The organism is Chryseobacterium sp. PTM-20240506 (assembly GCF_048296755.1).
GTDB lineage: Bacteria > Bacteroidota > Bacteroidia > Flavobacteriales > Weeksellaceae > Chryseobacterium > Chryseobacterium proteolyticum.
Genome location: NZ_CP182581.1, coordinates 2,534,715 through 2,592,385 on the forward strand (window position 1 = coordinate 2,534,715; position 57,671 = coordinate 2,592,385).

48 protein-coding genes, 8 tRNA genes and 1 other RNA gene (2 of these 57 cut by a window edge) are annotated in these 57,671 nt (G+C 33.9%); 10 read left to right on the forward strand and 47 right to left on the reverse strand.

Features of this window, described 5'->3' with window-relative positions; all coding sequences use genetic code 11:
* From rpoC to rpsU, 31 genes are all read right to left on the reverse strand, one after another.
* Positions 1–590 carry the 5' portion of a DNA-directed RNA polymerase subunit beta' gene (gene rpoC / locus ACNFU2_RS11210; RefSeq protein ID WP_172280659.1) on the reverse strand. Its footprint begins 3,676 nt before the window's first position, so 590 of the gene's 4,266 nt are visible here — the first part of the coding sequence; the start codon lies at positions 588–590; its stop codon lies off the left edge, out of view.
* Positions 591–700: 110 nt separating this feature from the next.
* Positions 701–4,522, reverse strand: a complete 3,822-nt coding sequence (gene rpoB / locus ACNFU2_RS11215; RefSeq protein ID WP_172280662.1) for a DNA-directed RNA polymerase subunit beta — start codon at positions 4,520–4,522, stop codon at positions 701–703.
* Positions 4,523–5,077: 555 nt separating this feature from the next.
* Positions 5,078–5,446, reverse strand: coding sequence for a 50S ribosomal protein L7/L12 (gene rplL / locus ACNFU2_RS11220; RefSeq protein ID WP_143884219.1), 369 nt, complete (start codon positions 5,444–5,446; stop codon positions 5,078–5,080).
* Between the two features lie 48 nt (positions 5,447–5,494).
* Positions 5,495–6,091, reverse strand: coding sequence for a 50S ribosomal protein L10 (gene rplJ, locus ACNFU2_RS11225; protein ID WP_273649580.1), 597 nt, complete (start codon positions 6,089–6,091; stop codon positions 5,495–5,497).
* 17 nt (positions 6,092–6,108) lie between these two features.
* A complete protein-coding gene (rplA, locus tag ACNFU2_RS11230) occupies positions 6,109–6,801 on the reverse strand; it encodes a 50S ribosomal protein L1 (protein WP_172280666.1) in 693 nt (230 codons plus the stop codon).
* Between the two features lie 11 nt (positions 6,802–6,812).
* On the reverse strand, positions 6,813–7,256 hold the full coding sequence (rplK, locus tag ACNFU2_RS11235; RefSeq protein WP_089027865.1) for a 50S ribosomal protein L11: 444 nt from the start codon (positions 7,254–7,256) through the stop codon (positions 6,813–6,815).
* 273 nt (positions 7,257–7,529) lie between these two features.
* A complete protein-coding gene (locus tag ACNFU2_RS11240; RefSeq protein WP_418121695.1) occupies positions 7,530–9,854 on the reverse strand; it encodes an FG-GAP-like repeat-containing protein in 2,325 nt (774 codons plus the stop codon).
* 132 nt (positions 9,855–9,986) lie between these two features.
* Positions 9,987–10,655: a hypothetical protein gene (locus ACNFU2_RS11245; protein WP_172280668.1), complete on the reverse strand. Its 669-nt coding sequence runs from the start codon at positions 10,653–10,655 to the stop codon at positions 9,987–9,989.
* A 7-nt stretch (positions 10,656–10,662) separates the two neighbouring features.
* The gene (locus ACNFU2_RS11250) at positions 10,663–11,310 is read right to left on the reverse strand and encodes a hypothetical protein (RefSeq protein WP_345991844.1); all 648 of its coding nucleotides are present in this window, start codon (positions 11,308–11,310) and stop codon (positions 10,663–10,665) included.
* A 13-nt stretch (positions 11,311–11,323) separates the two neighbouring features.
* A complete protein-coding gene (locus tag ACNFU2_RS11255) occupies positions 11,324–11,956 on the reverse strand; it encodes a hypothetical protein (protein ID WP_273649588.1) in 633 nt (210 codons plus the stop codon).
* A gap of 332 nt (positions 11,957–12,288) precedes the next feature.
* On the reverse strand, positions 12,289–12,831 hold the full coding sequence (nusG, locus tag ACNFU2_RS11260) for a transcription termination/antitermination protein NusG (RefSeq protein WP_034687398.1): 543 nt from the start codon (positions 12,829–12,831) through the stop codon (positions 12,289–12,291).
* Positions 12,832–12,848: 17 nt separating this feature from the next.
* Positions 12,849–13,055 (reverse strand): preprotein translocase subunit SecE, encoded by a 207-nt coding sequence (gene secE / locus ACNFU2_RS11265; RefSeq protein ID WP_172280674.1) that lies wholly within the window; start codon positions 13,053–13,055, stop codon positions 12,849–12,851.
* Positions 13,056–13,067: 12 nt separating this feature from the next.
* Positions 13,068–13,138, reverse strand: a tRNA-Trp gene (locus ACNFU2_RS11270).
* A 53-nt stretch (positions 13,139–13,191) separates the two neighbouring features.
* Positions 13,192–14,403: an elongation factor Tu gene (gene tuf, locus ACNFU2_RS11275; RefSeq protein ID WP_172280676.1), complete on the reverse strand. Its 1,212-nt coding sequence runs from the start codon at positions 14,401–14,403 to the stop codon at positions 13,192–13,194.
* A 417-nt stretch (positions 14,404–14,820) separates the two neighbouring features.
* Positions 14,821–15,927, reverse strand: a complete 1,107-nt coding sequence (locus ACNFU2_RS11280; RefSeq protein ID WP_418121698.1) for a hypothetical protein — start codon at positions 15,925–15,927, stop codon at positions 14,821–14,823.
* An 8-nt stretch (positions 15,928–15,935) separates the two neighbouring features.
* Positions 15,936–16,496, reverse strand: a complete 561-nt coding sequence (locus ACNFU2_RS11285) for a hypothetical protein (RefSeq protein ID WP_418121700.1) — start codon at positions 16,494–16,496, stop codon at positions 15,936–15,938.
* A 145-nt stretch (positions 16,497–16,641) separates the two neighbouring features.
* Positions 16,642–19,740 carry an efflux RND transporter permease subunit gene (locus ACNFU2_RS11290; protein ID WP_273649597.1) on the reverse strand — a complete coding sequence of 1,033 codons (3,099 nt, stop codon included), beginning with the start codon at positions 19,738–19,740 and terminating at the stop codon, positions 16,642–16,644.
* A 50-nt stretch (positions 19,741–19,790) separates the two neighbouring features.
* Entirely contained in the window at positions 19,791–20,873 is a 1,083-nt protein-coding gene (locus ACNFU2_RS11295; RefSeq protein WP_273649599.1) for an efflux RND transporter periplasmic adaptor subunit, read from the reverse strand.
* A gap of 4 nt (positions 20,874–20,877) precedes the next feature.
* Positions 20,878–22,119, reverse strand: coding sequence for a TolC family protein (locus tag ACNFU2_RS11300; protein ID WP_411252051.1), 1,242 nt, complete (start codon positions 22,117–22,119; stop codon positions 20,878–20,880).
* A 71-nt stretch (positions 22,120–22,190) separates the two neighbouring features.
* Positions 22,191–23,558: an ATP-binding protein gene (locus ACNFU2_RS11305; RefSeq protein ID WP_273649603.1), complete on the reverse strand. Its 1,368-nt coding sequence runs from the start codon at positions 23,556–23,558 to the stop codon at positions 22,191–22,193.
* A complete protein-coding gene (locus tag ACNFU2_RS11310) occupies positions 23,559–24,239 on the reverse strand; it encodes a response regulator transcription factor (RefSeq protein ID WP_172280689.1) in 681 nt (226 codons plus the stop codon).
* Between the two features lie 159 nt (positions 24,240–24,398).
* Positions 24,399–24,470, reverse strand: a tRNA-Thr gene (locus ACNFU2_RS11315).
* Positions 24,471–24,513: 43 nt separating this feature from the next.
* A tRNA-Gly gene (locus tag ACNFU2_RS11320) sits at positions 24,514–24,586 on the reverse strand.
* An 87-nt stretch (positions 24,587–24,673) separates the two neighbouring features.
* Positions 24,674–24,754: transfer RNA gene (locus tag ACNFU2_RS11325), tRNA-Tyr, on the reverse strand.
* Positions 24,755–24,773: 19 nt separating this feature from the next.
* Positions 24,774–24,847 (reverse strand) — tRNA-Thr (locus tag ACNFU2_RS11330).
* A 90-nt stretch (positions 24,848–24,937) separates the two neighbouring features.
* Positions 24,938–25,010, reverse strand: a tRNA-Gly gene (locus ACNFU2_RS11335).
* 86 nt (positions 25,011–25,096) lie between these two features.
* Positions 25,097–25,177: transfer RNA gene (locus ACNFU2_RS11340), tRNA-Tyr, on the reverse strand.
* Positions 25,178–25,193: 16 nt separating this feature from the next.
* Positions 25,194–25,267 (reverse strand) — tRNA-Thr (locus ACNFU2_RS11345).
* Positions 25,268–25,374: 107 nt separating this feature from the next.
* Positions 25,375–25,665, reverse strand: a complete 291-nt coding sequence (locus ACNFU2_RS11350) for an HPF/RaiA family ribosome-associated protein (protein ID WP_172280691.1) — start codon at positions 25,663–25,665, stop codon at positions 25,375–25,377.
* The gene (locus ACNFU2_RS11355; protein WP_418124901.1) at positions 25,662–26,549 is read right to left on the reverse strand and encodes a tyrosine-type recombinase/integrase; all 888 of its coding nucleotides are present in this window, start codon (positions 26,547–26,549) and stop codon (positions 25,662–25,664) included. The genes ACNFU2_RS11350 and ACNFU2_RS11355 overlap by 4 nt, the downstream gene beginning before the upstream one ends.
* An 87-nt stretch (positions 26,550–26,636) precedes the next feature.
* Positions 26,637–26,834, reverse strand: coding sequence for a 30S ribosomal protein S21 (gene rpsU / locus ACNFU2_RS11360; RefSeq protein ID WP_172280693.1), 198 nt, complete (start codon positions 26,832–26,834; stop codon positions 26,637–26,639).
* Positions 26,835–26,993: 159 nt separating this feature from the next.
* On the opposite strand from rpsU, the gene ACNFU2_RS11365 reads away from it, so the two are divergent.
* Both ACNFU2_RS11365 and ssrA read left to right on the forward strand, forming a co-directional pair.
* Complete coding sequence (locus tag ACNFU2_RS11365; RefSeq protein WP_418121705.1) at positions 26,994–27,749, forward strand: hypothetical protein; 756 nt, start codon at positions 26,994–26,996, stop codon at positions 27,747–27,749.
* A 126-nt stretch (positions 27,750–27,875) separates the two neighbouring features.
* Positions 27,876–28,278: a transfer-messenger RNA gene (ssrA, locus tag ACNFU2_RS11370) on the forward strand.
* 247 nt (positions 28,279–28,525) lie between these two features.
* Here the strand turns inward: ssrA and drt3b are convergent.
* From drt3b to ACNFU2_RS11415, 9 genes are all read right to left on the reverse strand, one after another.
* Positions 28,526–30,799, reverse strand: a complete 2,274-nt coding sequence (gene drt3b / locus ACNFU2_RS11375) for an antiviral reverse transcriptase Drt3b (protein WP_418121707.1) — start codon at positions 30,797–30,799, stop codon at positions 28,526–28,528.
* Positions 30,796–32,352 (reverse strand): antiviral reverse transcriptase Drt3a, encoded by a 1,557-nt coding sequence (gene drt3a, locus ACNFU2_RS11380; RefSeq protein ID WP_418121709.1) that lies wholly within the window; start codon positions 32,350–32,352, stop codon positions 30,796–30,798. Before drt3a ends, drt3b begins: the two co-directional genes overlap by 4 nt.
* A gap of 182 nt (positions 32,353–32,534) precedes the next feature.
* Entirely contained in the window at positions 32,535–33,977 is a 1,443-nt protein-coding gene (locus tag ACNFU2_RS11385; RefSeq protein WP_418121711.1) for a hypothetical protein, read from the reverse strand.
* A 42-nt stretch (positions 33,978–34,019) separates the two neighbouring features.
* The gene (locus ACNFU2_RS11390) at positions 34,020–34,628 is read right to left on the reverse strand and encodes a hypothetical protein (protein WP_418121713.1); all 609 of its coding nucleotides are present in this window, start codon (positions 34,626–34,628) and stop codon (positions 34,020–34,022) included.
* Between the two features lie 102 nt (positions 34,629–34,730).
* Positions 34,731–36,362: a hypothetical protein gene (locus ACNFU2_RS11395; protein WP_418121715.1), complete on the reverse strand. Its 1,632-nt coding sequence runs from the start codon at positions 36,360–36,362 to the stop codon at positions 34,731–34,733.
* A gap of 181 nt (positions 36,363–36,543) precedes the next feature.
* Positions 36,544–36,741: a hypothetical protein gene (locus ACNFU2_RS11400; RefSeq protein WP_418121716.1), complete on the reverse strand. Its 198-nt coding sequence runs from the start codon at positions 36,739–36,741 to the stop codon at positions 36,544–36,546.
* Between the two features lie 235 nt (positions 36,742–36,976).
* The gene (locus tag ACNFU2_RS11405; protein ID WP_418121718.1) at positions 36,977–37,150 is read right to left on the reverse strand and encodes a hypothetical protein; all 174 of its coding nucleotides are present in this window, start codon (positions 37,148–37,150) and stop codon (positions 36,977–36,979) included.
* A gap of 183 nt (positions 37,151–37,333) precedes the next feature.
* Positions 37,334–38,083 carry a hypothetical protein gene (locus tag ACNFU2_RS11410; RefSeq protein WP_418121721.1) on the reverse strand — a complete coding sequence of 250 codons (750 nt, stop codon included), beginning with the start codon at positions 38,081–38,083 and terminating at the stop codon, positions 37,334–37,336.
* 442 nt (positions 38,084–38,525) lie between these two features.
* Complete coding sequence (locus ACNFU2_RS11415; protein ID WP_418121723.1) at positions 38,526–40,511, reverse strand: hypothetical protein; 1,986 nt, start codon at positions 40,509–40,511, stop codon at positions 38,526–38,528.
* Positions 40,512–40,988: 477 nt separating this feature from the next.
* On the opposite strand from ACNFU2_RS11415, the gene ACNFU2_RS11420 reads away from it, so the two are divergent.
* Complete coding sequence (locus tag ACNFU2_RS11420; protein ID WP_418121725.1) at positions 40,989–43,220, forward strand: reprolysin-like metallopeptidase; 2,232 nt, start codon at positions 40,989–40,991, stop codon at positions 43,218–43,220.
* A gap of 139 nt (positions 43,221–43,359) precedes the next feature.
* On the opposite strand, the gene ACNFU2_RS11425 is transcribed toward ACNFU2_RS11420, so the two are convergent.
* Positions 43,360–44,169, reverse strand: a complete 810-nt coding sequence (locus tag ACNFU2_RS11425; protein ID WP_172280699.1) for a helix-turn-helix domain-containing protein — start codon at positions 44,167–44,169, stop codon at positions 43,360–43,362.
* A gap of 86 nt (positions 44,170–44,255) precedes the next feature.
* Positions 44,256–45,152 (reverse strand): oxidoreductase, encoded by an 897-nt coding sequence (locus ACNFU2_RS11430; protein ID WP_411252046.1) that lies wholly within the window; start codon positions 45,150–45,152, stop codon positions 44,256–44,258.
* 209 nt (positions 45,153–45,361) lie between these two features.
* Here ACNFU2_RS11430 and ACNFU2_RS11435 point away from each other — a divergent pair, with 209 nt between their 5' ends.
* The 7 genes from ACNFU2_RS11435 to pyk all read left to right on the forward strand — a co-directional run bounded on the left by ACNFU2_RS11435 (position 45,362) and on the right by pyk (position 51,645).
* The gene (locus ACNFU2_RS11435; RefSeq protein ID WP_306614964.1) at positions 45,362–46,186 is read left to right on the forward strand and encodes an SDR family NAD(P)-dependent oxidoreductase; all 825 of its coding nucleotides are present in this window, start codon (positions 45,362–45,364) and stop codon (positions 46,184–46,186) included.
* An 89-nt stretch (positions 46,187–46,275) separates the two neighbouring features.
* Positions 46,276–47,169 carry a helix-turn-helix domain-containing protein gene (locus tag ACNFU2_RS11440; protein ID WP_273649623.1) on the forward strand — a complete coding sequence of 298 codons (894 nt, stop codon included), beginning with the start codon at positions 46,276–46,278 and terminating at the stop codon, positions 47,167–47,169.
* Between the two features lie 299 nt (positions 47,170–47,468).
* Positions 47,469–47,708, forward strand: coding sequence for an acyl carrier protein (locus ACNFU2_RS11445; RefSeq protein WP_002976354.1), 240 nt, complete (start codon positions 47,469–47,471; stop codon positions 47,706–47,708).
* 32 nt (positions 47,709–47,740) lie between these two features.
* Positions 47,741–48,985: a beta-ketoacyl-ACP synthase II gene (gene fabF, locus ACNFU2_RS11450; RefSeq protein ID WP_172280707.1), complete on the forward strand. Its 1,245-nt coding sequence runs from the start codon at positions 47,741–47,743 to the stop codon at positions 48,983–48,985.
* A 9-nt stretch (positions 48,986–48,994) separates the two neighbouring features.
* Complete coding sequence (rnc, locus tag ACNFU2_RS11455; protein ID WP_172280708.1) at positions 48,995–49,756, forward strand: ribonuclease III; 762 nt, start codon at positions 48,995–48,997, stop codon at positions 49,754–49,756.
* Positions 49,734–50,207, forward strand: a complete 474-nt coding sequence (locus ACNFU2_RS11460; protein ID WP_172280710.1) for an IPExxxVDY family protein — start codon at positions 49,734–49,736, stop codon at positions 50,205–50,207. Before rnc ends, ACNFU2_RS11460 begins: the two co-directional genes overlap by 23 nt.
* Positions 50,200–51,645, forward strand: coding sequence for a pyruvate kinase (pyk, locus tag ACNFU2_RS11465; RefSeq protein WP_172280712.1), 1,446 nt, complete (start codon positions 50,200–50,202; stop codon positions 51,643–51,645). The genes ACNFU2_RS11460 and pyk overlap by 8 nt, the downstream gene beginning before the upstream one ends.
* A 137-nt stretch (positions 51,646–51,782) precedes the next feature.
* Here the strand turns inward: pyk and ACNFU2_RS11470 are convergent, their stop codons facing one another.
* From ACNFU2_RS11470 to hutI, 5 genes are all read right to left on the reverse strand, one after another.
* Complete coding sequence (locus ACNFU2_RS11470; RefSeq protein WP_273649625.1) at positions 51,783–53,075, reverse strand: aldehyde dehydrogenase family protein; 1,293 nt, start codon at positions 53,073–53,075, stop codon at positions 51,783–51,785.
* Positions 53,076–53,210: 135 nt separating this feature from the next.
* The gene (hutG, locus tag ACNFU2_RS11475; RefSeq protein ID WP_345991799.1) at positions 53,211–54,125 is read right to left on the reverse strand and encodes a formimidoylglutamase; all 915 of its coding nucleotides are present in this window, start codon (positions 54,123–54,125) and stop codon (positions 53,211–53,213) included.
* A gap of 21 nt (positions 54,126–54,146) precedes the next feature.
* Positions 54,147–55,232 (reverse strand): DUF695 domain-containing protein, encoded by a 1,086-nt coding sequence (locus ACNFU2_RS11480; protein WP_345991797.1) that lies wholly within the window; start codon positions 55,230–55,232, stop codon positions 54,147–54,149.
* A gap of 102 nt (positions 55,233–55,334) precedes the next feature.
* Positions 55,335–57,332, reverse strand: a complete 1,998-nt coding sequence (locus ACNFU2_RS11485) for a BCCT family transporter (protein WP_273649628.1) — start codon at positions 57,330–57,332, stop codon at positions 55,335–55,337.
* Positions 57,333–57,549: 217 nt separating this feature from the next.
* Positions 57,550–57,671 carry the end of an imidazolonepropionase gene (gene hutI, locus ACNFU2_RS11490; protein ID WP_418121742.1) on the reverse strand. The gene runs 1,108 nt beyond the window's last position, so 122 of the gene's 1,230 nt are visible here — the last part of the coding sequence; the start codon falls outside the window, past its right edge; its stop codon occupies positions 57,550–57,552.

Here is a 57,671-nt window from a genome sequence, read left to right on the forward strand (position 1 = left end):
TCCTCAACAGCTTCAGCACCCATTTTGGCGATGAATTTGTTAGGATCGGAATCATCAAGATATTGGTTCTCAACAGGAAGGGTATCCATGATATCAAGGTATTCCTCTTCTGTTAAGAATTCCATTTTATCAAAGTCAGAACCGTCCAATTTTTTAGCAATACCCTGCTGGATTACAACATATCTTTCATAATAGATAATCATATCCAATTTCTTGGAAGGAATACCTAAAAGGTAACCGATTTTGTTTGGTAAAGAACGGAAATACCAGATGTGAGCGATAGGAACTACAAGATTAATGTGTCCAATTCTCTCTCTTCTTACTTTCTTCTCCGTAACTTCAACCCCACAACGGTCACAAACGATCCCTTTGTAACGAATTCTCTTGTATTTACCACAAGCACATTCGTAATCTTTAATAGGACCGAAGATTTTTTCACAGAACAAACCATCTCTTTCAGGCTTATGCGTTCTGTAGTTAATAGTTTCCGGTTTTAGAACCTCCCCTCTTGAATCCTGAAGAATGGATTCGGGAGAAGCTAAACCGATGGTTATTTTATTAAATCTACTTGATTTATTTTTATTTGACATAATTTTTATTTTGATTAAAAGATTAAAAGATTGAAAGATTTAAAATTACTTTCTCTCTTATCATCTCGGAGTTTATTAATTCTTTAATTTTTAGTAATTAAATCTTTAATTTACTCCTCCAATCTTACGTCTAATCCAAGACCTTGTAACTCGTGAAGCAATACATTGAATGATTCCGGAATACCTGGTTCAGGCATAGACTCACCTTTTGCAATAGCTTCATAAGTTTTTGCTCTACCAATCACGTCATCCGACTTCACAGTAAGGATCTCTCTAAGGATATTGGATGCTCCGAATGCTTCAAGAGCCCAAACCTCCATCTCTCCGAATCTCTGACCTCCGAACTGAGCTTTACCTCCTAACGGCTGCTGAGTAATCAATGAGTAAGGACCAATAGAACGAGCGTGCATTTTATCATCTACCATGTGTCCTAGTTTCAACATATAGATAACCCCAACAGTAGCAGGCTGAGTAAATCTTTCTCCGGTACCTCCGTCATAAAGGTGAGTGTTACCGAATTTAGGAAGACCTGCTTTTTCTGTGTACTCAGTAATCTGCTCAAGACTTGCTCCATCGAAGATTGGTGTAGCGAACGTCATTCCTAATTTCTGACCAGCCCATCCAAGAACTGTTTCATAAATCTGTCCGATGTTCATACGGGAAGGTACCCCAAGTGGATTCAATACGATATCTACCGGTGTTCCGTCTTCAAGGAATGGCATATCTTCTTCACGAACAATTCTGGATACAATCCCTTTATTACCGTGACGTCCTGCCATTTTATCTCCTACATTCAGTTTACGTTTTTTAGCAATATAAACTTTAGCTAACTTCATGATACCTGCAGGAAGCTCATCCCCGATAGAAATTGCAAATTTCTCACGGTTTTTAACCCCTTGGATATCATTGAACTTGATTTTATAATTATGAATCAATTGCTTGATCAATTCATTTTTATCGTTATCAACAGTCCAATCTGCTCCGCTAACGTTTACATAGTCTTCAACTGAAGTCAATAATTTATGAGTAAACTTCACTCCTTTTCCGATAATTTCTTCGTCAAGGTCATTATGAACCCCTTGAGAAGTTTTACCGCTTACAAGAGTATTTAATTTTTCAATTAAAGTATTTCTCAATTCATCAAACTTAGCCTTGTAAGTGTTTTCAATTTCTTCAAGTTTAAGTTTTTCTTCAGTTCTCTTCTTTTTATCTTTAATATTTCTTGAGAACAATTTTTTATTGATCACAACACCTCTTAATGAAGAATCTGCTTTTAATGAAGCATCTTTTACATCACCAGCTTTGTCACCAAAAATCGCTCTAAGAAGTTTTTCTTCAGGAGTTGGGTCAGATTCACCTTTAGGTGTGATTTTACCAATCATAATATCACCAGGCTTCACTTCAGCACCAATTCTGATCATACCGTTTTCATCAAGATCCTTAGTCGCTTCTTCTGAAACGTTTGGAATATCTGCTGTTAATTCTTCCATACCTAATTTGGTATCACGAACTTCAAGAGAGTATTCGTCTACGTGGATTGATGTAAACCAGTCTTCACGAACAACTTTTTCATTGATTACGATCGCATCCTCGAAGTTATATCCTTTCCAAGGCATGAACGCAACCACCAAGTTTCTACCAAGAGCTAATTCTCCGTTTTCAGTAGCATAACCATCACAAAGTACCTGTCCTTTTTCTACTGTTTCACCTACTCTTACGTTTGGTCTCAGAGTAATCGTTGTACTTTGGTTGGTTTTTCTAAACTTAGTTAAGTTATATGTTTTAGTAGCTGATTCGAATGATACTAAATCTTCGTCATCGCTTCTTTCATATTTAATAGTGATCTTATCTGCATCCACATACTCTACAGTACCTGTACCTTCAGCGTTGATCAAAATCCTTGAGTCTCTTGCAACTTGTTGCTCAAGCCCTGTACCCACGATCGGAGCCTGCGGCTTCAATAGAGGAACGGCCTGACGCATCATGTTAGATCCCATCAATGCACGGTTCGCATCATCATGCTCCAAGAATGGAATTAATGAAGCTGAAATACCAGAGATCTGGTTTGGTGCTACGTCAATAAGATTAACCTGGGAAGGTTCAACTACCGGGTAATCTCCATCCAGTCTTGCAATAATCCTGTCTGTAACGAATTCACCGTTGTCATTCAATTCAACGTTTGCCTGAGCAATTACTTTATCTTCTTCATCTTCTGCATTAAGATAGATAGGAGCTGCATTAAGATCAATCTTACTGTCTTCTACTTTTCTATATGGAGTTTCGATGAAACCTAAATTGTTAATCTTTGCATAGATTCCCAAAGAAGAGATCAAACCAATGTTTGGTCCTTCCGGAGTTTCAATCGGACAAATTCTTCCATAGTGAGTATGGTGAACGTCACGAACCTCGAAACCTGCTCTTTCTCTTGATAAACCACCAGGCCCTAGTGCAGATAATCTTCTCTTGTGAGTAATCTCTGACAATGGGTTAGTCTGGTCCATGAACTGAGAAAGCTGGTTGGTACCAAAGAATGAATTAATTACAGAGGTTAAAGTCTTAGCATTAACAAGATCAAGCGGTGTAAAGATTTCGTTATCTCTAACGTTCATTCTTTCCTTGATTGTTCTTGCAATTCTTGAAAGACCAACACCGAACTGACCTGCTAATTGCTCACCAACAGTTTTAATTCTTCTGTTTGATAAGTGGTCGATATCATCAACTTCTGCTTTAGAATTTACCAATTCGATCAAATGTCTTACAATCGCAATGATATCTTCTTTAGTAAGAACTTCAGTTGTAGTAGGAATATTAAGACCTAACTTTTTGTTCAATCTGTAACGTCCTACTTCTCCTAATGAGTATCTCTGCTCAGAGAAGAATAATTTTTCAATAATTCCTCTAGCGGTCTCCTCATCTGGCGGATCTGCATTTCTTAACTGACGATAGATGTATTCTACCGCTTCTTTTTCAGAGTTGGTAGGGTCTTTTTGTAATGTATTCTGGATGATAGAGAATTCATTGCTGTTTTCTTTGTGAATCAAAATAGATTTCACACCAGCATCAAGAATAAGATCTAAATGTTCTTTTTCAAGAATAGTCTCTCTGTCCAGGATGATTTCGTTTCTCTCAATAGAAACAACTTCACCCGTATCCTCATCTACGAAATCTTCGAACCATGTGTTCAATACTCTCGCAGCTAATGTTCTTCCTTCTACTTTTTTAAGAGCGGCTTTAGATACTTTCACTTCTTCCGCAAGGTCGAAAATCTGAAGAATATCCTTATCAGATTCAAATCCGATAGCTCTAAGTAGGGTAGTTAATGGTAATTTTTTCTTACGGTCGATATACGCGTACATTACGCTATTGATATCCGTAGTAAATTCCATCCAAGATCCTTTAAAAGGAATAATTCTTGAATAATACAGTTTGGTTCCGTTTGCGTGGTAAGTCTGCCCAAAGAATACACCAGGAGAACGGTGTAACTGGGTAACAATAACTCTCTCAGCACCATTGATGATGAAAGAACCACTAGGCGTCATATAAGGAACCGGCCCTAAATATACATCCTGAACTACTGTTTGGAAATCCTCATGCTCAGGATCTGTACAATACAACTTAAGTCTTGCTTTAAGAGGAACTGAATACGTTAAACCTCTTTCCACACACTCGTCGATTGAATAACGTGGAGAATCTACCAGATAATCTAAGAATTCCAATACGAATTGGTTTCTTGAATCTGTAATTGGGAAATTTTCCTGGAAAGTCTTGTGAAGACCTTCTTTTTTCCTGTCTTCAGGAAGGGTATCAAGCTGGAAAAACTCCTTAAAAGACTCTAATTGGATATCCAAGAAGTCTGGAGTGATAATTTTTCCTTTTGCTGATGAGAAATTAATTCTCTGATTCCCCCTAATTGATGCTGCTGTTTTACTCATAAAACTTTTAAGAAGGGTTAAAAAATATTTTGATTTATAAAAAAATATCAGAAGAAGACAAAAAGAGAGAAGAGGTAAGAGCAAGAATAAGTGTGAAAATTTTGGCGCAATTATCGGTCTTTATTCTTTGTTCTTTATTCTAAAAGTCTTTAATCCAACTTCTAACTGCAACACTGGTATATCTTTTCACAGCGTAATGCAAAATATTTTTAATACTTTTGAGGCAGAAACGCCGCAATATCTATAAACATAAAATCCCTTTCATTACCATGAAAGAGTTGATTTACAATATTTTATAGATTTACAAACAATTATTAGCGCCAAAAGAGGAGCAAAGATACAAAAAGTTATCCACATTCACAACATTTATTCTCTAATATATTAACACAAACTATATTACAGATGTCCTCAATGTAAATAAGCCGTAACAATTAGTACTCAAGTCTGCCCAATATCGCCTACAATAATCAGTTGATCAATCTATCTACTTAATGATTCTAATCCATAAAAAAACCCGGACCGAGGTCCAGGTTTATATTTGTAAGGTAAATTGAATTATTTCAATTCTACTTCAGCACCAGCTTCTTCTAATTGCTTCTTAAGAGCTTCAGCCTCGTCTTTAGAGATACCAGTTTTGATTGGAGCAGGAGCACCATCTACGATATCTTTAGCTTCTTTAAGACCAGCACCAGTTAAATCTTTTACTAATTTAACGATAGCTAATTTAGAAGCACCTGCAGACTTAAGAATTACGTCGAATTCAGTTTTTTCTTCAGCAGCTTCACCTGCACCTCCACCTGCAACTACTACTGCAGCAGCAGCTGGCTCAATTCCGTACTCATCCTTAAGGATAGCAGCTAATTCATTTACGTCTTTTACTGTTAAGTTTACTAGCGTTTCAGCTAAATTTTTTAAATCTGACATTGTTGTAATGTTTTTTGTTGATTATTTTATTTAATTTTTTGAGTCTAATTATTCAGCACTTGGAGTTTCTTCAGTGCTTTCTGCAGCAGGAGCTTCAGGAGCAGCCTCAGCAGGAGTTTCTTCTACAGCAGGTGCAGCAGCTTCTTCAGCTTTAGCTTCTACTGTTTCAGGTTTGTTTTGAAGAGCAGAAACAACTCTTTGAATTGGAGATTGAAGTAATCCGATGATTTCTCCGATCATTTCTTCTCTAGACTTGATATTAGCAAGTGTACCTAGATTTTCGTCTCCAACATAGAAAGTTTCCTGAAGATAAGCAGATTTTAAAGCCGGCTTTTCTTCTTTCTTTCTGAATCCTTGGATTAATTTTGCAGGAGCATTTGCTGTTTCAGCAATCATAATCGCAGAATTCCCTTTGAAAGTAGGGAACATTTCAGAGTAATCTACTCCGTCAATCTGCTCCATTGCTTTTTGTAAAAGTGTATTTTTTACCACTTTTACTTTGATATTTTGTTTGAAAGCCTGTCTTCTGAAATCTGAAGACTTAGCAGCGTTCAACCCTTCTAAATCTGCTACGTATACTACTTTTGCATCCTGAAGCAAATCTTTGATCTCTTGTATTGCTACAACTTTTTGGTCTTTTGTCATTGTCTTAAGGATTTATATTAGTTTACAGATTTTGTATCAATTGCAATACCCGGGCTCATTGTAGAAGACAAATAAATGCTTTTTACATATGTACCTTTAGCAGCAGTTGGCTTCATTTTGATCAATGTCTGGATTAATTCCTGAGCATTTTCTTTGATCTTAGCAGCATCGAAAGATACTTTACCAATACCTGCATGGATAATACCATATTTATCTACTTTGAAATCAATCTTACCTGATTTTACTTCAGTTACTGCTTTACCAATTTCCATTGTTACAGTTCCTGACTTAGGGTTTGGCATAAGACCTCTTGGTCCTAATACTCTACCTAAAGGTCCTAATTTACCCATAACAGCTGGCATAGTAACGATCACGTCAACATCAGTCCAACCATCTTTGATTTTTTGTAAATATTCATCAAGACCTACATAATCAGCTCCAGCTTCTTTAGCTTCAGCTTCTTTATCTGGTGTTACAAGAGCTAATACTTTAACATCTTTACCAGTTCCGTGAGGAAGAGATACTACACCTCTAACCATTTGGTTTGCTTTTCTTGGATCTACACCCAATCTTACAGCGATATCTACAGAAGCATCAAACTTTGCAGTGTTTACTTCTTTCACAAGAGCAGAACCTTCTTCAAGATTGTAAGCTCTTCCTTTTTCTACTTTGCTTAAAGCTTCTTTTTGCTTTTTTGTTAATTTTGCCATTTCTCTAAGTTTTAAGCGTTAGTTGGTTTAGCTCCTGTTACTCTCAATCCCATAGATCTAGCAGTACCTGCAACCATAGAAAGAGCAGAGTCCAATGTAAAACAGTTAAGGTCTACCATTTTGTCTTCTGCGATTTTCTTTACCTGATCCCAAGATACAGAACCTACTTTGTTTCTGTTTGGTTCTCCGGAACCTCCTTTAATTTTTGCAGCATCCATTAACTGAATTGCAGCTGGAGGAGTTTTAATTACGAATTCAAAAGATTTGTCTTCGTATACAGTAATTACTACTGGCAAAACTTGCCCAGGCTTATCCTGAGTTCTTCCGTTAAATTGTTTACAAAACTCCATGATGTTTACACCGGCAGAACCTAATGCAGGACCTACTGGTGGAGACGGGTTTGCAGCCCCTCCCTTCACCTGAAGCTTTACCATTTTAAAGACTTTTTTAGCCATTTTTTGTTTTTTAAATTTGAATAATTAATGAGTTTGGAAGCATTTATTATTCAGCAGGTTACCGCACTCACATATAGTAAACCTACTTTTCGGACTGCAAAATTATAAAATATTTTTGAAATAGCAAATGGAATCGATTGATTTTTAGAAAGTTTTTACAGAATACTTTTTTTAACGGTCAGACAAGTAAATATCCTTGAAGACTAAATTAATTTTTTTTTCATGTTTTTAATATTGTTGAAATTGGAATACTTCCAAGGTCCATTTGCACTCCTAATTTAAGGTAATAAGGTTGTCAGCATCTATGCCACAACGAAGAACCGTAGAATTTAATTGTACTACTTTTAGCATTACTCCTTCCCCTGGCATAAGCTCAGGAATTGTAATCGTAGTTTTATTTGTAACATGATTAAATGTTCTATTTATAGAACTAAAGCTATTATTAGGCGATACATAACTATCTACCCTCGGAGAAATTGATGAACTTTGATAAGCCCCTTCCAGAGTTAATTTCGTTGACAAAGCACTTGCAGAAAGATCTTTGTTAACAATCCAAATATAAGAATCAGTAGTTGTAGTAGTACTCTGTTGAAACAAACCCACAACTACATTATTATTACTGACATCCGTAATAACTCCATTGAAATTTGAAGTTATTAATTCATCTGCACCAAAAGGATGTCCCTGATTCATATACGTATCGCTTTTATGTAAGGTTGCAATATAACTTGAATTCAAAATTACAGGAGCTATAACTTCTTTAATGTATTTGTTTACCTTTTTTATTGATGCATAATGTGCTGAATTGCTTTCAAATCCATTCATATAAGACCAATAAAGCAAACCTTTCGCACCATAAGCTATCGCTGTTGAAGTAAGAAATTTTAATTTTGGCTCGTAAGGCTCAGGAGAATAATGTTGATTTTCAGATTGAATTACAAACCAAAGAGGCCTGTTGTATCCAAGCTTTTCTCTAAAAACTTTTAAATTGTAAAAATAAGTGGTCTTAAATGGTTCATTATCTTTAAACGGATAATGATCAACAGATACAAAATTTGTAATATTTTCATTAATATATTTATCAAGGTAATTTTCATAGTCGGCATCATCAATAAAATCTCCATATCTTGGAAGCAAATTGTAAAAAGTAGGTTGCTGTGTATAGTTGGTATTAAAAAAACCTGTCCATTTTTTAACATTATTTAACTGACCAATGACAGGCTCGTCTCCCAAAAAGATTCCCATTACAGACTGTTCTAGCCCATTAGGCAAGTGGTCTTTAAAGGCATTTATAAATTCTTGTTTATAATCAATTAAAGGAGTCGGATCCAGTTTTGATGCTATATTATGCCCTGATAAAAGTACTTTAAGTGAACTCTTTTTAGCAAGATCCAGATAGGTATATATCCTTGCATAGTTATCTGGAACAAACATAACATCCGGATCTACTATGAAGTCCACATTTGCATCTTTTAACTTTTGAAACTTTACAAGATCATTATTATAATAAGATGCTGAAGGACCAATCAAGTAGGTATAATCACTATTAGGCCAGTTCCAACGACCTATATAAGCATGCTCATTCCATCCTGTATAATTGGTTTGCCCATTTAAAACTTCTGCATAATCGACTAACCAAGTCCCTGTTTCATTTATTTTAAGACTTAAATCGGCAAGACCATCACCGTTATAGTCTGCTGGAAGTGGTTGGGTATTGTTATCTCCATACCCAATAAACTGCTTATCCCAATTCCCGTAATGACCGGAAGCGTCAACATAATCGATCTTCCATATTCCATTGTCTTGTACTGCTATATCTGCTTTACCATCACCATTATAATCCGCTGGAGCTGGAACCGACTTACCATCCCCATAGCTAAAAACATTAGGATCTGAGATATAATCCCAACCATTAAAACCTAGACTCTGGTGATAATAATCAATTAGCCATTGCCCATTATCAGTCTTAACAGCTATATCGGCAGCTCCATCTCCATTATAATCAGCTGGTACAGGATGTGCTTCTGTTCCGCCATATTGATTAAGAATCACATCCCAACCATTAAAACCTCCAATTTTAGCATAATCTATAAGCCAATGCCCATCATCGGTCTTTGCTGCTATGTCAGTGTATCCATCTCCATCATAATCTGCCGGTACGGGATGAAAATGTTCATCACCATAATTAAAAGGTAATGTTACATCCCAACCTCCAAAACCATTAACAGCGTAATCTATAAGCCAAGCTCCGGAATCGGTCTTTACAGCTAGGTCTAAAAGTGTATCATGATCGTAATAACCAGGAACTGGAATAGCATCCAAACCTCCATATTGAGATAAAATCTTATCCCAACCTCCAAAACCATTATTAGCATAATCAATTAGCCAATATCCTCCAGATGTTTTTACGCTCACATCAACCTTTCCATCATTATCATAATCTGCGGGAATAGCAACAAAGTTGGCATCTATGTCTGGAGGAGACCATACTCCTATCAGAAAATTATTTTGAGACTGCGCTGAAGAGTATATAAAAGTTCCCGCAATTGATAAAATTAACAGAAAAGGTTTTATCAGTAAAACATATTTATTTTTCATAGTAATATTTTTTATCTAATATAATAACATTTAAAAATCAACAATTAATAATTTTAATTAACATGTATCAAATAGAATAAAAAAAGAAAGTCATACCTTGATATGACTTTCTTATACTATTATTCCTTATATCTAAAACCCCGATGGTTTATTAATCGTTTGTGCAGATCCATTTGTTCCGCCAAGATCAGTATTAATATCGCCGATATTCTGCTTAGTGATCAATCTCTTGTAAACCATTAAATAAAACTCTACAGTAAAGTTATTATAAGTTCTGGAAGGATTAGCTGATGTAAAAGCAATTAACTTGCTGTCTGTAAATCCGGCCTTCAAATGCCAGGTACCATTGCTTTTAAATGCAACCACATTAGGAGACCCCTGTGCATTATCATTAATCCCGTTATCTTTATAATCCAAAGCAACACTGGTTGTCCCGTCATTAAGCTTAAATGAATAGTTGTGAGGAACCAAAAGGAAATTATCGGCATCGATCTTTGTATCATAATCCGTAATTCCTGCACCTGGTACCCCTGTAAGAGTAAGTTTAATATAATTAAACAATCCGCTGCTCTCCAGATTAGGATCATATATCTGCAATGAATTTTGAGAAGTAGCCAGAAAGTGACCTCCCGTAGTGGTTGGTTCTCCCGGATTTCTCATATATAAGGAATTTGTAAAGGAATCCCCGTTTACGTCCAGTGTTTCCGTTGGAGTTGTTGTTTTGATTCCTACATTTCCGGTTTGTGCATGCATGATTATTCCCATGCAAGCCATAATGATGATATACAATTTCTTTTTCATAATTTTTTTATTGAAGTCCTGCTGGGGTGTTAGTTGATACTCCTGAATATCCTGGTGAAGCCGAAGCTGAAACCGATCCGGTAAATGTGCCCCAGTCTTTAATCAATGATCTTTCGTATACATTCAAAGTTAGTGTCCATGTTCCATTTTTAGAAGACACAGTTCCTGCACCTTTAAAAGAAAGGTTAATGCCGTGATAAGTATTGGCTCCGCTCACAACCTTAGTTATCTCTGTAGAATAGGCTCCATATGATTTTGGAGTGGTGGAAGTATTTGCTGCTGAAACAGCGTCACTAAATACGGCACCAGTAATAGCGACTACATATTTATTAGCATCCAATCCAGTATTCAGGTTAACAACTTCATCTTGTTTCACATTTTTCAGGATAACATTGTATGTGTTTACGGGAGCTACATCTCTCAGTGAAATATCAAGCATCTTAACTTTACCAACAGGCGTGGTATCCTTTGACCTTGTAAGAAGAAAATAATTTCCTGTCGCAGGAGAATTTGTGGTATCTATAATGTAAGATTCAACCAATGTTCCTCCTACAACATCTAAAGTTCCCTGAGGATTGCTTGTATTGATTCCCACCTGAGCTTTGGTAGCCATGAAGGCATAAGCCATAAAAAATAGTATGGTGATTTTTTTCATTATGTAAATCTTTTTATTGGATTAAAGGAGATGATGCAGATCCTGTAGTGGAAGCACCCATCGCTTGTGTTTTATTGATTTCTTTAGCGTAAGCTCTGTCGAATACCAGTAAGTTAAGAGTCCACTCTCCTGCCGGCAAATTGGAAGCGGGAGCAAAACCTTGGTAGTCTGCCTTTAATTTCCACGTTCCATTATTATAGTAAGCATATATCTGTGGAACCGGAGTTATCCAGTCCGGACTATTGGTTCGTACCGGTTGCGTAAAACCAAAAGAAGAGATAACCACCAGAAACTTATCTGAATTGATCTTCGTATCATACTGGTTAACCCAATCCTTATCTCTCGGATCACAGGCTATCTTATACTGGATAAGATTAATAGGTGCCGGTGAATTGGGTACAAAAGAGTCATTGTATGCAGTAATCTTGTTTTCAGGAGCGGGAGACTTAATGATAAAAGTATAGTTTTCAGTGGCTCCTAATTTCTCTATCGGATCTTTAAAAAACATTCCGGATGTTTTCATTGTTCCGTTTACAGATAGTTCTTTTTCGGGCGTTTTAGTATTAATACCCACTTTTCCTGTAGCCTGTGCATTCATCAGTACAATGGTACTTGTACAAAGTACCATCGAAATAATTTTCGTCATTGAATTAGTGTTTAAATTAGTGTTAAAAAAACAATCCAGGAATTCAGAACAATGATCCCAACCTAGTATAAGGTTAAAAATCACCACATTAGAAAGCCATTTATGTTTTTCGGAGATATACTTCACAATAAGTATGCCACACAATTTATTTTTTAATCTAAACATTTAGTTTTAATTAAATAACTATGTGAAACACGCCTGGATAAAGCATAAAATAAACAACAAACTTATTTTAACTTAAAACAACATTATTTCTGAGAATCTATAAATACCTGAAATAAATAAAAAAAGCCACTCTAGATCTAGAGTGGCTTATATATTATAAGTATTTATTATACTTTTTCTACTTGCATGTAGCTAAGTTCCATTGGAGTTTTTCTACCGAAGATTAAAACAGAAACTTCAATTTTCTTTTTATCTTCCAGAATTTTTTCAACTGTTCCATTGAATCCGTTGAAAGGTCCGTCAATTACTTTTACGTTCTCTCCAACTACATATGGAATTTCAAGGTCGGTAGCAAATTCTGATAACTCATCCATTCTTCCAAGCATTCTGTTAACTTCAGACTTTCTCATTGGAACAGGGTCTCCCCCTTTAGTTAAGCTTAAGAATGATATTACCCCTGGAATATTTTTAATAATGTGAGGTATTTCCCCCATTAAATCTGCTTCAACCATTAAGTAACCAGGATAGTAAGGTCTTTCTTTAGGAACCTTTTTTCCATTCCTAAGTTGAATAACCTTTTCCATAGGAATCACTACCTGAGTAACATACTGCTCAAAGCCTAAGCGTTTGATTTCTGTCTCAATGTAGTTTTTCACTTTATTTTCCTGTCCGCTGATTGCTTTCAGCACATACCATTTCAATTCGCTCATTATGGGAAAATACTTTTTTAGTTGAACACGTTAATTAGCATTCCTATTATGTTGCTTATTGCTTTTGAAAACAATTCGTCAACTCCAAAGGTAAATAATGCCAGAATAACTGTTGCAATAGTAACTACAATTGTAGATGATTGCAGATCAGCCCATTTTGGCCATTCAACTTTATGTCTGAATTCGTTATAAGAACCTTTTAAAAAATCGATAAATGAACTCATAATTATTATTTGCACGGGCACAAGGATTCGAACCCTGATCAACGGTTTTGGAGACCGGTATCCTACCATTGGACGATGCCCGTAGATTAAAGCTCCGTAAAGAAATTCCTTACGGAAGCTTTATTTATTTAAGATATTAATCTAAGATTTCAGTAACCTGACCAGCACCAACTGTTCTACCTCCTTCTCTGATCGCAAATCTAAGACCTACGTTAAGAGCGATTGGTTGTAACAATTCTACAGTGATTGTTAAGTTATCACCAGGCATTACCATTTCTACACCTTCTGGTAAGAAGATCTCACCTGTAACGTCAGTAGTTCTTACGTAGAACTGAGGACGGTATTTGTTGTGGAATGGAGTGTGACGTCCACCTTCTTCTTTAGAAAGGATATAAACCTCAGCTTTGAATTTTTTGTGTGGCTTAACAGAGTCTTTCTTAGCGATAACCATACCTCTCTTGATGTCAGTTTTTTCAATACCTCTCAACAATAGACCTACGTTATCACCAGCTTCACCTCTATCTAGGATTTTTCTGAACATCTCAACCCCTGTAATTGTAGAAGTTAATTTTTCATCACCCATACCAACGATATCTACAGGATCACCTGTGTTGATAACACCAGCCTCGATTCTACCAGTTGCTACAGTACCTCTACCTGTAATAGAGAATACATCTTCAATTGGCATCAAGAATGGCTTATCCTGATCTCTTACAGGAAGCTCGATCCAAGTATCAACAGCATCCATTAATTCTTCTACAGTTTTGAACCACTGATCATCAGTTTGAGGAGTAGCAGCTGTAGCAGCAGTAAGAGCACCAAGAGCAGAACCTTGGATTACTGGAGAGTTATCTCCGTCATATTCGTAAGTAGATAATAGATCTCTAAGTTCAAGCTCAACAAGCTCTAATAACTCAGCATCATCCACCATATCAACTTTGTTCATGAACACAACAATTCTAGGTACGTTTACCTGACGGCAAAGTAGGATGTGTTCTCTTGTTTGAGGCATTGGTCCATCAGTTGCAGCACATACTAAGATAGCTCCATCCATCTGAGCAGCACCAGTTACCATGTTCTTTACGTAATCCGCGTGACCTGGACAGTCAACGTGAGCATAGTGTCTGTTTGCAGTTTCGTATTCGATGTGAGCAGTATTAATAGTGATACCTCTTTCTTTTTCTTCTGGAGCAGAGTCAATTGCAGAGAAGTCTTTTTTCTCAGCAAGACCTTTACTAGCCAATACAGCACTGATCGCTGCAGTAAGAGTAGTTTTACCATGGTCAACGTGACCAATAGTACCAATGTTCAAGTGTGGTTTGTTACGATTAAACGTTTCCTTTGCCATGATTTAAATTATTTATTTATTGTTTATTCAAATTTTCGGTGTGCAAATATAATGAATTTTTAAATACTAAAATCTTTTTTCTCAAAAATTTTAATATTCAAATCCAAAGAATTACAAACCTAACTATACTTCGATGTATTGAAGTGCAAATTTACACAAATTTCTCGATTGAAAAAATCCTCACAACCGTTTTCTTTAAAATCTCAACTATCTGATTAATTCTGAATATTATAGCAGATTAAAAATAATGAATAGGCGAGTAAATAAGAAAAAGATTTCATATAATTTTAGATTCTGGTTGGTGAAAAAATCACTGAAGAATAACGTAAAAAAGATTCTTATCGATTTATTGGCAATAAGAAATCCCGGAAGGTTCATTCCGGGACTTTTTAAATTTTATGTAAAACCTGAAAAATATTATCCTTTGTAACCTTTTTTATCAGATATACTTCTCAACGACCGGATAAAAAGATATCCCCCAAAAAGGAAAGATCCTCCCAAAATAATTAAAGATGAAGCATAAGCAGACCCAAACAGGCTAAAGAATTGATTAAAAATGTAATTGATCGCATTACAATCAAAAAAGACAATAAGTAAAAAGTATAGAATCACAAATGCAATTCCCAACAACCTGTACTTAGGCCGGAATACAGCCTGCAAAAAGTTTTTGATTTTCATTTTAAATGTTGAAGGTAATACCCTTGTGGGAATAAACAATGCATAGAATCCTACAGCATAGGTAAATGCTATATTAAACATCAAAAGAACATTTAAATGAAAAAACAGAGTTATTAATATCATCAATCTGAAAAACTTCGGCTTTAAAAAAGCAATAATAAAAACAGATTCAAAAATTACAGTACTATAGTCCAGAAATTCCCAGAAAAACCGGGAGTTGATCTTATCAAACGTATCAGACATCAAATCATGCCACCCTACTCCATATCGGTATTGATAGAAAAAAATCTGAGTGCTCTGTATATCCGTATTAAGCCAGCCTCCTAAAATTTTAGCAAGGCCAGCCGTAAAAATTCCAAATCCCAAAAACATACTAAGCAAAAACATTGGCCAGGATCTCGAAAGTATATCGGTTTCTTTTTCAGGCTCCGGAAAAAAACTATAAGTAGTATTCCATGGTGAAAAAACCATCACAACAATAGGTAGGGCATAAACAAAAGTATGGTCAATTTTACCAAAAGAGAAAGCGTAATTACTGGTTATAAGATAAACGACCATATAAGTTATGGCAAATCCCCTTGGCTTAAAGCCTATTAAAATAAGTAACAGGCACAGATACATGCCGTAATAACAAACCGTAAAAAGCCATGACGCGGGAACAGTATCCGTAAAAGATAAAATGCTTATTGGTGGCTGCATCGCACTAGCAGGAATATAAGATACCCAATCTGCATTGGAAATCCCCATCCATAATAAGTACAAAGAGAAAAAAATTCTGTAAAAAGCTAAAAATTCGTAACTAGGCTTATAGCTTGTAAAGACCAGTTTTTTAATTTTTTCAATCATTATGTTTGTTAGAACTTGAAGTTGATCAATGTGTCTTTTGTTATCCGGTTAGTAAGCTGTTTCGTCGCAATGTCAAAATCCTTGTTTTCATTGGTAACGAGGATCTCCGTGACCTCTTTATCCGGAAAATTTTCTTTCAATTTTTTGATAACAAAAGCCTTACTTTCTTCCAAATTAACTTTTTTAATATTTCTGTTAAGAATAGATTTTTTGAGTAAATACAATTCCTTTTTATAAGCTGGTAAAGAATTGATTCGTGCATCAAGTATCGGATATTCTTTGGGAAAAAGCAGATTTTTAATCAATGTAACCTGGATGGTTCTTGGAATTTTCTCTCCCAGATAACTATTTTTTACTAAAACATTATTCGTTCCGTCTTTAAAAAAAACCTGAGCAGTGGTTTTTGTAAATGTAATATATCTTTCTTCTTTAACCGGAAGAGAAGCAAACCCAGGAAAGTTAAATGACGGATAGGGTTCTTCCAGACTTATTTTAAAAAATAATTGAAGAGGTAGAAGTATACCAAAGAATCCAAACAACAGGAGTATATTATTCTGATAACGTTTCATCAAGGGGATTATCGTGTTTTAATGAGGGAATGTGTTTATTATGTTTGCAAATATAATTTTTTTTTCAATTCGTCAAAGTAAATTGAAGCCTGTAAAACATATGTTTTACAGGCTTCAAATATTTTTCATCATATTCAGCAGTCAATTAAATTGACGTTGATTTTTTAGTTCTGTTGAAAATCCAGAAAATAATTGGAAAAATAAGTAAAGTAAGTACCGTAGCTGTAATTAATCCTCCAATAATAACAATCGCCAGTGGTTTCTGAGATTCAGAACCAATACCTGTAGATAAAGCTGCAGGTAAAAGACCTATAGAAGCCATCAAAGCGGTCATGATGACCGGTCTTGTCCTGGATTTCACTCCGGTCATTATTGCTTCATCCAATGCCAGACCATTTTTAATATTTTGGTGGAATTCACTAATAAGGATTACTCCATTCTGTATACAAATTCCCAAAAGTGCAATCATACCCACACCTGCAGAGATCCCAAAGTTCATTCTCGTTACATGAAGTGCTATGATTCCACCGATTAATGCAAACGGTACATTAGCAAGTACCAAAAGAGAATCTTTTATGTTTCCGAAGAGTATAAACAACAGGAAGAAAATCATGAGGATACTCACAGGAACTACCTGTGCCAGGCGATGAGAGGCTCTTTGCTGATTTTCAAACTGCCCGGTCCATCCTATAGAATATCCTTCTGGAAGCTCTATTTTAGCTACCTTTTTCTGAGCATCGGCAATTGTGCTTCCCAGGTCACGGTCACGGATAGAGAATTTTACACCAATGTATCGTTTGATATCATCTCTGTAAATGAATGCTGCCCCATTATTCTTAACAATATTACTTATTTCCTTTAGCGGTATTTTTGCCCCATCTTGTGTAGGAACCATCAATGAAGCAATATCATTTTCATCTTTTCTATACTCCTGGGAATATCTCAATCTTATTGGAAATTTACGCTCTCCATCAAACATTTCGGAAGCTGTTTTACCTCCAAAAGCCATCTCAAGAACAGCCTGTGCGTCAGCAGGCATTACACCGTAGGCTGCCATTTTATCTCTATCCAACACCACACTTACCTCCGGCTGGCCTATATTCTTTATGATTCCCGGATCTTTTACTCCATCTACATTTTTTATTTCTTTCAGAACCTCTTCAGCCAATCGATCCAAAGTCTGAAGATTATCCCCATAAATCTTGATCCCGTTTTCGGCTTTGAAGCCGGCTACCGCCTCAGCAACATTATCAGAAATAGGCTGTGAATAATTAAATGTGATTCCCTGATAATTTCTTAGTTTATTATCAATCTCTTTGATCAGTTCATCGTATGAAATTTTCCGCTTCCATTCTTCCCGGGGTTTCAGATTTACAGCGAATTGAACAAAACCAAATCCATTAGGATCTGTTCCGTCATTACTTCTCCCAGTTTGTGCAAGAACATCTGTAACTTCCGAAAAGCTCATAATATCTTTCTTCAAAAGATCTGCGGTCTTTAAGGATTCTTTCAGAGAAGAGCTCATTGGCATTTCGGCGGTGATCCATAAAGATCCTTCATTAAGCTGTGGCAAAAATTCAGTTCCCAGAAATTTCCCCGAAAACAAAGTAACGACCAAAAATGAAATGGCAACGATTAAGCTCATCTTCTTATGTTTAAAAGTATAACGAAATCCTTTTAAAACAATCCGGTCCCAGAAGTTCACAAAAGGATTATTTTTTTCTTTTACATTCTTATTTAAAAGGATATGGGTAAGAACGGGTACTAATGTTAAAGTAAATATTAATGCTCCTGTCAAAGCAAATCCCAATGTAAATGCCAGAGGTGAAAACATCTTACCTTCCACTTTCTGGAATGAGAAAATAGGGATCAAAGAGGTAATGATAATAAGCTTGGAAAAGAATATCGCTTTACCCAAGCCTGTTCCTGTTTGTTTTATCCATCCTCCTTTAGCCAGTTTATTGAACTTCTCCATTCCATATTTATGGGCTTTATGATCAAGCATTACAAAAATACCTTCTACCATGACGACGGCTCCATCAATAATAATCCCAAAATCCACAGCACCTAATGAAAGAAGGTTCGCACTCATTCCCGCAAGCTTCAGACATAAAAACGCAAATAATAATGACAATGGAATAATAATAGAAACGATCAACGTAGTTCTCCAATCTGCCATAAAGATCAGAACCATTACAGTAACAAGCACAATTCCTTCGATAAGGTTATGCATTACGGTACGGGTTGTGAAATCCATCAGGTTATCCCTGTCATAGAATGTAACCATCTTCACATCTTTCGGAAGAATTTTCTCATTAAGCTCTTTGATCTTGGCTTTTACACCTACCAAAACTTCACGCGGATTTTCCCCTTTTCTCATTACGACAATACCCTCCACCGTGTCTTCGTGGTTATTCAGTCCTGCCTGCCCTACTCTTGGCATTGAGCTTTCATGAACATCAGCGACATTTTTTACCAAAACAGGGTTACCGCTATCATTTTCAATCGTAATATTTCCAATATCAGCTACCGATTTAACCAAACCGATTCCCCGTACTACATAAGCCTGTCCGTTCTTTTCAATAACATCTCCTCCCACATTCAAATTGCTCTTTGTAACAGCATCGTAGACCTGAAGCGGGGTCAGGTTGTATTTATCCAATGCCCTCGGATCAATACTTAATTCAAAAACTTTATCCTGTCCACCAAAAACATTAATATCAGCCACACCTGGTACTCCTCTTAAAGCACGATCCACTACCCAGTTTTGCAAGGTTAATAGTTCCCGGGAATCTTTATTTTTACTCTCCAGTGTGTACCTGAAAATCTCACCGGTTGGTCCGTAGGGTGGTTGTACTTCGGGATCTACCGCATCAGGAAGGCTTATAGTTCGTAGTTGGTTATTAACCTGATTTCTGGCAAAAGTATCGTCCACCCCATCATCGAACAGAATTTTTACAATCGAAAGACCAAACATGGTGGTACTTCGTACACTTGTCTTTTTCTGAACCGGACTCATTGCCAATTCTATGGGTGTCGTTACAAAACGTTCTACTTCTTCTGCGCTTCTTCCGTTCCACTGGGTGATAATAACAATCTGGGTATTGGTCACGTCCGGAAATGCTTCAATCGGCATATTTTTGAAACTGATAAAACCCGAAATGGCCAAAATTGCGACCCATATGAAGGTGAACGCTTTATTTTTAAGCGAAAAAGCAATTATATTTTTAATGAATTTATTCATAATAGTTTAAATTGATGACTCGAAAAGCCGTTTAAAAAAATGACTTTGATTTAGTTATTAAGAGAACGATAAATCAGCAATTGATTCTCTGTAATTACCTGTTCCCCTTCAACTAATCCATCAGATATATATGTTGTATCGCCTACTTGCTTCAAAACCTTAACTTCTTTAACCTTAAGATTAGTTCTGGATTTAAAAACCACAACAAAACTTCTGTTATCATCAAAAATAACCGCCTTGGAAGGAACCGTTAAAGCCATATCATTTTCGGAAGTTGAAACTTTGATTGTGGCTTTACTATCAGGAATCAGCAGCCCGCTTGCATTGTCCAAAACAACTCTCGCCTGCATGGCGTTGGTCTGAGGATCGATAATTTTAAATATTTTATCAATTTTCCCATAAAACACCTTGTCAGGATATGACAATGTAGAAACTTCAGCCTTCATTCCAAGACTTATTTTATCAATATCCGATTCATTAACGTTCATAATTGCCCATACATTGGTTGTATTGGCTACGTCAAAAATATTATCACTCCTATCTGTTCTAAGCTGCATATCCTTATTGATATTTTTTTGAACAATGTATCCACTGATAGGAGCTAAAACATTATAGATATTTCCTTTTTTCACATTATAAACCGTACTTATCGCACTCGCTCTCTGCAGTTGGTCCTGTGCCTTTTGCAGCTGGCTCTTGGCTTCCAGAACATCTCTTTCAGTATTAAGCTTACCTTCGTACATTTCCTTGGCAACACGAAGATTGTTCTGAGCAACGACCAGATCCGTTTTTGCATCACTTACATCTTTCTGTACCTCAGCAAGCTCAGTACTTCTGATTGTCGCCAAAACCTGACCCTTCGTTACATGATCACCCAATTCCACATTGACACTTAAAACATTTCCTCCTACCAAAGGGTATACATCGATGTAACTGTTTTGATCAGCGGATATTTTACCGTAAAAATTATAATTATCCTCAATGTACTTCTTCTCAACTTTTGCAAGGACGATCGATTTAAGCATGGTATTGCTTAGTTCAAAACCTTTCGGCATTGTCACTTTCTGTTCTTCTTTTTTTGAGCAGGACAATAATGCTATGGCTACCAATAATACAATTATATATTTTTTCATTTTTTTAATAGAAGATTTTAGTTTGTACTAGCTGATTAAGTTGTTCAGCCGATTGGATGATATCGTTTTTCATATCATAGATCTGAAGGGCTGTTTGTCTGTAACTTTCCATAAAGTCAGTAAACTCAATAAGGCTTACATTTCCCTTTCTGAAATTGTTTAACATCCCATTATAAACAAGATCCAGATTATTGAGATCTGTTGCTTTAATTTCTGCTAATTGATCATATTGATTTTTCCATGTCCTGTACAAGGATTGTACTTTTGTTTCCAAATTGAGTTTTTGATACTCTGCATTTTTTTGGTTCTGTTGGATAGCGTAATTTGCTTTTTCAACATTTCCTTGATTGCTTTTCCATAAGGGTAATGGAATTCCTACCATTAAATTGATCTCATTTCTGAATGTTCCTCCATTTTGATCCCATCCGGCTCCCACATTAATATCCGGAACATTTAAAGATTTCTGCCATTGAGCATAGAGTTTGCTATTATCAATTAACTTCATGTTATATTGATAATCTGCATTATTCTCCAATGCTTTTCGCTTCAGATCTTCTTCATCTCCGATGGGTTGGGTAGCCAAAATTTCCCGTGCCTCAGCCTCAGAAAGCTCAGGTTCTATATCTTCCGTAATTCCGGTTAAAACTTTTAAATTTTGTTCAACATCCAGAATATTTTTATTGATTTCTACTTTATCGTTATTTAGCTGAATTACAATACTCTGCAGCCTCACCTCATCTTTAAGCGATACATTTCCCTTTGCAGACTGGACCTTATAAGCGCTTAAAAGCTCTTTCATATAACCCAATTGCTTGTTGATATTTTCCAGCTTTAATTTTTGGAAGTAGAGATTGTAATAAGTAGTATGCAATTGTGTTTTGAGGTCAACGAGAAGTTGGGAAAATTGAAGTTGAGCCAGTTCTTTATTAGATTTTGCAAATGCAATCTCATTTTTCTTTTTTCCACCCATATGAATGAGCTGGGTAACCTGTGCTCCCTTTGCGTGTCCAACATCAAACACTTTCTTACCTTCAGGATTATAAGCATTGATCTGCCCGCTCAATTGTGGAAGATCCCAGATCTTAGCCTGTAAAATATCAGCATCGGCCATGTTGATATTATACTGCTGGGCGAGCAGCTGAAGGTTGTTCGTCTGGAAAGCTTTTTCACAATCCAGAAGAGACATTTGCTGTTGTGCTGTCATGAATGAGGAAATGACAACAAACAATCCTGCAATTTTGTTCATTCTTTCAATTTTATGAAAACAAAAGTGCTAAGACATGATTAAAACGAACTTAAATGAGCCTTAAAAAAAAATTAAATTTTAGAAAATATCACACTAAACTTGTTAATATTTTCCGATGGCGAAGAGTAAATAATATCTGCACCATGGTATTCTAAAATTCTTTTTACAATCCGAAGTCCCAATCCGGAACCCGAAATATTCTGTGCATTATTCCCCCTCATAAAAGCCTCAAATAATTTCGACTGTTCATTCTCAGAAATTGTACTTCCCTGAGAAATAACATCCACAATCAGTTTTGAAGCAGTTTCAGTAATGAGAACATCTACTTCAATATTATCCGAATAAACCGCCGCATTTTTGAACAGGTTAATAAATACGATGTCCAGCAATGATTGTATTCCTTTTATAGTTAATAATGCTTGTTCTGACGTTTCTTCAGAAATTAAAAAATCCATTTTCAGATCCGGATAACTTTTTTCTACTGTTTCGAAGGAACTGAATATAACTTCATCAATCCTTACTTCTTCATATAAACTTTGAATGTTCTCTTTGTCAAATTTAGTCAGAAGCAGCAGGGAATTAGTCAGGTCAGATAATTGATAAACATCTTTCTGAATCTGCTTTAATGAAGATAAGGTCTCCGGAGAATGCTGTTCGAACTTGATCAAATTCTCCAACTGGAATGCCATTCTTGTAATAGGCGTTCGGATCTCATGCGAGGCACTCGCCGTGAAATCTTTTTGCGATTGAAAAACATCGTTCAACCGTACAATCATGGTGTTAAATGACTGTGCTAATATACTAATTTCATCTTGTGATTGTTGTACGGGCACTTGTGTAGTTAATTTATGTGCGGTAACCTCTGAGATCTCTTTATTAAGATCTTCCAGGGGACGTAGAAACTGCCCCATAAAATAATAACTGAAAAGCCCAATGAGAAGCGTACTCATTACATAAGCCGTAACAAGCAAATATTTTAAATAAGATAATTTGGATTTTCCATTGCTGTCGTAGGCACTGGTTAGAATATAGTAGTTTTCTCCTTTTATATTTTTAAGTGCAGCATATATTTCGGGAATGGTTTTCTCGGTGTATATCGTTTTTCTTTGATCCAGCTCTTTTAATAAGGCAGCATCCCAGGTAACATTCCGGTCTTTTATTGTACTATAGATTAATTCTTTGTCTGCATTAAAAATCAAGATTTTCTCATTGAGAAGGATATTATCTGCATTTTCATTGAAAAAAAGAGGAGCTTCAGCTTCGAAGTTTTTAGATTCGGAGATAAAATGAGAGGTAAACTCAAGTCTTTGCCGGAACCTTTCTTTAAATTCATCTCTTCTAAAATCATTAAAAGACATATATATAATCATCATCACTATACCAAAAAGTAGTGAGAAGGCAATACTTAAATTTAAAGCAATCTTCCTTTTTAATGACATTTATAGTGGACTTAAATAATATCCAAAGCCTGATCGGGTATGAATAAGTTTAACTTTAAAATCTTTATCGATTTTCTTTCTTAGAAAATTAATATATACCTCAACAGTATTTGTATTTGTATTAAAATTGTGTTCCCATACATTCTCCGTAATCTGTTGTTTGGATACCGTTCTTCCCTGGGCTTCTGCCAGGTAAGCTAACAATTGAAATTCTTTCAGAGTTAGGGTAATTTCGTTTCCTCCTCTATAGACTTTTTGTTCAGTCTTATTAATGATGAGATCATCAATTCTTATGATTTCCTGATCGGAAGTATCTACCGGCATTTTTCTCCTCAAAAGAGAATTTACCCTTAAAAGCAGTTCTTCAAACTGAAAAGGTTTGACAAGATAGTCGTCAGCAAGCCTTGTAAAGGCATCTTTCTTATCAGAAAGATCTCCATATGCAGAAATAATGATGATAGGTGTATTTTTATCGAATGAACGAATGGTTTGACAAACATCCAATCCGTTTATTTTGGGAACATTAATATCCAGTAAATAGAGATCGTACGAATTATTTTTTATCTGACGAAGAAAAGTCTCACCATCATAAATCTTATCACATGAAAAATTATTTGATTCCAAAAACTTACAAAGTTCAGCGGAAAGAATGAGGTCGTCTTCTAATAAAAGTATATTCATCAAAAAATATTTATACGAATTTAACGAAAATTTTTATGATTTTTAAGGAAAATCATCTGCAGATGATTGAAATGAAAAGCATCAGAAAAAAGAATATATTTTATTAACAGAAAATACATTAAACAAAAAAATCCCGAAACAATTCGGGATTAAAGCCAGAGCCAACTACGGGACTTGAACCCGTGACCTCTTCCTTACCAAGGAAGCACTCTACCGCTGAGCTAAGTCGGCATTAAGCAAAAAAATCACACTTTAATAGCATGATTTTTTTTTGAGCGGAAGACGGGGGTCGAACCCGCGACATTCAGCTTGGAAGGCTGACGCTCTACCAACTGAGCTACTTCCGCAATTTTGTTTCCAAAACTATTGGTAAACGCTGTGCAAACTTATAAAAAACCTTTTAAATCTGCAAGTTTTTTTTCAAATATAAAATGTGGGAAGAGCAGGATTCGAACCTGCGAAGCCGAAGCAACTGAGTTACAGTCAGTCCCATTTAGCCACTCTGGAATCTTCCCTCATGTTTATATTAAATTGAGCCTCCAGAGGGATTCGAACCCACGACCCCGAGATTACAAATCACGTGCTCTGGCCAACTGAGCTATGGAGGCAATTTAAACTGTCTGAGGCTATCCGAAGGCAATCTATCTTAAGCTGTATCAGGTTTAAAAAAAATCACGCCTTGTGGTGTGATTTTACTGAGCGGAAGACGGGGGTCGAACCCGCGACATTCAGCTTGGAAGGCTGACGCTCTACCAACTGAGCTACTTCCGCAATTTTGTTTCCAAAACTATTGGTAAACGCTGTGCAAATCTATAAAAAAGCTTTTAAATCTGCAAGTTTTTTTTCAATATAAACAGTGGGAAGAGCAGGATTCGAACCTGCGAAGCCGAAGCAACTGAGTTACAGTCAGTCCCATTTAGCCACTCTGGAATCTTCCCTAGTTTATATTAAATGAGCCTCCAGAGGGATTCGAACCCACGACCCCGAGATTACAAATCACGTGCTCTGGCCAACTGAGCTATGGAGGCATTTAAAAAAAGAATTCAAAAGATCACTGTTCCCTTTTTGCGAGTGCAAATATAGAACGGATTTTTTGAATTCTCAAATTTTTACGCGATTATTTTAAACTTTTTTTCTAAGCTGTTTCTTTTTTCTTGATTAATAGCTTCTTAGCAGTATCAACACAAAGATCCAAACTCTCTTCAAAACTTACAGCCGTCTTTTTTACTACGATATCGTCACCTGGAACCGCCAAAATAAGTTCAGCAGTTTTATTTGATTTATCCGAATTATTTTCAACCTTCAGGAAGATTTTGCACTCGTGAATTTTGTCATAAAACGTTTCAAGTTTGCTTACTTTTTTTTCGATGTGTGATTCCAATGGTTCGTGTGGAGTTAAACCAATTGATTGTACTGTGATCTTCATAATTCTTCTTTTTTAGACGCTCTAGGATGAGCCTGATTAAACACTTTTTTCAATTGTTCTATATTAGCATTCGTATACACCTGCGTACTGGCCAGACTCGAATGTCCTAATATTTTTTTTACTTTTGAGATCTCCGCCCCATTATCCAAAACGTGTGTAGCAAAGCTATGTCTTAGAATATGGGGACTTCTTTTTTGCTTCGAAGTTATAAGACTAAGGTACTTATTTACGACTACATAAACAAATTTTTCCGTGAGTTTTTTCCCCTTCTTATTAACGAAAAAACAGTTCTGAAACTCATCGAGAGGTTTTCTTAATGTTAAATAACTTCTTAATAAAACAGTCAAATCTTCAGATATGGGAACATATCTTTCTTTGTTCCCTTTACCTATAATTTTCAACTCATTTCCATCTAAGTTTACATTCTCAAATATCAAGCCACAAAGTTCGGACTTACGGATTCCGGTCTGGTACAGAACTTCTATGATACACTGATCAAGAATATCATGCGGCTCTTCAAAAATGGTATTATTAAGCACCTCCATTTCTTCTTGTGAAATAGGAATTTGTTTTTCGGCATAAAACTTAAGAGAGGAAATACTTTCAGTGGGCGAAACAGTAATTTCACCGATCTTTAAAAGAAAAAAATAAAAACTTCGAAGAGAGGAAAGCTTTCGGTTAATACTCCTCTTGGATATATTATTTTCACTTAGTGCCACTATGAAATTCCTGACTACCCTTTTATCGGCTTTGGAAATATCATCGGAAGATTCTGTTTTGAGAAAAAAATAAGAAAAATCTTCCAGGTCTTTTTTATAGCTTGTAATAGTATGAGGTGAATACCTCTTTTCGAATTGTAAATATTCTAAAAATTTATTCAGCATCATGGATTACATATAATATAAAAAATTCACTCCTCAAATATAAGTATATTTAAGAAGTGAATTTAATATTTGTTTAAGAAAAATTTCTTAAGCTTGCTCCTCTTTGCTTAACGCTCTTTGTTTATAAGCCGCTTTTAATCTAGCTTGTCTCAAAGTTACAGAAGGCTTAACAAACTGTTGTCTCGATCTTAATTGACGAACTGTTCCAGTTTTATCAAATTTTCTTTTATATTTTTTTAGTGCTCTATCGATGGATTCACCATCTTTTACAGGAATTATTAACATACTTTACATCTCATTTTGGATTGCAAAAGTAGATATTTTTTTATTAATATGCAAAATTTATTTCTTTTAATTTAAAATAACTCATGTTTCAGAATTGCATACATTTTTCATACCTTTGGGATATACGATTTTAAAAACACAGTTTAAATAACAAAAAACATGAAAAATTATCTATCCTTAAAAGCTTTGCCTTTAGTTTTTGCTTTGACATTTCCTGTAATAACCCTTGCACAGGTTGGCATTAATACAACAAATCCCAATACTAATGCCGTATTGGATGTAAATTCGGCAAACAAAGGACTTTTACCTCCCCGGGTTGCTTTAACAGCCACCTCCCAGCCCGCTCCTCTTACTGCACATGTAGCCGGAATGGTAGTTTATAATACAGCTTCTGTAAACGGACTATCTCCTGGTCTCTATTTAAATGACGGAACAAAATGGGGCCAATTGAATGTAGTTTCAGAAACGGAAGGTACCGTATTGACTAAAGTAAAATACAGAGGTCGAAATCTTGACACCAATGGATATGATAAACCAACACTCAAGGTTCCTTCTATGAATATGGAGTTCAGATTTGCAACAACTTCCGGATCTACTTATCTTGAAGTAAGATTACTGTCAGCACCTGCAGCTACAATCACCTACTATGCAAATGAGCTATGGTTTGGAAACAGTACAAATGGAGGCAAACAATCAGTTACCTTTACTACAGCAAACTGGGACACGTGGTCCAGAAGTCTCTCCAATGGAGTTTGGAATAATTCATGGGGGTATCAATATCAGATCTCCACAGGCAGTGGCGTAGTACCGGGAAGCAATGACTTATTAGCAGGAAATTTTTATGGTTTTAATAATTATGCAAATGGTGCAGGCCCGGATAATGAGATGTATGTACTCGCATTTGAACAGTATTAATCTGTATAACTTTATTAAAATATATTACAGTGCCGGAAAAATTTCCGGCATTTCTCATACAATAGAGTTTATGAATATGAAATTTATTTAAACAAAAAGTAGTATCTTTGCACTCACTTTATTCATGGGGTTGACTGGTTTCGACAGCAAGATCAATGGGTAAGTAAGCATGCAGAGAACCGTAGCGCGATCTCTATAATCCCTTGCTACAAAATTTTAACTGGCAACGAAGAGTTCGCTCTTGCAGCTTAATATCGAAGTTTAGTAGATTCAAGCGCTTTCCCGAAGATTTTAGTAGGGAAGCAAGATATTCCACAAATGCTCTGTTCTGCGGCGTTTGATCCTGGGATATAGGAATGCAGAAATAAGGTTTTAGATGCTTTGGCTAAAACTCGAAAACCTCAGAAGATAAGCTGGAAGTTGGGTGTCTGCTCTCTGCCTCCAGTCGAAAACCAATAGTAGAATAAGCATGTAGAAAGCTTATGTATTGCTTGTTTGGACGAGGGTTCGAATCCCTCCAACTCCACAAAAACAAAACCTTAAATTGTTAAAAATTAACAGTTTAAGGTTTTTTATTTTTACTAATTGTACGATTATTGTACGGTGAAATTTAAATCCTAAATCTTCATTAAAAAAAATAGGACAGAGACTCTACCCCTGCCCTTAAAAACTATTAAAGTTTTATTGGAGCTTGTGTGTGTTAGTTACCAAATTCAACTAAAAATTCAAGGCTTTTAAGAGTTATAATTAGCTACCTAATTACTTGCTCCATATTCTTAGTAAACACTATGCCCCCTTTTAGTGTTTAATTCAATACCTATATCATTACCTTTCCAGCTGTAAAACCAGTTAGGATAATTTTTCTCTAAATTATCAACAATAATATCTTTCTCACTTGTAGTTGTATTATTATCAAAAAATCTAATTTGATCTAATATTTTCTTTCTAAAATTTTTAACCTCAGCATCAGTACTTGCAATATACGGGCAAGTTAAAATATCTATGAGTAAAAAAATATCTTCCGCTTTATTATTTTCAAATTTAGCAAATTTTTTCAAAATAATATCCTGTAAATCCTTTCTTATTATATTATATCTAGGTTCTCTTTGGATATGATTTAATAATGATATAATTGTAAAATAATTCAATTTTGAGTTTAATATTTTCTTGTTTTTAATATCAAATTTAGAAATATTAAAATGTTTTTCTAAAACTTTTTCTTCGAGATTATAATGCTTTTGACCTAACTCATTAATAATTGGCAAAAGGTATAAAGTTTCAATTTCGGCATATTCAGAAGAAGCACTTTTCTTAAAAACAATCAATATTCCATCATAAATTTTTTTAAATAGTTCATGTTTTTTATCAAAATCAAATGCAAAATATTTCATTTCGCTTGAATACGCTCCAGTTAATTTAGAAATATAAACTTGCTTTGTCTTTTCCTGATTCTTAACGAAATCAATAATTCTAAATAATATATGACATACTTTAATAGAATGTGTGACTCTAGGTAAAACAGAATAAATAAAAAAGGTTAAATCTATTATTTCATTAAAATTATTAAACAATTGTTTATGAAATATTTTAATCTTTTTTTCTTGAAGCTTTATGTTTTCTAAAACCGATTCTAACTCCTTATCTAAATCATCGCTATCATCGTTTTCCAATTGATTTAAAACCATTCTTTTATGACTATAAAATTCTAATAAGGTTTCTTGTTCATTTTGAAACTTATTAATCATAGCTTTCAGTTTTCTGAATATAACAGATAAAAAATAATTTTGGAGATCTTTGTAACTTGTATTTGTATTTGCAAGTAAAACTTTATAATTTGTTATAATATCACTGGCTTTAAAATATTTTATTCCAATTTGATTTTTTATTTCCCCATCATAAAGTTGAAAAATCATAGAATGCTCTATTAATTTCCGTATTTCTTCTTTTGCAATTGTAATATTTGTAATAATTGGCTTTGGAAGAATTTTAGTTTTTGATTCGTTAAAATATAAATTATATTCCTGAAGTTTCGTTTTATAGATACTTAAAATCTCTTTTTTAATATTTTCATCATTATAGAAAACAAAAAAGTCATCAACATATCTAAAAACATCATAATCATCTTTATACTTAAATCCTTTGTTAAACAGTTCTTTTTCGACATTTTTATCAATCCTTTGCAAAATCAATTCTGCAAAAATCCTTGAAAATTCTGGACCAATAACAATCCCATTAGTTTCATTATAATTCATCTGCTGCATTACTTTATCGAACTTTCCTCCAAATGAATCTTTATTTGGGCTAAGGTTTTCTTTCACTATTCTTTTATTAAAAAGAGCCCAAGGCATAGTATGAGTATAAATACTATCAAAACATCTTGAAATATCAAATTTTAATAAATTATCAAATTTTTTTTCTGCTCTATGATATTCAAAAGATTCATAAAATTTATGAATATTACTAAAAATCTTATATGAAAAATATGTTTTAAGACTTGTATATTCTTTGTCACTTGTTTCAATAATTTCAACTTCTGAATATTTGGCTCTTTTTGAACTGTTAGTCGAATCTTTAAAATATTTTAATGAAGATACCCGATCTGGTCTCCTTAAAGAAAACCGGCTTATAGTACTACTATATAAGATTGAACTTTTATATTTATCATAAAACTCAACCAAAGAAAGTTGATTTATTGGATGAATAACTGTAAGCTCTCTAAAATCAGTATCTTTATGTGCAATTCTAAATTTAAAAGGTATTGTAACTAAGGATTTGTCTAAATCTAATTTAAAATAATCATAAGTAGGTTTATTTTTATTGCTTTTTTTATTGGGGGCAATGCCGAAAACAATGGCTACAAGTTTCTCTAAAATAGAATTATTGTCTTTTTTAAATCGCAATTCATTATTGATAAGACAAATTTTATTGTTTATTAAAAAATTATAAAAGTATCGGTTAGAGAAAAATGGTGGAACTTCATAAGGCAGAATATCGGACAATACAACTCTTTCTTTTTTATACCCAATATTTTTAGCTAAACTTTTTTTCATACTTTCCAAATTGAATTAATTTCACTTAAACCGAATTGCAAAATTCCAGTGTTAGCTCTATTATTTACATTGGTTCTTTTACAATTATGATTTTTATATTTCTTGCTACTCAATGGAGTTAAATAAAATTTTTTATGTTTAAAACCTTTTATAAAACAATATCGTTCTACTTTAATTTTCTCCTCGATGGTAAGACCACTTCTTGCTATAAACCACTTTATCCTATTTTGTAGCAATTCTAGTGAACTCATACTATTTAAAAAGGGATTAGAATAATAAATACCAACAAAAACTTTATCTTTATTATTCCGTAGCTTGGTATTGGAGGTTAAATAATTTAACCTTGCACATAATAGTTTTAAAGCATACTTTCTGTCATGGTGCTTCTTTTTATTAAAATGATTAAAGGATAATCTTATCTTTTCGTTATATTTTTTAATCTTATTTTCAGATAATTGAATACACAATTCATGCAACGCCTTACCATCTGCAACTTCTACAATACCACCATTTTGATTTTCGGTCTTTTTGTATATTTTTTCTTTTGTTCCAATTTTATATCCTAAAAAATTAATGAACTTTGGATTTACTTTACTTTGCTTTTTTTTGTAAACCTTATCTAGATAATGATGTTCTTCGAGTGTAATTGATTTTATCCCATCAATTAAATTGTATTCATTTGTTTTTTCATCATTGATTTTAAAATCATCTCCAGCCTCTTCTTTTATGATGCTTTTCATCTGTTTTAGATATTCTCTAAAATAAACATTTCCATGATTCTTTTCTGGAATAAAAACAACTATTATATCATCAACATAACGAGCATAATAAACTACATCATCAAGTTCCCTAATTCTATTATCTATTCTTCTCATAAATAATTCGGCTAGATAAGCACTTATACCAATTCCTCTAGGAACTCCTTTAGCTGTATCTTTATTTCTCTGACCTGTCAAGGAATTATAACTATCAAATATTTGATTTATGTAGTCTTTAGTCTTGATACTTAAAAGATAATCTTCATTAATTTTTTGTAAAAGCAATTTTTGAGGTATCGACTCATAAAAACTTTTAATATCTGTTCTTATAACATACTTAGGAAACTTATCTTCAAGTAAATTTAGTAACTCATTTAAAATCGAATACCTCGAAGCTTGTTTTACATCATAAGTACTGTTTACATTTTTCTGAATTTTTTTCGAAATAAAAAAATTCTCAGCATTTTCCTCAAATAAGTAGGTTCTTTTACCATGCACTTTACCTATTGTTAAATTGATTTTATGCTTTTTTGTTGTTTCAGAAATAGTTTCTAAAATTTCGGATAAAATTATCTCCCTTGATTTTTTAATTTCTTTTCTATCCTTATATAGAATTTTCTTCCTATCTAAATCAGTTTCATTCTGAATTTGTTTTCCAATAGCTTTTAATTCTTCTGTTTTTACTATCGATCGCGCAAAGTTTGTTTGAAATCTTTTTTCGATATTGACACCTTTACGATTTTCCATGTCAAAAATTTCATAAAAGGCTTTTGATGAGAAAGATTGATCCAGCATTTGTTATTTTGTTCTTTCAGGTTATTATTTCTATTTTAACAATTATAAAAAAAATATAGGGAATATCAATACGTATTTTCCCCTATATTTTTGACAAATATCAATAATAAACATTAAACAAATCATCAAGGCTATTTTCTTCAATAATAAAATAGTAAATATTTACACTGAAAAAAAAGTGTTTAATCACTAACCTTTCTGTAGTAATCTTCTCTTACAATGTAGGTAGTTTCTTTTTCAAAAATCTTAGAAAAATTCAATACATATCCATCGTATCCAATAAACTTTAAAATTAACATATTTATAATTGTATAAAACCGAACTGATGCATAATACATATCCCTATCTTTTTCATTAATATTTCTATGTAAACCTAAATTCCTATAGTCAGGGATACGTCCATGTAAAAAATCATTTCGTGAGTTAATAATTTTTATATCTTCATCTAACAAATTAATTTTAAGTATTTTGAACGGTAATACCAGCTTTTCTTTATTGGTGACTTGATTAATATTATCAAGTCTTACTTTTAAGGTTTTGTTATCTTTAAAAAATTTATTATTCTCATAATTTTTTAAAACCTCTAATAATTCCGTCCTAAATTTTTTAGCTTCCGCTTTTGATATAATAGGATTTAATTTCTCATCCTCACGTCCAACTATAATAGAAGATAGAGACTCTAAAATTATTGAATATCCTGCTGGTCTGAGTAACAAACTTGATTCACTTGATTCAAGCATCAATAGTAGAATTGCTAAAAAATCATCATTCTCTAATGTTATCTTATATAATTTTGAAAATTCAGCAATTGACAATGTTCTAAGCTTATATTTTTTATATATGTACTCTGCTTTTCTTTTATTTATAGTAGTTAACCAAGCATAAGGATTTCTATTTATTGGTTGCATAAAATTTTTAATTTCTCCACGTTGAGTTTCAAAACAAAAACTATTAAAATTTTTTCTTTCTATATTACCATAAGAAAAAAAGTACCCTCTATTTCCAGCGAAATTCCCTATAATATATCCTAGTGAAACTCTCAAGGCAAATATTTTTTTGGAAAACTCTCTAAAAGCCTGTTTTTTATTAGATTCAAATATTAGGTAACATTTTTGAGTTTTTCCCTTTTTAATTTCCTTTTGCTGTACAAAAATTTTCTCGTCTTCTACCTCAATACTAAATCCTACACTTGACCAATCACTAAACTCATCCTTATAAAAAAATGGAGCTAGTTGATAATTAAAATTTATCTTGTTTTCTAAAGGAATAATAAATTTAAAATATTGTAATTTCGATTTTGAAAATGACTTTTCATAGATATTGTTTGTGAATCCTTTTACAAAGTTTCCTAAAAAAAGATTCTCAAATTTAAGATGTAATTTACCTGATAAAAAAGAACCTTTTTTAATAATATTCCCTAAATCATAGGTATTTTTTTTAATGTTTAACTTTAACTCATCAAATTCAAAACTAAATTCATTATTTTCTCTTTTAAAAATAACATCATCTACTCCATTTATAGACTTGACATTAGATTTTATTTTTCCAAACACCTTTATTTTATCAAATTTTTCAATAAAATCTATTGGTTTTTTATTATAAAATAATGGGAGATTTTTTTTCATATTTAAGATTATACTGAATATTGTAATTAATATATGATAGTATTATTGGACTTTTAATTCAACACGATAGAACTTATTCTTAAACATTTCATTCCTAATTCTATACATATTTCTGTAACTATCTATGCCTTTATATTCCAAATTACCATTCAAAGGACCTTCTTTTTCAATTTTCAACTGATAACAATTTATAACAGGGATAAATCGTCCAAACATATTTTTTAACTGGATTTTTAATCTTTCATTGTCTATCTCTAATATTTCAAAAAACAAATCTATTTTATCCTTTGGAAATTGGAAGCGTCCCATAGGAAATAACTCAATAGTATTAACATTTTTATAATTTGAAAAACCAGATTCTTTTTCTACTTCATCCAATTCTAATAATTCAGTTCTCATTTTTTCTATTTCAGCAATATTTTTATCAATTTTTTCCTTTGCTGTTATAATAAAATTTGTAAAAGTCCCCCCATTTTTTGTATAATCTATTCTCCTATTAAAATCCTGATTAGCATATTCAACTTTGTATTTCTCCAACAAATTGATTATCTCTGAAATTTTTTCTTCATTTTCTAAATTTTGATAATATTCAAGTAATACGGTTAACACATAAAGTTCATTTTCAACATGATTTATTACTTTAAAATTCATCTATACTGTGCTTCATAATTTAAACTTAATTCTACTGTTACACTTTAGGTTTATTCTTAAAGTAAATAATAAAGTCTTTTTTATATTTCATTACTCTTGCTATTAATTTCCAATTTTAAAGTAGGGATATTTATAAGTTTTGAATTGTCCAGGCTCAAACTCCATAGTAATATCAGGATATACACTTTTTCCTTTAATGTAGCGTTCAAAATTTTCAATAGCAATAGTCAAATAGCTGCTACAAAACATATAAAATGTTGGAGTATTTATTAGAAACATCCCTTTTACATTGTAAGTTGTAAAATCTATATTTGAATTATTTAAAATTTTAATGAAATGTTGATTTAAAATTGAAATGTTATTGTTAATCCAATCAATTTTTCTTTGTAATTGAGGTTCATACTTTTTTACAAAATTTGTAAAATCCTGTCTAAATCCAACAGCTTCATATCTAGCTTTATTATATTTTGAATCTGCAACAATAACTTCTTTTCTTATTTCGTCAATAAATATAAAATCTATTTCTCCACAAACACTATTGTCAATATTGACATTATTATTTGTTGATGTTTTAAGGCTTTTAATATTTCTTGCAAACAATATATTATTGGACTTTAAGTATTGTTCGATTCTATCTTCTAATAATTTATCATGTTCATTTCCTTTTTTACTGATATATTTTTGAAGACATTTATTTTCTCTCCATTCGAGATTTAATGTATTCCATTGAATAGCGTTCGTTGATAAAACATAAATTGATTCTGAGAATTTATCTTCAGAGGTTAAGAGTCGTTTTTCATTATTAATATTATATATTAAAAAAGGTCTATAAAGAAAACGTTCTGTAGCATAAGGTTTTAATATTGTTTCTTTTATAGATAAGCAATTCCTTTTTGACAATGATAGACCTTCGTAAATATTTTTACTATCAGAATCATCTAAATTATTAAATATCAATTTCAAATTTTCAGGTAAAACATGAGGTTCAATAGTTTGGCATGTATTGGCAGAAAAAAGATTTTTTATGTAAAAAGTGATACCAAATGCTTGATCATAATTTATTCCGTAACATTCTTCAAGTTTCTGCTTCAATTCAATAACCCCGTTGTCATCAACTATTCCAGTTTCGTAACCTTTCGAGAAAAAAGACATTAAATGCTGATATAATGCTCCATAATTATTTTTCCAATTGATTATAATATCATTTTCTGCAAAACTTATAAAATATGCACCATTTAACATTCTATGAAAAGCAATATTATCCGCTAAATTATATAACCACATTCCAAGATAAAATAATCTTTGAATAGTTTCATCATAATGCACTACTAGTCTTTCATTTAGTGTACCCCATTCCATATCAACATTACAACCTTGCTCGAGAATTATTTTCAAAATTCTGCGATATGCAGCAAAATGATATTCATCAATTAAATTGAAAAGATCTAATTCTCCAGTTCTTTCCTTTAACATAAGTTTTAAGGAATCTTCATGTAATCTGAAAACATAGCAGTAAAATTTGAAATTATCAATATCGAAAATGATTTCTTCAATTTTTTTTGTAAAATATAAAAAGCAATCATTTAGAAATTCATCAACTTTCTCAAAACCATCAATGATAACATTTCCATATTTTTCAATTACCAATTGGCTTAATTCCTCCCAGTAGATTTCTTTATATGGGATATATTCATAAGTAATTACTAAATGACCTTCAATATTGATTTTTGACATACTTTATTATTAATTAGCCACGAGCTCATGTATAATTCTTGAAATTCTTTCATCCGATAATCTTTCGACAGTTGATCCAGGTATATTTTCTAAAAGTACTTTAAAGTTGAATTTTGAAAACAATTCATTATTTGGCATTCTACTAAAATAGATAATAAAGCAACTTTTAATATTTCTTTAATTATTTGCATTCTAATGAACTTAATGATTTATTTCCTTTTATATAATCCTTTATCTTAACCCAATCTGGTCTGTATGTTTTTGGTGGCATGATTGTAGCTCCATTATCTTTTACAAATCTCTTTAGCTTAGTTAGCATTCCCTTCCAAAGTTCATCAGCTCCATTAAAAGCAGGATTCTTTTCTGGTGGAAAATGCATTAAAAATAGGTAAATTTACTCTATCAACACCTCTTGTGTAAATATACATATCTTGACCTGACATATAATAACTAAAGAATCTATAACCAGACACTGGATGTTCACTATCCAATGGACTTGTAATTGTTGTAAATACCCACGCATTAGTACTCACTCCAGAGCATATTACTGTACCGTTATTATGACCTACTATTACTGGAATATAAATACTGATGAGTGCATTTAAAGGATTTGCTTAATTCCACAATGCAGTATCATTAACCACTAAGTTTGTATCTACAACAGGCGTAAACTTTTCCGCGAAATTAAGATGTAGCCTGAAATAATCAAAAAATTCCTTTGGTGTAAATTTTTGAGTAGTACCAGGCTTATTGGGTAAATTAGATATTTTAACAGAAAATAAGTCCATATTTAATGATTTACCCTTTGCATTATCTAAATTTTGAGAGGCTTTTGATAAAAGTTGAAATAAAAACCTTTACCAATTTGGTAAAGGTCAATTGTAGTTTTATATTAAGTAAGATAATTATATAATTAAAACAGGAAAGCACAGTGGGTTACTTCATATTAATCTAGATATCCAAAAAATAATTTATTTAATTAGATTCTTATAAAATCCTTCAATTATATTTCCTTTTTCCTTTATTTTTTTATCCGAATTTAGAATACCCATTGCAAAGCTTGCTCCAATTGGTGTATACCCTAGATTTAAACAAGCTTTATTAATTAAAGTTGCTTTTAATATAGCAGCATAAGGGTCTGGTAATTTATTATGTTCCTTATAATTCTCTATAATTGTTAAATATTTAGGATTATTAAGTTCATTATTAATTTTATCAGCATCAGCTTTTGTTTTTACTTTTTTTAACTTTAGTGACTCTTTCATATATGACAGTTTATAGAGACTCATTTCAAAATTATTTTCTAATTGAATTGTATCTGTCTTATAATTAATCATTGCTTCTTTTGTTAAATGAGAAATATCCCTTATAATTGAATACTCATTTATATTTTTCTTTTTATAAATTGAAATACTAAATCTATCTATTGGGTAATGGTCTGTTGTTAATGGAATGCTATCAAGACTTTCTAATTTTACCACTAAATAATCTGGTTGTTTTTCAGCTATATCCCATATTTTATAATGACCTTTATACTTATTTATATCAATTTCATCAAAAGATTGCAGAGAAAATGTTGTTGATGTGTATAATGTGTCATGAGATTGTTTATAAACGTGCATTTCATCAGGACCAATAAAATAATAAGGCTCTTTAAATAATTGTGAATTTATTGAATAAAATAGGCCTAATAAAAAAAAAAATAAAAAAAACTTTTTCATAAGAATCGTACTTAGTTAAAATATTTATTAAAAATATACCAATTTACTAGTCCCAAAATTCCAACTATCAGTAGACAAAAGAAATCTATTTGAGTATTAAAAAATATAATTGCAACATTATAAATTAAAAGTAAATATAAAACTTGTAGGGATATTGTATTACTGAACTTTCTAATTATAAAAAATAAACAAATATATAAAGGTAAATAAACGCTTAAACCTATAATTAATACTTCATATAAAGCAAAATAATAAAAATAAAATTTTAATGTTGAACTTACGAAATTTAAAGGATTAATAAGAATTAAACTATCGTATTCTTTATTCGACGAATTAACAATTATTCCAAAAAATATTTGAAGAATATTTTTTGTGAAAATAAAAACAATTGTTGCTAATAATAACTTAGGTACATTTTCAATAAATTTCATAGACTGAAGAGTTAAGGGCATCCTAAACTTGATATAGGGGCATTATTTTTTAAATAGTTTTTAATCTTCGCATAAGCAGGCCTATATGTTTTTGGCTCTAACTTATTTGCCAATCCTCCATTTTGAGGTGAATTAATATAATTCTCTAATTTAGTCTGCATACCTTTCCATAATTCATCTGCTTTTGAAAAAGCAAAGTTTTGAGTTAAATATGTAATGGTTGCATTACCTATTGGCTTTGTAAATCTATCAACTCCTCTTGTGTAAAGATACATAAAACCATTATTATCTATAAAATAACCAAATAATCTATTTCCACTTACAGGGTGCAAGCCATCTAAATGCAATGGTGCTTGAATTGTTGTGAAAACCCAAGCCTGAGAATTGTAGCCTGAACAAATTACAGTTCCATTATCACCAGGGATTTCAATATGAATTAAAGCTCCTAATGGATTGTTTGAAAACCAGAGGGCTGTATCATTTATCCCATATGAGGTATTTACAATAGGGGTGAAACTTTCAGCAAACTGATTTATATTTTTTCTAAAGAAGTCAAAAAACTCGGAAGGAGTATACTTTTGATTTGTTCCTGGTTTAATTGGCATATTTGTTATTCTTATGGGAAATAGATCCATATTGATGTTTGAACCTGAAGCTAGGTCTAGATTTTGTATTGTAAATTCATCCTGATACCAATTTGTATTACTATTTATACTTTTCAGTTTGTCTTTTATACTTTGGGGAATAGGATGGTTAGCTACGTTTTTCCAATCATCTAATTCACCACAAGGAATATCCACGAGTAAGTTAGGGTTTTGTGTTAGAGCATTATCTAGATCCTTTAATCTTGTTTTAAGTTGTTCCCAACTAGTATCAGGATTTTGAATAAGAAACTCAAGTGCCCAACTTACAAATTTATCTTTCTCTATGCCAGACATGGATGCATTTGCCGGATCCCTGTACCAACCTGCCAGTTGATTCAGCTTTTCAGTAAGAAAAGCATCACCACCGTTAATTTTAAAATAGCCTTTTATTGTTAAAAAAGTGTAAAGATAAGCACTCAGCATACTCACTTTTGGATTTAAGGTCAGTAGGTAAGCTTGAAGCTGAATATTAAGCTGTCTATTTTCTTGACATTGAACATCATTAGCTTCACATACGTTATATGCTTCTCCAAAATTTTGAAATATAAATGTGTTATAAAGATTTTCAGGAAGCGTGGTATTTCCTCCTCCCGTAATTCCACCTCCTCCAGAACCTCCTCCATTAGAGCCTCCAGGACTTGTTCCAGGATTTGAACCTCCAGGAACTGTTCCTGATGGAACACAATGGGTATCATCTACAGACATTACAATAATCTGGGGTGCTGATGCTCCTGTTAGTTCGCATTGACTTGGATTAGTATGATGGTCAGAACTTACACAAGGAATAACTTCGTAATTTACAACTAAACATCCTATATATTCAGAGTAAGTGTATCCACTTCCTTTATTAGAATTATTTGAATTAACATTAAGATCATTAATTTTGTAAATACTTACTTTTCCTTTGATATCTTCAGGTTTAGCAGCATTTTGGAAAGTTTGTATTTCCTGTTTTGAAAGATGATATTGAATAAGGAAACCCGAATAACTTCCATCAGTTTTTTTTCTTATTACAAGATTTTCAATATCCTGAGAGGGAGAGATTCTATTAACCTCGAATGTGTATGTAGTAGTGCCACTTTTTTCTATCACTCCAGCATAATCTGTCATAATAACTGCTCCATCTAAAATAGGATCATTACTTTTGTTTTTAGGATTAGCTCCAAAAAGTTGCGTTTGTATTCCTGAAAGTTTTGACCAGAGCACTTCATCTTTTTTTATTTCTCCTCCATTGATTACATAATTCTTAGAAGTGTTGTTTTGAGATTCCTGATCAACATACAGACTTTCCTGCCTACATCCAAAGAATAAAAATACTGAAACTATCAGTAATAGAAATTTGATTTTTTTCATCCGTTTTAATTATTAATTTTAAAATCTTGCAAATTTAACATTTTTTAGCATTTAAATTCACTTTAAAAAGATTTAAATGAATTACATCATGATTTTAGTCGCTAATTTTCAAATTTTTACATTTTATATAATACAAATATATTATAGCGTAGCGACGGAACTTGTCGTGTTAAATTTATAATTCAAATAATACAATAGAGGCCGGAAATCTTTGCTATATGAATAGTGTTTTGACAGATTCTGATTATAATGGCGAGGCTTTTTAGTAATGCAACGGGAAAGGTGTCAAGTTTAATACCTGATATTAACAGATTAGATAATTCTTTGTATTTTCCTTATAATTATTCCAAATATTTAATTAATTTTATAGTTATTTGTATTTTGAATTATTAAAATTAATTTAATAGAGATTTTCATTTTTTTTTATTTCCACAAAGCTAATAAAACCGAAACATCATAAAATTAAATATATAAATTATGAAAATTAAACAATTATTTTATCTGGGAATCTTTATGCTTTCCATTTCCCTGGGGAAAGCACAGGATTTTTTTACTACTATTAGTGAAAGATCCATTAAAGCAGATCCTAAAAGCAGAACGGTACAACCTGAAAAGTTCCTTACGTACAGCCTGGATGTCAATGGCATAAAGAGCTATTTCAGTACTGTTCCTGAACTAAAAGACAATGACCCTAAAGACAAAGCACCTATCATTGTCCTTCCAATGCCAGATGGTACAAAAGCAAAATTTAAAATCTGGAAATCTTCAGTGATGGCTCCCGAACTTGCTCAGAAGTTTCCACAGTTGGTTACCTTTACAGGGCAAGGAGTTGACGATCAATACGCTACTATAAAGCTGGATTTTACAGAGCTTGGATTTCATGCTCAGATAAAATCGATTGTAAATGGAGATACTTACATTGATCCTTACGCAAAAAACAACATCAACAATTATATCATTTATAAAAAAAGTGATCTGATTGACAGAAAACCAAGAACTTGTGCAACCAAAGACGAAGATATTGTTCCTGAAAAAAAAAGCGTACAAAAAAGCGTTACTCCAAGCGTAGGTACTCAAATTAGAATTTTCAGATTTGCAGTAGCCTGTACCGGTGAGTATGCCCAAGCTGCAACAGGATTAACATCTCCCACGGTTGCTCAAACTCTTTCAGCTATTGTTACCTCAGTAAACAGGGTAAACGGAGTATACGAACAAGAGGTTGCGGTAAGGCTCATATTAATTCCCAATGAAACTAATATCATCTTTACAAATCCAACAACAGATCCTTTTACAGGTAATGATGACGCATATACTTTGATTGATGAAAGCCAGGCTCAGATTGATGCATTAATAGGCAATGCCAATTATGATATAGGACATACTTTCAGTACCGGAGGTGGTGGACTTGCCGGATTAGGAGTAATATGCAGTACAGGAAATAAAGGAAGCGGAATTACCGGATCTTCTAATCCTGTAGGAGATCCGTATGATATAGACTATGTTGCTCACGAAGTAGGACATCAGTTTGGAGGGCCACATACATTCAATGCAACAACAGGAAGTTGCGCGGGTAATCGAAGCGCTTCCAATGCTGTTGAACCAGGAAGTGGTGTTACCATCATGGCTTATGCCGGTATTTGTGGGGCAACCAATAATCTGGCACCTAATAGTATTCCTACTTTTCATACCAAATCATTTCAATCAATCACTACAAAAGTTCAATCGACAAGCTGTCAGGTAACAACTCCGGTTACCAACACAGCACCTGTGGTGAATGCAGGAAACGATTACACAATTCCTAAAGGAACTCCGTTTAAATTAACAGGTTCTGCTACAGATGCGCAGAATAATGCGCTTACTTATTCATGGGAACAAAATGATGTAGGACCGGCAGGAAACTGGAATGCACCAACAGGTAATGCTGCTATATTCAGATCATTTTTACCGGTAACAGTTCCATACAGATACTTTCCAAAACTTACAGACGTAATCAACAACGTTACCACCAAAGGGGAAATCCTGCCTTCATATGGAAGAACTATGGAATTCAGATTAACAGTAAGGGATAATAACGCAGGCTGTGCCGGAGTTGCTAATGATGACGCCATTATAACAGTAGATGGAAATTCTGGTCCGTTCACTGTTACAGCACCTATGACAGCCGTAAACTGGACAGGTAACTCCACCCAGACCATTACCTGGAACGTAGCAAACACGACCGCTGCTCCCGTGAGCTGCGCTAATGTGAGTATTTTACTTTCAACAGACGGAGGTCTTACTTACCCAACGACGATCGTTGCTTCTACCGCTAACGACGGTACAGAAACAATTACTATTCCTAATGTAAATACAACACAAGCCAGAATTATGGTTGCGGGACAAGGTAATGTATTTTATAATATCAATCCCGTAAACTTCACCATTACTCAGAATCTGGCTGTCAATGAAGTAAATGGAACCAAAGATGCATTTGTAGTGTATCCTAATCCAAGTAAAGGAATTCTAAATATCAGGTTTACCAACTCTAATGAAAATTATGACATCATGATATATGATACGAGTGGAAGACTGGCATTCAGTCAATTGAACAATACATTAAATGCTGGTAAAATCGGCACTTTCAATTTAACTCACCTCATGACAGGAGATTATCTTATTAAGATTAAAACCAGAAATATAGAGAAAACCGTGAAATGGGTTAAAGAATAAAAAAGAGCTTACTCTGAATTTAGTATAAAAGGTTGTTTTCATTGTAAAACAACCTTTTGCATTAAAAAAATAACTGGTATTTAATTCCGGTGATTACTAACTAAAAAGGCCTGAGTCAATTAGACTCAGGCTTTCTATCTTAAAATCCGCCAATTTTACTCGGCGATAATCCATACTGTTTTTTAAATGCAAATGAGAAGTGAGAAAGATCTTCAAAACCGAGATCCATATAGATATCCGAAGCCATTCTTCCTTTTTCAGCAAGAAGATAATGTGCTTCCTGAAGTCTTTTTTGCAAGAGCCATTTTCCAGGAGTTTTTCCAAATATTTTTTCAAAATCCCGCTTAAAGGTAGCCAGGCTTCGTCCCGTGAGATAAGCAAAGCGGTCGAGATTTACATTAAAATGATAATTTTTACTCATGAACGCTTCAATATCTATTTTTCCAGGCTCATTAAAATCAAATAGAACATCTTTTAATTCTGGATTTTCCTGAAGCAACAGAAGAATTGCTTCTTTAATTTTGAGTTCGACCATTCGTGGATCTGAAAGCTGCCCGGACTTCTGGTACATCATCAGAGCATCCATATATGTTTTCAGTTGAGGGCTGGAGTCAAACACAACTAAAGAGTTCGTAGAACATTTTTTTTCAGAAGCCACATCATAAGCAAGACTGAAATCCTGCAAGGTCTGCTGGTCCAGATGAATGGATAATGATTGGAATTCACCACCGGGAGGGGGTTGTTTCGTAAACTTTAAAAGTTGATTGCGCTTCAGAAAACGTATGGAACCTTTTTCGGATCGGTAGTCATTGACCCCATCACTTAAAATTAAATCTCCGGCAACCTGATAGCTGATTACATGATCGGATACAAAATGCTCTCCCTGCCTGCTCAACTGAACATAACAGGAATACACAATATTTCCGTAATCTTGTCTTGTGGTTTTCATTCCATTACAAATATAATAAAGGATCTTCAGAATAAATTAATAAATAAGTGCAAGTATTTCTCTTGCACTTATTGAAGATTTGGACATTAATCCAAACGAATTCCTTTTTTAGCTAAAAACTGTTTCCCTTCTTCCGAATGCAACACATTTACCGCTTCATCATGATCGGTTGAAATACTTACATCGCGCCATTGCTCAAATTCTTTCTTCCTGTTTTGATCTGCACTTTGAAGGATAGCTGCAGCTTCACTTCCTAAAACCAAATGCATGGGTGGTGAAGGATGATCAACCAGGTCAACCATTACTTTTGCAGCCTTTGCCGGATCACCCATCGGAAGAAATTTTCCGGAAGTTAAATATTCTTTGATGCTGCCTACTGTTTCTTCATAACCCTCCACATCTTTAGCAAAACTCATAGAAGCTCCGGCCCAATCAGTTCTGAATCCTCCGGGCTCAATAGAAGTCACTTTAATTCCTAAAGGCAAAACTTCCTTGCTTAGAGACTCTGAAAAACCAGCGAGACCAAATTTTGCCGCCTGGTAAATAGACAAGCCAGCATTCCCTACTCTTCCTCCTACTGAGCTTATTTGCAAAATATGTCCGGATCGTTGCTTACGCATATAAGGCAATACTGCTCTTGTCACCTCAATAGGTGCAAATAAGTTAACTTCCAGCTGGCTTCTCACCTGCTCATCAGTAAACGCTTCTGCAGCTCCTGTAATTCCAAAACCGGCATTATTCACTAAAATATCAATTCTTCCAAAATGATCAACCGCTTCCTTAACCGCTGAATAAATCTGCTCCTTTACCTGAACATCAAGTTTTACTAATAATAACTGTGAAGAGTATTCCTCTAATAAACCTTTTAATATTTCGGGGTTTCTGGCTGTAGCCACCACGTAATCTCCATGTAATAATACTGCTTCCAAAAGACTTTTTCCAAGACCTTTTGAACTTCCTGTTATAAACCAAACTTTTTTCATTGTCTTTTATTTTAAATTTTATTGAGACAAAGTTCCACCAAACCGATAACATTCATTTTGTTAAAAAGCTCAAATGCACTTTGTTAAAACAATCATTTATTCCCATTCCCATTGCATGTATTTTTGTGCTATTATTCAGCTGAAATGAGCTAGTTATCTACACCTCCCCTCAATAAATTTGTATCCTTAAATAATGTAAATACAAAATCATGAGTAAAACAATTTTTATTACAGGAGCATCCAAAGGGTTTGGAAAATTATGGGCACAAGCACTTTTAGAACGCGGAGATAATGTGGCAGCCACTGCCAGGAATATTTCTGCCTTGGATGATCTTAAAAAAAAATATGGAGATCAGATTCTCCCATTAAAACTGGACGTAAACAACCGTCAGGATGTTTTTGATACTGTAAATACTATAGAAAAACACTTCGGAAGTATTGACGTTCTGATCAACAATGCCGGCTTTGGATTATTTGGGACAGTAGAAGAAACTACAGAACAACAAGCCAGAGAACAAATGGAGACTAATTTCTTCGGTTCACTATGGGTAACCCAGGCTGTATTACCAGTAATGAGAAAACAGAAAAGTGGTCACATCATTCAGATTTCCAGCTTCCTAGGCTTGACTACATTACCTTTACTGGGTCTCTATAATGCTTCTAAATTCGCAATTGAAGGATTAACTGAAACTATAGGAACGGAAACAGCCCATCTGGGAATCAAAACGACATTAATAGAGCCCAACGGATATGCTACAGACTGGGCAGGAGCTTCGGCGGTACAAACTCCATCTGATATTTTCGATTACAACCCTGTAAGAGAAGAATTCGCCAAATCCGGAGATAATCCTGACATCTGGGGAAAACCAGAAGCTACAATACAACCTATAGTAGATATTATTGATTCCGTAAACCCACCAAAACGTTTACTGCTTGGCAAAATAGCATACCACACAATGAATCAGGTATACAGAGACCGCCTTGAAGATATTGAAAACTGGAAAGAAGTAAGCGTTAGGGCACACGGCTACTAATAATATATTGTACCTCTTAATTGACAAATTCAATAATCTGCAGATAGATCCTGTCTGCAGATTATTGTAAATTAGTTTTTTGAAATCTGATGAAACATTATAATACTCTTACCGAACTTCATTCAGAAAGCAACTGGGAAGCTCCACAGCACCCTCTTTTGGGCATCGTGGGATGCTTATCCGGATGCACGATGGGAAACCGGGAGTTCACCACAGACTGTTACATGGTCGCCTTCAAGAAAATCAAATCCGGAATTTTTATGTACGGACGTACACCTTATGATCATGACAATGGCTGTCTTTTTTTTACAAAACCAAGGCAGGTCATTGAGATGAGAGACCTGGAGTTCGAGGAACAAGGATTCATGTTGCTCATCCATGAAGACTATCTTAAAGGACATGAGCTGCATAAAGCTATTGAACAATACAGCTACTTTGATTACGAAGTTACTGAAGCTCTTCACCTTTCTCCAAAGGAAGAGCAAAATATCATTGAACTTCATGATAAGATTAGTAATGAATATAGAAACAACCCTGATGAATACAGCAGGGAGATTATATTAAGCCACCTTTCAACAATTCTGAAATACGCACAACGGTATTATAAAAGACAGTTTATAGAACGGGAACAGATCACCGGAAAAATGGCATCAAGATTTAATGATGCTCTAAAAAATTATATCCATAATGGCCATTTAAAAAAGGATAGCGGACTACCCAATGTCACCCAATTGGCCAGCCAGCTTTCTGTTTCCCCCAGATACCTGAGTGATCTTCTAAAACAGGAAACAGGTAAAACAGCCATGGAACTAATCCACATCTTTTTGATTTCAGAAGCTAAAAACCTTTTAAGACTGGGTGAAAAAGGCGTTTCAGAAATTGCCTATGAATTAGGATTTGAAAATGCATCTTATTTTACCCGCCTTTTTAAAAAGCAAACCGGAATGAAGCCTTTAGAATTTAAAAAACTGCAGATTAATTAATCTCAACTATTCTATAAAACTTCAGTCTCTCAGAATAACAATAAAAGCTGAATATACAGCATCAAAAGAACGGAATTCCATACCTGGATAAATGCATAAGTTTCAAAACCATGTTGTTCACTCTATGATTAATTTCATCTTCTGCTGAGCATACTAATTATAAACACCTGAAAACGAAAACACTATATCCCCTCCTGATAAAATACGGATAGTCTATCCACAAAAAAGACTAAAAAAATGTTTTATCGTAAAGAATTTTATATATTTGCACCATCTAACAATTAAAAAAATAATTTACTATGTCAGACATTGCATCAAGAGTAAAAGCTATCATCGCTGATAAGCTTGACGTTGAAGAAACAGAGGTAACTCCTGAAGCTAGCTTCACTAACGATTTAGGAGCTGATTCACTGGATACAGTTGAACTTATCATGGAATTTGAAAAAGAATTCAATATTCAAATCCCTGATGATCAAGCTGAAAAAATTACTACTGTAGGGCACGCTATCGCTTATATCGAAGAAGTAGTAAATAAATAATATTCTTCAACAAAGGAAAATTTAAAAAGTTTATGGAATTAAAAAGAGTAGTTGTAACCGGTTTTGGAGCAATAACACCGATTGGAAATAATGCGAAGGAATACTGGGGAAATCTTGTTAAAGGTGAGAGCGGTGCAGCTCCGATTACTCTTTTTGATGCCACAAACTTCAAGACAAAATTCGCTTGCGAAGTCAAGAATTTCGATCCGTTGCAACATTTCGATAAGAAAGAAGCAAAAAAAATGGACCGAAATACCCAGCTTGGGCTTGTAGCTGCAAGAGAAGCTGTAGAACATTCCAGAATTATCGAAGATTCTGTTGATAAAAACAGAGTTGGTGTAATCTGGGGCTCCGGGATCGGTGGTTTGGAAACTTTTGAAACAGAAGTTTTAGGATGGGCGAATACGGATATTCCAAGATTCAACCCCTTCTTTATTCCAAAGATGATCGCGGATATTACGCCTGGACACATCTCTATTGAGTATGGTTTCCACGGACCTAATTATACTACTGTATCTGCGTGTGCTTCTTCTGCAAATGCACTAATCGACGCTAAAATGCTAATCCAATTAGGAAAAGCAGATGTTATTGTATGTGGTGGCTCTGAAGCCGCTGTTACAGCGAGTGGTGTGGGCGGATTTAATGCTATGATGGCACTTTCAACAAGAAATGATGATCCGAAAACAGCTTCAAGACCTTTTGATAAAGACAGAGATGGCTTTGTATTGGGTGAAGGAGCAGGATGTATTATTCTTGAAGAATATGAACATGCAGTAAAAAGGGGCGCAACAATTTATGCAGAATTAAAAGGAGGCGGTCTGAGTGCAGATGCACATCACATGACAGCACCTCATCCTGAAGGTTTAGGAGCTTATCTGGTAATGAAAAGTTGCCTGGAAGATGCAGGGTTAACTGCTGATGAAGTAGACCATATCAATATGCATGGTACGTCTACTCCATTAGGAGACATTGCAGAATCCAACGCAATTTCAAGATTACTTGGAGAGCATGCTTACGACATTCAGATTAATTCTACAAAATCAATGACAGGACACCTTTTAGGGGCTGCCGGTGTAATTGAGGCTATTGCTGCTTTAGGAACTATTATTCATGGTATTGTTCCTCCTACCATTAATCATTTTACTGATGATGAAAATATCGACAGCAGACTTAATTTTACATTTAATGAAGCTGTGAAAAAAGATGTAAAAGTAGCCATGAGCAATACTTTTGGATTTGGTGGGCACAATGCCTGCGTTCTGTTTATGAAAATCTAAATTTACTGAATGGAGTTACAGAAATACTTTTCTAAATTCCTTCTCAAACAAAGAAAAAGAAAATTATCGGAGAGAGACTATTTCCTTAGTACCGAGCTAAATAAACTGCTGGGTTCTGAGATACAAAATGTTGCGCTTTACCGGGAAGCTTTTTCTTTGAAAAATTCTTCTAAAAATCAAGACAGCAATTACGAAAGACTTGAATTCTTAGGAGATTCCGTTTTGGGTACAATTATTTCTTGTCATTTGTTCCAGACTTATCCTCAAGCGAATGAAGGATATCTTACACAAATGAAATCTAAGATTGTTAATAGGAAAAATCTTAATAAATTAGGGGAAGATTTAAAGCTTACAGACCTTTTAATTAAACAAAATTCTGTAGCTTTAGGTGAAAATATCTCCGGAAATTTATTTGAGGCATTAATCGGTGCTGTTTATTTAGACTTCCAATATGACACCTGTAAAAAGATCATTTTGGAACGTTTGCTGACGCCATCTGAAATTAATAAGCTCGAAAATAAAATTGTGAGCTATAAAGGCCTTCTTCTGGAATGGAGCCAGAAGAAAAAAGTAAATATAAAATATGAAACCTGTGAAGAAACTCAGGGGAATAAATCAATCGTTTTTCGTTGCCACGTCTGGCTCGGAGAAGAGAAGATAGCCAATGCCACTGAAACTTCAAAAAAGAAAGCCGAAGAAAAAGCAGCACAACGAGCATTTTATATTTTAAACAAAAAAGAGAACATACTTGGAAATTCAAAAACTTTATGATCACGACGATATAGAATTTGAAGATATTGCCATCGGATTGGTAAGATTAGCAAAAAATGTATTCGATCATGAATTTTTTTTCAAAATAAATCAAAATAACGATCTTAAATTTTCAAGGATAGACGACCTCGTCTTTCACGGATCATATTATGACTATTATTTTTCAAGATTCGAGGGTTATCACAAGTTTTCAAAGACTTACTTTACTTTCATTTCCAACAAATCCTGTGAAAGTAGACAAAAAAAAATACAAACTGAGCTCTTCGCAGAAGAAGAAAATATTAAATTTTTATTAAATAATCAGGTAGATGTAGAATATATTCTGCATAGTTCGGAACAATTTCCTGATTTTTCCGTAATTTTGCTCCCTGAAAATCTTGTGTTTCCAATTCAAGATTACACATTGAGTTCTGAAGAGGAACTATATCAAATTATCCAGTATTATGAATAAGTATTTAAAGAAGACAAAAATTATTGCAACGCTTGGCCCTGCATCATCATCTAAAGAAGTCATGTTAGGACTTATGAAAGCAGGAGTAGACGTTTTTAGAATAAATTTTTCACATGCAGATTACGACTTAGTTCGAACTAATATTGATATCATTAGAGAACTTAATAAGGAACATGGCTACTCTGTAAGTATTTTAGGAGACTTACAAGGTCCTAAATTGAGAGTGGGAGTCGTAAAGGAGGGATCATATCTTAATCCTGGAGATATTTTAACCTTTACGAATGAAAAAATTGAAGGGGATTCTACAAAAGTTTATATGACTTATCAACAGTTTCCTCAGGACGTAAAAGTGGGGGAAAGAATCCTTATCGATGACGGAAAGCTTGTTCTAGAGGTTATTGAAACCAACGAAAAGGACACTGTAAAGGCCAAAACCATACAAGGGGGACCTCTGAGTTCTAAAAAAGGGGTAAACCTTCCTAATACGAATGTATCTCTTCCTGCCTTAACGGAGAAGGATATCCAGGATGCTAACTTTATGCTGGACATGGAGGTAGATTGGATTGCTTTATCTTTTGTACGTCATGCACAGGACATCATCGATCTTAAGGACCTTATTGCCAAGCATCCGAACGGTAAATTTAAAACACCGATCATAGCTAAAATCGAAAAACCTGAAGGGGTAAAAAATATTGATGAGATCTTATTGGAATGTGATGGATTAATGGTTGCACGTGGTGACCTGGGAGTAGAAGTTCCTATGGAAGAAGTTCCCGCGATCCAGAAAAACCTGGTTGAAAAAGCAAGATTCTATTCCAAACCGGTTATCATTGCCACTCAGATGATGGAAACCATGATCAATAGCTTAACACCAACAAGAGCTGAAGTAAATGACGTTGCCAACTCCGTATTGGATGGTGCTGACGCTGTAATGCTTTCAGGAGAAACTTCGGTGGGAAGATATCCTATCCAGGTAGTTGAGAACATGGCTAAAATCGTTCAGAATATAGAAAAAACAAATTTCTATCAGCACAAAAATGAGCCTATCGAAAAAGATTATAATTGTATTGACGAAAGGTTTATTACCAACAGGGTATGCCTTGCCGCAGTTAGAATTGCTAAAACAACAAATGTTACTGCAATTGTTACTTTAACACACTCCGGTTATACGGCATTCCAGCTTTCAGCCCACAGACCTAACTCTCATATTATTGTGTACAGTGGTAATAAAAGAGTAATTACGATGCTTAACCTTCTTTGGGGTGTTCATGCTTATTATTATGATATGAACAAATCAACGGATGAAACAATTATCCAGGTTAATATGCTTACACATAATTACGGATATATTGAAAGCGGGGATTTTGTAATCAACATCAATGCAACTCCGTCATATGAAGGAGGAAAAACAAATACGCTGAGATTAACGACAGTATAATAAAGTAAAGGCGAAATCGCAAAAATGGCGAAACAGCTTTTCAAATTGATATAAAAAAGAGCTCCTGAAATGTTCAGGAGCTCTTTTTATAATTATAATTTAGTATTAAAATCTTTAATACATCTACTGTTCAAAAATCAATTTCCCACAATTGTCTTCGGAGTAACAAACTCTTTTAATGCAATTAAAGAAAGCTCAGTACCGTATCCTGATGCTTTTGTTCCCCCAAAAGGAAAACGGGGATCAGAACTGGTCATTCTATTGATATTGACAGTCCCGGATTCCAAATTTTCAATAAAAAACATCTGACGGTCTGCATTTTGTGTCCAAACCGAATTGGAAAGTCCGAAAGGGATATCATTTGCCATTTGTAAAGCCTCATCATCATTCTTAGCAATCATCACCATACCTAATGGTCCAAACAACTCCTCCTGTAAAATAGGATTACCTTCCTGTACTCTTATTAGTCCAGGATTGAATTCATGATCGGAAATCCTTTCAAGAGGGATAATAATTTCTGCTCCGTTTTCTAAAGCTTTATTAAATTGTTTTTCAAGATCATCAGCCAGATCAGGTCTTGCCATACCGCTGATCTTTGTGTCTTTATCCATCGGATCAGCCGGAACAAATTTTTTGTACTCCTCTATGAATTTCGGTAAAAACTCATCCTCAACTTTCTCATCAATAATGAACCTTTTAGCAGCAACGCAGGTCTGTCCGCAATTTTGAAGTCTTGCCTGAGCTCCTACTTTTGCAGCTTTATCAAGATCAGCATCATCCAGAATGATAAAAGCATCGCTACCTCCCAATTCAAGCAAAGATTTCTTAATATTCAATCCTGCAATAGAGGCCACCTCCCCTCCTGCTCTTCCACTTCCGGTTAAGCTTACTCCTTTCACGGCATCGTGTTCCAGGATTTCTTTCACTTCCTTATGTCCCACTTCTAAATTCTGGAAAACTCCTTGTGGAAAACCAGCTTCCAAAAATACCTGCTCTATGGCATTACCACTTCCAAAGCAGATGGAAGCATGCTTCAACACAACAGTGTTCCCGGATAAAATAGCCGGGGTTGCAAATCTTAAAACCTGCCAGAAAGGAAAATTCCATGGCATCACACCAAGAATCACTCCCTTCGGAATATAATGGACTTCAGAAAACTTATATTCAGATTCTATTTTTTCCGCCTTTAAAATATTTTCAGCCTCCGCATAATAATTCATCATTAATGCAGATTTCTCTACCTCAGCAATTGATTGTGAAATGGGCTTATTCATTTCCCTTGTAATGATCTCTCCGAATTTTTCTGAATTCGCTTTTAGCACCTCCGCAGCTTTTGCAATTAATTTTTGCCTTTCTTCAAAGGGCACTTTTTTCCATTCTGAAAAAGCCTTATCTGCAATAATAAGTTTATTTTCAATTGATTGTTCCATAATGTAATTTTTGTTTCAAATTCAAAATAAATGAATTAGAATGCTTTACCGTAAAGCATGGATGAAAGCAACAAATTTTGTTCCTTTAAGCAAAATAAAATAATGATTTTCTCTATTAAAAGAATATATTTTTTGTTATACCATAAACCATTCGTTGATCAGGCTAGCCGCAAGTCTTGCTGTTCTCTCCTGAATATCGTAAGAAGGGTTAACTTCTGCCACATCTAATGCGACCAGTTTTTCATTTTTCAAAATATGCCTGTAAAAATGCATAAATGTACTATCTGCAAAAATACCGTTATAGGCGGAAGCTGAAACTCCGGGCGCTACAGATGCATTAAAAACATCCATACATATGGTAAGATAAGCAACATCCACCTCATCCAACAAATCATTAATGCGTTGATAGATGGACGGCAGATTCTCAAAGAATAGTTCGTCTGCCAAAATATATTTCATTCCATATTGATGGGCCGTATCGAACAATTTCAGTGTATTGGAATTTCTTTGGATCCCGATATGCAGTGAGTGAATATCTCCTTCCTGGGCAATTTGCCAGAATCCGGTTCCGGAACTTGCTCCTACCCCTTCTTCCGGTTGGCGGTTGTCGAAATGAGCATCAATATTTATAATCCCGATCTTCTGTTCGGGAAATGCCGTTTTTACACCCAGATAATGGGCATATGTAAGTTCATGTCCACCACCGATAACGAGAGATTTACCTCCTTTTAATAAAACCTTTGATACGTTTTTAGCAAGACTCTGCTGTGCTTTTTCAAGATGAGTATCCTCGCAGGTAATATTTCCAAAATCCCACAACGAGAAATCGGGAAGGATTACAGGAAAATTAGACATGTTCTTTCTTATAATATCCGGAGCATCTTTCGCTCCCAATCTTCCTTTATTCCTTTTTACTCCTTCTTCTACAGCAAAACCATGCAAAACGAAATCATTAGTAGAAATAACATCGTAATCATTTTCAATTTTTACTCTTTGAAAAATTCTGTGATAAAGTAATTCTTCACCATCCAATCTTCCTTGCCAAATCATGATTTTATTTAATTTTTTAATTTATATAGTGTAACGTTCAAAACTCTGCCAGTATTTGTCTTTATAAATTTCAAGAGAAATTTCGTATTCAGGATGCTCAACGATTATTTTCGGAATAACCCTGGAAGGATCGCGGAAATCTTTACTTGCAAAATAGCATTCTCTGAGATTATCTGCACTCTCGTGTCCTATATACAAATGTCCTTCCTCTACTTTTAATTTATTTATAATTTTTTCTTCAATCTCATTCAGCCTTTCATGATCATCATTTTCAGGAAGTCCGTTATTGCTTCTTCCTTCATATTGCATTCTTATCACTGAAATCCATGGATAGGAAGCTTTGGCATCATAGGTCAACAGTGATGTGTTCACTGTAGCAATAAGTGGCAACCCGTTTTGCAAACTTGCTTCCAACACCGAAAACTGTTCTTCATCATCAATGTTCTTTACATTTTTATATTTTTCTGTAAACTCTCTCTCCCTCCATGCAAGGAAATCTTTTAATTTAATGACTGGAATCAGTTCTTTTTTCGCTTCTTCCTTACTTATAATATTAAATGTGTCAATCTGTGTCGCAAAATTCAATTCGCCTAAAAAATTATCCAGAAAAACACAGATCCCTTTTACAACAGATTCTTTATTCTCTGGCATTAAACCTTCATACACAAAGGTAATGTCTATTTCATCAGGATATCCCTCGCTTTCATTCGGATAAAATAAAATGTTTTCACCGGTAAACTCTAGGCCGTCCATTTGAATTCCGTGAGCAGCATCCATCTCAGGTTTTAAAGCGGTAAATTTCCAACGCTCCAAAACAGGAGAAGCTTCAACAATTTCTTCTGCAAAAACAATATTTTTAATTTCGCCATCTACGGTAATAATGAGTTCTACAGTAGAATCATCGTACATACCAACGAGAAAGTAATATCCTTGATTAATCTGTTTAAGTTTGGGAGAAATAATATCGAAAAAACCACTTTCAATATGATCATGATTTTTTATAATTTCATAAAAATCCTTTTCCTTAGTCAGAAACCAATCCCAAAAATCATTGTAATTCCTGGTCGCATTACCGATATTTCTTATTTCCTTACCGAAGAATCCCATACTGTTTTATTTTATTTTCATCAATAGAGTTTTGTCCGGTAAAACTATATAATATTGTGCATATACTCAAACTCCTTTTAATCAATTACACGATGTTTCTTTTTATACTTTATTCTGATTGGCATTGCTGCTGATAAACATTTCATTCTTTTCTTCCGATACAATCTCCAGAAACCTCTCATAATGTTTCAGAACGTCGGAGATCAATTCATTTTTAGTAAAATATTGTACATCATAACCTTCTCTTGCATCACCAAAATATGATTTCGGATAATGGGTGGTATTATGTTCCAGGTCCGGAAGATTTTCCTCATGGATAATATATTCTGATACCGTCTTTTCCTGGTTTTTAATTCCATAAATAAAGTTATTAACAACTCCATGATGAATTTCTATTTCTATTTTTGTAGGATTATCGCCGTAATTCATCTTCACTTCAATCCCATTATCTGCAAATTCTTTCTGCAGCTCCAGAAACCCTTCTTTCACTGTGGTATGGATAAAGCTATCCACGGATGAGTTGTCCTTAAAGGAAACAATACGCTTCAAACGTTCTTTCCAGAATTCACCGGACCATGGAACTGCAGAAGCCGAAAAGTTCCTGTCATAATATTTCTGATCGATGATCAGCGCCTTCATTAAGCTTACAATGAATAAAAGTACAATAATTGAAAATGGCAGGGCTGTGATTAATGTCATACTCTGGAGTGCTTTCAGGCCTCCTACATTAAGCAATAATAGTGACAGTACAGCTAGCAAAAGCCCCCAGAATATTAATTGCCATTTTGGAGATTTCTGCGCATTTTTGGTTGCGATACTATTCATTACAAATATTCCTGAATCTGCTGAAGTCACAAAAAAGATTATAATGATAACGATGACGAAGAAGCTTGTAATCGTAGATAAAGGCATGTATTCGAGAAAACGAAACATTAAAGCATCAGGATCAGATGCAAATTGGCTCAATTTACCATGCGCGATATTGAAATCAAACCAAATAGCACTGTTCCCAAAAACGGACATCCATATAAAATTAAATAATGTAGGCAGTATTAAAACAGCCAGAATAAATTCTTTAATGGTTCTTCCTTTTGAGATTCTAGCAATAAACAATCCTACATAAGGGGACCATGAAATCCACCACGCCCAATATAGAATCGTCCAGTCATAAAACCATGGCAGTGTATCTTTTTCGTAAACATGGGTACTAAAAGTAAGATCGAAAAAATTATTGATATAATTTCCCAAACCTTCGGTAAAGCTTCCGATCAAGTAAACGGTTGGTCCTAATATCAGCACAAACAACAGAAGAACAATTACACTGATGACATTGATATTACTCAATATCTTAACACCTTTGTTTACCCCGCTGATCGCCGAAAAAACCGACAGAGAAATGAGAATGAAAACAATAATGATCTGGTATATGAATTTATTTTCCGGGATTGCTCCCAATATGTGTAAGCCGGAATTGATCTGGACGACCCCAAAGCCTAATGTAGTGGTAATTCCAAAGAAGGTACAGCAAAGGGCAAAAATATCAATAACATTTCCCCATTTTCCATTGATTCTATCTTTAAGCAAAGGATAAAAACAACTTCTCAGAGATAGTGGCAACCGGTATCGATAAGCAAAATAAGAAAGTGATAATCCTACAATCCCATAAATAGCCCACGCGTGGATTCCCCAATGAAAAAAGGTATAAAGCTGTGCCTGTTTCGCCCTGTTTACATAATGGTTATTACCAAAAACTTCAGAGGAGTAATGCTGCATAGGTTCCGCTACACTAAAATATATTAAACCAATCCCCATCCCTGCAGCGAACAGCATCGAAATCCATGAAAACAGAGAATACTCCGGCTTGCTGTCATTGGCTCCCAGTTTTATATTAGCATATTTACTAAACATAAGGTACACAAGAAAAATCACAAAGATGGTGACTGCCCAAACGTAAACCCAATTCAGGTTAACAAAAATGAATTCCTTAATTTCATTTAAGATACTTTCTGTAGATTTCGGGTAAATAGCTGACAGAAAACAAGTTCCTATAATAAAAATAAGACTTGGAATTGTTACTCCTTTATTAAATGTTGATTGCATACTTCGGAATTTCATCATATCTATTTTTCAAATTAAATTATTGATACATTATTCAGGCATAGCCGCAACAAAAGCATTCAAAAAGTAAGAAAAATAATATGATCTTTCTTTATCAGTACACTTAGGAACTACAGAATTACTTTTCACCCATGGAAAAATAACAGGAGCATATTAAGGAAACTTATAATAAGATAAACGGGAGAAAAGGTACTTTATATTACACTTTCCACTTTTCCCCATTGATATAAATATTTTCAGCGGTTAAACTTCCCTGATTATATAATACGTTTTGAAAATTATCGGTTTTAAAAGTTACAAAATCCGCTTTTAATCCCTTTT

Coding starts and splice junctions, on each gene's coding strand:
- ACNFU2_RS11245 (WP_172280668.1), bottom strand. CDS start 10,655: ATGAAAAAGAAATTGTATATCATCATTATGGCTTGCATGGGAATAATC.
- ACNFU2_RS11385 (WP_418121711.1), bottom strand. CDS start 33,977: ATGAAAAAAAATCTCCCATTATTTTATAATAAAAAACCAATAGATTTT.
- ACNFU2_RS11255 (WP_273649588.1), bottom strand. CDS start 11,956: ATGACGAAAATTATTTCGATGGTACTTTGTACAAGTACCATTGTACTG.
- ACNFU2_RS11305 (WP_273649603.1), bottom strand. CDS start 23,558: ATGTCATTAAAAAGGAAGATTGCTTTAAATTTAAGTATTGCCTTCTCA.
- ACNFU2_RS11285 (WP_418121700.1), bottom strand. CDS start 16,496: ATGAAACGTTATCAGAATAATATACTCCTGTTGTTTGGATTCTTTGGT.
- ACNFU2_RS11355 (WP_418124901.1), bottom strand. CDS start 26,549: ATGCTGAATAAATTTTTAGAATATTTACAATTCGAAAAGAGGTATTCA.
- ACNFU2_RS11350 (WP_172280691.1), bottom strand. CDS start 25,665: ATGAAGATCACAGTACAATCAATTGGTTTAACTCCACACGAACCATTG.
- ACNFU2_RS11390 (WP_418121713.1), bottom strand. CDS start 34,628: ATGAATTTTAAAGTAATAAATCATGTTGAAAATGAACTTTATGTGTTA.
- drt3a (WP_418121709.1), bottom strand. CDS start 32,352: ATGCTGGATCAATCTTTCTCATCAAAAGCCTTTTATGAAATTTTTGAC.
- pyk (WP_172280712.1), top strand. CDS start 50,200: ATGAATAAGTATTTAAAGAAGACAAAAATTATTGCAACGCTTGGCCCT.
- ACNFU2_RS11280 (WP_418121698.1), bottom strand. CDS start 15,927: ATGATTGAAAAAATTAAAAAACTGGTCTTTACAAGCTATAAGCCTAGT.
- ACNFU2_RS11295 (WP_273649599.1), bottom strand. CDS start 20,873: ATGAAAAAATATATAATTGTATTATTGGTAGCCATAGCATTATTGTCC.
- ACNFU2_RS11365 (WP_418121705.1), top strand. CDS start 26,994: ATGAAAAATTATCTATCCTTAAAAGCTTTGCCTTTAGTTTTTGCTTTG.
- rplK (WP_089027865.1), bottom strand. CDS start 7,256: ATGGCTAAAAAAGTCTTTAAAATGGTAAAGCTTCAGGTGAAGGGAGGG.
- ACNFU2_RS11310 (WP_172280689.1), bottom strand. CDS start 24,239: ATGAATATACTTTTATTAGAAGACGACCTCATTCTTTCCGCTGAACTT.
- ACNFU2_RS11485 (WP_273649628.1), bottom strand. CDS start 57,332: ATGCAATCAACATTTAATAAAGGAGTAACAATTCCAAGTCTTATTTTT.
- rplA (WP_172280666.1), bottom strand. CDS start 6,801: ATGGCAAAATTAACAAAAAAGCAAAAAGAAGCTTTAAGCAAAGTAGAA.
- ACNFU2_RS11435 (WP_306614964.1), top strand. CDS start 45,362: ATGAGTAAAACAATTTTTATTACAGGAGCATCCAAAGGGTTTGGAAAA.
- ACNFU2_RS11290 (WP_273649597.1), bottom strand. CDS start 19,740: ATGAATAAATTCATTAAAAATATAATTGCTTTTTCGCTTAAAAATAAA.
- ACNFU2_RS11480 (WP_345991797.1), bottom strand. CDS start 55,232: ATGGGATTCTTCGGTAAGGAAATAAGAAATATCGGTAATGCGACCAGG.
- fabF (WP_172280707.1), top strand. CDS start 47,741: ATGGAATTAAAAAGAGTAGTTGTAACCGGTTTTGGAGCAATAACACCG.
- hutG (WP_345991799.1), bottom strand. CDS start 54,125: ATGATTTGGCAAGGAAGATTGGATGGTGAAGAATTACTTTATCACAGA.
- ACNFU2_RS11425 (WP_172280699.1), bottom strand. CDS start 44,169: ATGAAAACCACAAGACAAGATTACGGAAATATTGTGTATTCCTGTTAT.
- ACNFU2_RS11420 (WP_418121725.1), top strand. CDS start 40,989: ATGAAAATTAAACAATTATTTTATCTGGGAATCTTTATGCTTTCCATT.
- ACNFU2_RS11440 (WP_273649623.1), top strand. CDS start 46,276: ATGAAACATTATAATACTCTTACCGAACTTCATTCAGAAAGCAACTGG.
- ACNFU2_RS11445 (WP_002976354.1), top strand. CDS start 47,469: ATGTCAGACATTGCATCAAGAGTAAAAGCTATCATCGCTGATAAGCTT.
- ACNFU2_RS11410 (WP_418121721.1), bottom strand. CDS start 38,083: ATGAAAAAGTTTTTTTTATTTTTTTTTTTATTAGGCCTATTTTATTCA.
- ACNFU2_RS11405 (WP_418121718.1), bottom strand. CDS start 37,150: ATGGACTTATTTTCTGTTAAAATATCTAATTTACCCAATAAGCCTGGT.
- ACNFU2_RS11430 (WP_411252046.1), bottom strand. CDS start 45,152: ATGAAAAAAGTTTGGTTTATAACAGGAAGTTCAAAAGGTCTTGGAAAA.
- ACNFU2_RS11400 (WP_418121716.1), bottom strand. CDS start 36,741: ATGCATTTTCCACCAGAAAAGAATCCTGCTTTTAATGGAGCTGATGAA.
- tuf (WP_172280676.1), bottom strand. CDS start 14,403: ATGGCAAAGGAAACGTTTAATCGTAACAAACCACACTTGAACATTGGT.
- rplJ (WP_273649580.1), bottom strand. CDS start 6,091: ATGACAAAAGACCAAAAAGTTGTAGCAATACAAGAGATCAAAGATTTG.
- nusG (WP_034687398.1), bottom strand. CDS start 12,831: ATGAGCGAATTGAAATGGTATGTGCTGAAAGCAATCAGCGGACAGGAA.
- ACNFU2_RS11300 (WP_411252051.1), bottom strand. CDS start 22,119: ATGAACAAAATTGCAGGATTGTTTGTTGTCATTTCCTCATTCATGACA.
- ACNFU2_RS11250 (WP_345991844.1), bottom strand. CDS start 11,310: ATGAAAAAAATCACCATACTATTTTTTATGGCTTATGCCTTCATGGCT.
- secE (WP_172280674.1), bottom strand. CDS start 13,055: ATGAGTTCATTTATCGATTTTTTAAAAGGTTCTTATAACGAATTCAGA.
- ACNFU2_RS11395 (WP_418121715.1), bottom strand. CDS start 36,362: ATGTCAAAAATCAATATTGAAGGTCATTTAGTAATTACTTATGAATAT.
- ACNFU2_RS11470 (WP_273649625.1), bottom strand. CDS start 53,075: ATGGAACAATCAATTGAAAATAAACTTATTATTGCAGATAAGGCTTTT.
- rplL (WP_143884219.1), bottom strand. CDS start 5,446: ATGTCAGATTTAAAAAATTTAGCTGAAACGCTAGTAAACTTAACAGTA.
- ACNFU2_RS11415 (WP_418121723.1), bottom strand. CDS start 40,511: ATGAAAAAAATCAAATTTCTATTACTGATAGTTTCAGTATTTTTATTC.
- drt3b (WP_418121707.1), bottom strand. CDS start 30,799: ATGAAAAAAAGTTTAGCTAAAAATATTGGGTATAAAAAAGAAAGAGTT.
- rpsU (WP_172280693.1), bottom strand. CDS start 26,834: ATGTTAATAATTCCTGTAAAAGATGGTGAATCCATCGATAGAGCACTA.
- ACNFU2_RS11240 (WP_418121695.1), bottom strand. CDS start 9,854: ATGAAAAATAAATATGTTTTACTGATAAAACCTTTTCTGTTAATTTTA.
- rnc (WP_172280708.1), top strand. CDS start 48,995: ATGGAGTTACAGAAATACTTTTCTAAATTCCTTCTCAAACAAAGAAAA.
- rpoB (WP_172280662.1), bottom strand. CDS start 4,522: ATGAGTAAAACAGCAGCATCAATTAGGGGGAATCAGAGAATTAATTTC.